Source organism: Rhabdothermincola sp. (genome assembly GCF_036846205.1).
In the GTDB taxonomy this organism is placed as follows: domain Bacteria; phylum Actinomycetota; class Acidimicrobiia; order Acidimicrobiales; family Acidimicrobilacustridaceae; genus Rhabdothermincola.
On the sequence record NZ_DAIUCK010000011.1, the window covers coordinates 1 to 41,734 of the forward strand.

Below are 41,734 nucleotides of genomic sequence, written 5' to 3' on the forward strand. Positions count from 1 at the left end.
GCCCCGTCGGCGCCGTCTGCGGTTACCCCTGCGGCGGCCACCGACGGCCAGACGAAAGGGCGGCTCATGTCGCCGGTGGTGCGCCAGCTCGTGCACGACTACGGGCTCGACGCCAGCCGGATCACCCCCACCGGGCCGGGCGGGCGGATCACCCGGGCGGACGTCGAGCGCGAGATCCGCGCCCGGGGCGCCACCCGCGCGGTGGACCGGCCCGCGCCGCCGGCTGCCGTCGGGCCGTCGCCTGCCGTCGGGCCGTCGCCTGCCGCGCCCTCGCCCGCCGGGCCCTCCGCTGCTCCGCCCGTCGAGCCGGCACCACGGCGGCGAGCCGCACCCGCCCCGCGGTCGGGCACCGGTGACACGGTGGAGCCGCTCAACAACATCCGCCGCCGAACGGCCGAGCACATGGTGGCCTCCAAGGCCACCTCACCCCACGCCTACACCGTGGTGGAGGTCGACTACGAGAACGTCGAGCGGGTGCGGCGGGCGCACCGCGACGAGTGGAAGGCCACCGAGGGCTTCAGCCTCACCTACCTGCCCTTCATCGCCCGAGCGGTGATCGACGCGCTGGCCGACTTCCCGCACCTCAACGCCACCGTCGGTGACGGCGAGCTGGTGGTCCACAACTACGTCAACCTGGCCATCGCCGTCGACCTCGACTTCGAGGGTCTGCTGGCCCCCGTCATCCACGAGGCCGACGACCTGCGGCTGCGGGCGATCGCCCGGGCCATCAACGACCTCGCCACCCGGGCTCGCACCAAGAAGCTCTCCGTCGACGACATCACCGGAGGTACCTTCACGATCTCGAACTCCGGGTCGTTCGGCAGCTATCTGGTGCTGCCGATCATCAACCAGCCGCAGGTGGCGATCCTCAGCACCGACGGGGTGTCCCGCAGACCGGTGGTGGTCACCGCGGAGGATGGCACGGAGGCCGTGGCCATCCACTCGGTCGGGCTGCTGGGCATGAGCTGGGACCATCGCGCCTTCGACGGCGCCTACGCAGCCGCGTTCCTGGCCGCGGTGAAGGCGAGCATCGAGACACGCGACTGGGAGGCGGAGCTCTGACCGGCCGGGCGCTGCACGTCCGCTGGCTCGGGCAGGTCCCGTACCGGGAAGCGCACACCCTCCAGCAGGGCCTGTTCGAGCACGGGCGCGACGACTGGCTGCTGCTGCTGGAGCACCCGCACGTGTACACGCTGGGAGCCCGCGGCGACCTCGCCCACGTGCTCGTCCCCCCGGCGGAGGTGGGCGCCGAGCTGGTGCGCGCCGATCGGGGCGGGGACGTCACCTATCACGGTCCCGGCCAGCTCGTCGGCTACCCGATCCTCACCGTGCCGGGCAAGCGCGGCGGGGGCATGGCGGACACGGTGGCCTACGTGCGCGCCGTCGAGCAGCTCCTCATCGACGTGCTGGGCGCCCTCGGCCTGCGCGACGTGGGTCGGCTGCCCGACTACCCGGGGGTCTGGGTGGAGCCCGCGGGGCCGCGTCCACGCAAGATCGCGGCCATCGGGGTGCGGCTGGCGAGGGGCCGCTCGATGCACGGGTTCGCGCTCAACGTCGATCCCGATCTGGCCATGTTCGGCCACATCGTGCCCTGCGGCATCGCCGACAAGGCCGTCACCTCGCTGCGAGCCGAGGGCATCGATGCCGATCTGCACCGGGTGGTCGACGCGGTCGTCGACCGAGCGGTCACCCGCTGGGCAGGCCCGGCCGGCTGGGACCGGGCGGACGTCGTGTGGCGCCGCTCGCCGGCCGACCTGGCGCCGTTCAGCCGGGGAGAAGGGCCAGGTGAACGCCCCGGGCCGAGCGGTGAGGGCTCCCTGCGCCTCCGGGGACGCCTGGCCGAGGCAGGGGTGGCCGGGGGCCACGACCTCCACGAACGCAAGCCGCGCTGGATGCGCGCCGAGGTGCGCATCGGCGACGGCTACCTGCGGCTGAAGCGCACGATGCGCGAGCTTGGGCTGGTCACGGTGTGCGAGGAGGCGGGCTGCCCCAACATCTTCGAATGCTGGGCCGACGGCACGGCCACGTTCATGATCAACGGTGAGCGTTGCACCCGGGCCTGTGGCTTCTGCCTGGTGGACACCCGGCGACCCGGCCCACTCGACCCCGACGAGCCGGCCCGGGTGGCCGAGGCGGTGCATCGGATGGGTCTGCAGTACGCCGTGGTGACCGCGGTGGCTCGCGACGACCTGCCCGACGGCGGGGCCAGTGCCTTCGCCGCCACCATCGACGCCATCCGGGCCCGCACGCCACAGGTGGCGATCGAAGTGCTCATCCCCGACTGCAAGGGTGACGCGGGCGCGCTGGCGACCATCTTCGACGCCCGCCCCGACGTGCTGAACCACAACCTGGAGACCGTCGCCCGCCTCCAGCGAGCCGTGCGACCCTCGGCGGAGTACGCCCGCAGCCTCGCGGTGCTCGCGGCCGCCAAGCGAGCCGGCCTGACCACCAAGTCCGGACTGGTCCTCGGGTTCGGCGAGACCTTCGACGAGGTGGTGGCCGCGCTGGCGGATCTCGCCGGTGTGGGCACCGACATCGTCACCCTCGGCCAGTACCTGCGGCCCAGCTCGTACCACCTGCCGGTGGCCCGGTGGTGGGAGCCCGATGAGTTCGCCGAGCTGGCCCGCATCGGCGAGCGGATGGGCATCGCCCACGTGGAGGCCGGCCCCCTCACCCGCTCCAGTTACCACGCTCGCCAGGCGGCTGGGGCCGCGGACGATGCGGCGACACGAGCGGCCCCGGTCACCGGCGCCGGGCGTCACTGAGCAGGTGGCTGGACGGGGCGCGAGCGTCAGCTCGTGGCCCGCTCGCCGAGCTGGCGGCGCAGCGCAGCCTAGAACTCGAACAGCTCCGGCGGCAGCGCCTCGGCCTTGAGCCATTCCAGGGTGGGGTGGCCGCCATCGCGCTCCGCGTCCCACTCGTCGGCGAAGCGGCCATCCGCGATGGCTTCGACGATGTCGCGCATGGTGGCGGCCACGTCGATGTGGTCGTAGCGGTCGGCCCGTGAGAGCTGCCCGTACTGGCTCGTGGGGGAGTGGTGCGCCATCTGGGCGGCGTACCCCTCCCGGCGGAGCAGTCGGTAGGAGCGCTCCACCTCGCCGGACAGGAACAGCTCGCACAGCACGGCCTCGAGCGGGGTGCCGCGCTCGAGCATGACCTCGACGAACGACGTGCTCACCCGGCGCAGCGCGGGGCGAGTGCCTGCTCGACCGCCAGGTCCAGCACCGCCTCCTGCATGGCGGTCAGCTCGATGACACCCTGGCGGAGGCCGCCGATGGCGCCGGCGAGCGCCAGCAGCCGGGCTTTGGCCCATCCGGTGACCTCGGCGTGCACCCCGAGCGCGGTGATGAACCCGACCCCTTCCTCGTAGCAGCGGCGGACCTCCGGGCCGAGCATCCGGGGAGCGATCATCCCGACGTCGCACGGGTACCGCACCCGGTCGAAGGCCAGGCAGTACCCGCTGGCGAGCACCACCAGCGCGTCGTCGCGGGGCACGACCTCGACGGTGGGGATGACGTCGTCGGGCACGAGCAGGCACACGACGTCCGCGCCGTGCATGCCGTCGAGGTCGGCCACGGCGAACCCGTCGGCGACCGCCGCGTCGCGGGAGGTGTCGGCGCGCACGTGCACCCGTACATCGAGGCCCGAGTCGCGCAGGTTGAGCGCCCAGCACCGGCCCTGGTTGCCGTAGCCGACCACCGCGACCGTGGCGCCGGCGAGCGGGGTGGGGTCGGCGTCCGCCTCGTGGTAGATGACGGTCACGATCGGCTCGTTCGGGTCACGCCGCACGGCCCGTCGCGCACGGCGTGGCGCGGCCTGGCCTCGGCTGGGTCGACATCGTAGGGAGCGGGTCGGCGGCGTGCCTGGGCGCGCCGCGCTCCCGTAGCCTTGGCCGCGATGTCTTCCCCGTCCCCCCACGCGGCGCGCGTGGCTCGCGTGCGGCGAGCCATGGAGGAGGCCGGCGTCGACGTGCTGTTGCTGTCGGTGGGCGCGGACCTGCCGTGGCTGATCGGCTACGAGGCCATGCCGCTCGAGCGCCTCACCATGCTGGTCGTGCCCCGCGACGCGCAGCCCACGCTGGTGGTCCCCGCGCTCGAAGCGCCGCGAGTCCGCGAGGAGCCGGAGGTCTTCGGGATGCGGACCTGGGACGAGACCGACGACCCTGTGGAGCTGGTCGCGGGCCTGGCCGGGTCGGCTTCGGTAGCCGCGATCGGGAACCGCACCTGGGCGCAGTTCCTCATCGAGCTGCAGCAGCGCATGCCGGGCACGACCTTCCGCAATGCCAGCGACATCACCGGGCCCCTGCGAGCGGTGAAGGAGCCGGGCGAGATCGCCGCCCTCCGGCGGGCGGCCGCGGCGGTCGATCGGGTGGCGGGCCAGCTCCAGCAGGGTGAGATCCCGCTCGTCGGTCGCACGGAGGCCGAGGTCGCCGCCGAGCTGGGCCGGCGAATCCTGGCAGAGGGTCACCAGCGGGTGAACTTCGCCATCGTCGCCTCGGGCGAGAACGCGGCCAGCCCGCATCATGAGCCCGGCAACCGGGTCATCCAGCCGAACGAGATCGTCCTGTGCGATTTCGGGGGCACCATGGCCGCGGCCGACGGTGCCGGGTACTGCTCGGACATCACCCGCTGCGTGTACACCGGCGAGCCGCCGCCGGAGGTTCGCGACCTGTACCGGGTGCTGCGCGACGCACAGGAGGCAGCGGTCGCCGGGGCGAAGGCCGGCGTGACGGGCGAGGAGGTCGACGCCATCGCCCGAGGCCGCATCACCGAAGCGGGCTTCGGCGAGTGCTTCATCCACCGTACGGGTCACGGCATCGGCGTGGAGGAGCACGAGGACCCCTACATCGTGGCCGGCAACCACACACCTCTGGTGGCGGGCAACGCGTTCTCGATCGAGCCTGGCATCTACCTGGCCGGCCGCTTCGGTGCCCGGCTCGAGGACATCGTGGTGGTCGGCGAGGGGGGACCCGAGCCGCTCAACGCCGCCGACCACGACCTCGTCCCGGTCGACGCGTGATGGGTGGGCACGAACGGCGATGATCGGCTTCGACGGTGCGTCCTTCCTCCTGCAATGGGCGGCGGGCGGGCTGCTGTTCCTGTGGGTCACCACCCGCCGCCGAGAGGTGGGCCTGGGATACGGCTGGTTGATGCGCGGGATCTTCGGGTTGATGGCGCTCGGCGCGGCGTACGTCGGTTTCGTCGTGATCGACACCGAGCCGGTCAGGGACCTGGCCTCGCTCGGCACCGCCATCGCGACCGGGGTCGCGCTCGCGGTCTCGGTGGCCCGTCGCAAGGCCGGGGTGTCGGGTCAGCTGGCGCTCGCCGAGCAGCGATCGGCCCGGGTGGCAGCCATGACCGGGATCGACCGCGCCCCGGCGACTCGGGATCCATCCGTCCCCGAGTTCCCGCCCTGGCTCGACCTGGTCGCGCCCTGCATCGGGTTCGCCGGTGTGGTCGCCGCCGCGGTGGGAGCAGGAGGGCCGCACTGGCTGGCCGTGGCCCGCTTCGTGGTCGGCGCGGCGTTCCTCGGCGCGGTCACCGATGCGATGCTGCTCGGCCACTGGTACCTCGTGCAGCCGGGGCTGGCCCGCGCCCCGCTGCTCGAGCTGGTGCGCTGGGTCGGCTGGCTCTGGGTGCCCGAGGTGCTGCTCCTGCTCGTCCCGACGGGGATGCTCTCCGCCCTCGACGGCACCATCGACGATGGGTACAACGGCCTGCTGTCGTGGTTCTGGGTGGCCTGCGCGCTGACGACCGGCGCCTTGATCGTGGTCACCCGGCTGGCGCTCAAGGAGCGCTACTACTCGGCGGTCATGGCGGCCACGGGGTTGCTCTACCTGGCCATCCTGACCGCGTTCGGTACCGATCTGGTGGCTCGGGCGCTACTCTCGAGCTGAGCGGGCGGCCCCCAGGGAAGGGAAGAGCCCATGCCGCGAGCCATCTGGAGCGGGTCGATCAGCTTCGGCCTGGTCAACATTCCCGTGAAGCTGTACAGCGCGGTGACTCGCAAGACCGTGCAGTTCAACCAGCTCGACGCCCGCACGCACGCCCGGGTCAAGCAGAAGCGCGTCTCGGCCGAGACAGGTGAAGAGGTCCCCTGGGAACAGGTCGTCAAGGGCTACGAGCTGGGCTCGGGCAACTACGTGGTGATCACCGACGAGGAGCTGGCTGCACTCGACCCCAAAGCGGTGCGCACGATCGACATCGAGGAGTTCGTCGACCTCGCGGACATCGATCCGATCTTCTACGACTCCGCGTACTACCTGGCGCCCGACGCCGCGGCCAAGCCCTATGCGTTGCTCGCCAAGGCGATGGAGGCAGAGGGCAAGGTCGGCATCGCCCACTTCGTGATGCGCACCAAGCAGTACCTGGCGGCGATCCGGCCCAGGGACGGTGTGCTGCTCCTGTCGACGATGGTCTACGCCGACGAGATCAACGACCCGGCGCAGATCCCCGAGCTGGCCGATCTGGGCGAGATGGAGCTTCCCGACAAGGAGCTGGTGATGGCCCGCCAGCTCATCGCCACCCTCTCGGCGGACTTCGAGCCGGAGAAGTTCCACGACACCTACCGTGAAGCGGTGATCGATCTCATCGAGCAGAAAGCCCGGGGAGCCGGGGTGGTGGCCGCGCCGGCGACCGCGGAGCCCGCCAAGGTGGTCGACCTGATGGCGGCGCTGGAGGCTTCGGTCGCGGCGGCGAGAGAGGCTCGCAAGCGGCACCCGACGGCGCACGAGCCGCAGCCCGACGCCGAGGGCGCTGCCACCGGGGAGGGTTCCGCCGCCGAAGCCCGCACCGCGACGGGTTGATCGCCCAGCGCTCCATGTCGTCTCCCACCCTCGTGGAGATCGAGGGGCACCAGCTCAAGCTCACCAACCTCGACAAGGTGCTCTACCCCGAGGCGGGGTTCACGAAGGCCGAGGTGGTCGACTACTACGCGCGCATCGCGCCGGTGATGCTGCCCCATCTCCGCGATCGCATCGTGACGTTCCGCCGGTTCCCCGACGGGGTCGACGGGGAGTCGTTCTTCGAGAAGCGATGCCCGGGCCATCGCCCCGAGTGGGTGCCCGTGGCCGAAGGCCCCGGCGACCGGGGTGGGCCGATCCGCTACTGCGTGCTGGATTCCGTCGCCGCGCTGGTGTGGGCCGCGAACCTGGCGGCGCTGGAGCTGCACACCCCGATGTCGCGCGCCGGGGACATGCACGCCCCGACCATGGTGGTCTTCGACCTCGATCCGGGACCGCCCGCGGGCATGGCGGCCTGCGCCGAGGTGGCCTTGCTCATCCGCGACACGTTGGCCGGCCTCGGGCTGCGTTCGGTCGCGAAGACCTCAGGTTCGAAAGGCCTGCAGCTGTACGTGCCGCTCAACTGCTACCACCACACCGACCACGCCAAGTCCTTCTCCCTCGCGGTCGCGCAGCTCATCGAGAAGCACCACCCCTCCCTGGTGGTGACGGACCAGAAGAAGGAGCTCCGGCGAGGCAAGGTGCTCATCGACTGGAGCCAGAACGCCTACTTCAAGACCACGATCTGCGCCTACTCGCTACGGGCCCGGCCCCGCCCGACCGTGTCCACCCCGGTGACCTGGGAGGAGGTCGAAGCAGCCGCTGGCGGCCAGCCGCTCTCGTTCGAGGCCGCCGAGGTGCTCGATCGGGTCGCACAGCTCGGGGACCTGTTCGCGGACGCGGCCAGCCTCGAACAGCGCATCCCGGCACCCATGCGGTAGGGGTGGCGGGCTCGCTCAGCGGGCCACGAAGTACTTGGCTTGGGGATGGTGGCAGATGATCGCCGAGGTGGTCTGTTCGGGCTGGTACTGAAAGCCGGTCTCCTCGCTGACCTCGATGCCGATCCGCCCCGCGTCGAGCAGCTCGGCCACCTTCATGTTGTCCTCGAGGTCGGGGCAGGCGGGGTACCCCCACGAGTAGCGACCGCCCCGGTACTGCTGGCGGAACAGACCCGCCAGTGTGGGGCCGTCCTCGTCGGCGAAGCCCCATTCCTCCCGGATCCGACGGTGCCAGTACTCGGCCAGTGCCTCGGCCATCTCCACCCCGAGACCGTGCAAGAGGAGGTATTCCTGGTAGCGGTCGGTGGCGAACAGCTCGGCGGTCAGCTCGCTGACCCGGGGACCCATCGTCACGATGTGGAACGCGGCGAAGTCGGCCTCCCCCGAGTCCAGGGGCCGGAAGAAGTCGGCGATGCACAGCCACGGCTCGGTGCTCTGGCGGGGGAACCGGAACCGCATCCATTCTGCGGACCGGCTCTCGTCCTTCCAGATGACCAGGTCCTGCCCGTCGGCATTGGCGGGGAAGTAGCCGTAGACCACCTGTGGGACCAGCACGTCGCCGGCTTTGGCCTTCGCCAGTTGCTCGCGCAGCGTCGGCCGGATGCGGGCCTTGAAGTCCTCGTCGCTCTCGCCCTTCTGCGGCCGGAACTGCCACTGATTGCGGAACAGCGCGGTCTCGTTGAGGTACGCGGCGATGTCGTCCAGCGGGATGCCCTTCACGACCTTCGAACCGATGAACGGCGGCACGAACACCGGGTTGTCGGTGGTCACCTCCGGTGAGCGGGCCGGCAGGGTCGCGGGATCGACCTCGAGCCTCGTGGTGGCGGATCGAGCCGGCACCCTCGAGGCGGAGGGCACCCGACCCCAGTCGGGGTCGTCGTCGACGCCGGTGCGCTTGATCTCACCCAGCCGATCCATCACCCAGAGCCCCTCGAACGCGTCCTTGCCGTAGAAGACCCGGCCCTCGTAGACCTCGCGCAGGTCACGCTCGACGTAGCTACGGGTCAGCGCTGCGCCGCCCAGCAGGACCGGGATGTCAGCCAGGCCGCGGGCGTTCAGCTCCTCGAGGTTGTCGCGCATGATGAGCGTGCTCTTCACCAGCAGCCCGCTCATCCCGATGGCGTCCGCGCCCACCTCCAAGGCCTTCTCGATCATCTCGGCGATGCCGACCTTGATGCCGAGGTTGTGCACCTCGTATCCGTTGTTGGTGAGGATGATGTCGACGAGGTTCTTGCCGATGTCGTGCACGTCACCCTTGACGGTGGCGAGGACGATGCGGCCCTTGCCGCTGCCGCCGGCGGCGCGCTCCATGTGCGGTTCGAGGTGGGCGACGGCGGCTTTCATGGTCTCCGCGGACTGCAGGACGAACGGCAGCTGCATCTCGCCGGAGGCGAACAGGTCCCCGACGACCTTCATGCCGGCCAGGAGGATGTCGTTGATGATGTCGAGCGCGGGGATCCCCTTGGCGAGCGCCTCATCGAGGTCGTCGGTGAGCCCGTCGCGGTCGCCGTCGATGATGCGCTGCAAGAGCCGTTGCTCGACCGGCCAGCCCGAACGGTCCTCGCGCTCGGTCGTCACCTCCTCGACGCCTTCGAAGATCGCGAGCAGCTGCTGGAGCGGGTCGTAGTCCGGTCGGCGGCGGTCGTAGATCAGGTCGAGGCTGACCTCCCGCTGGTCATCGGGGATGCGGTTCAGCGGCATGATCTTCGCCGCGTGGACGATCGCCGAGTCCAGACCCACCTGCACGCATTCGTGGAGGAACACCGAGTTGAGCACATGGCGGGCCGCGGGCTTGAGGCCGAACGACACGTTCGACACCCCGAGGGTGGTGTACACGCCGGGGAGCTCCGCCTTGATCCGCCGGATGGCCTCGATGGTGGCCATGGCATCGCCACGAAGGTCCTCATCGCCGGTGGAGAGCGGGAAGGTCAGCGCGTCGAAGATCAGGTCGCTGGGCTCCAGGCCGTAGCGCCCGATGGCCAGATCGTGGATGCGGTGGGCGACGCGCATCTTCCACTCGACGTCGCGCGCCTGGCCTTCCTCGTCGATCAGCAGGCAGATCACCGCCGCGCCGTACTCGCGGGCCAGCGTCATGACCCGGTCGAAGCGCGAGCCAGGCCCGTCGCCCTCTTCGAGGTTGGCGGAGTTCAGGATGGCGCGACCACCGAAGCGCTGGAGCCCGGCCTCCATCACCGGCGGTTCGGTGGAGTCCAGCACGAGGGGCGCACTGGCCTGCGTCGCCAGGCGCGACACCAGCTCGTCCATGTCGGCCCGGCCGTCACGCCCCACATAGTCGACGCACACATCGAGCACGTGCGCACCTTCTCTGATCTGGTCCCTGGCCATCTGGACGCACACGTCCCAGTCGCCGGCCAGCATCGCTTCCCGGAACTTCTTCGAGCCGTTGGCGTTGGTGCGCTCGCCGATGATGAGGAAGGACGTGTCCTGCTCGAAGGGCACCAGCGAGTAGATCGAGGTCGCCCCCGGCTCGTGGATGGGCTCGCGGCGAGCCGGCTCGAGGTCCCGGCAGCGTTCGACGACCGCGCGCAGGTGCTCAGGGGTCGTCCCGCAACAGCCCCCCACCACGGTGACGCCGAGCTCGGTGATGAACCGGGCGTGGTGCTCGGCCAGATCAGCGGGGGAGAGGTCGTAGTGCATCCTGCCGTCGACCACCGACGGCAGCCCCGCGTTGGGGATGCACGCGATGGGCGTGCGAGCGTGCTGCGACAGATGCCGCAGGTGCTCGCTCATCTCCGCCGGACCGGTAGCGCAGTTGATGCCGATGACGTCGGGTCGGAGCGGCTCGAGGGCGCCGAGCGCGGCCGCGATCTCCGTGCCGAGCAGCATTCGCCCGGTGACTTCCATGGTGACCTGGAGCTGGACGGGCACCTGGCGGCCCAGCGCCGCCATCGCCCGCCGAGCACCGAGCAACGATGCCTTGACGCAGAGCAGGTCGAAGTGGGTCTCCATCAACAGCAGGTCGACGCCGCCCTCGATGAGCGCCCGGGCCTGGATCTCGTAGAGGTCGCGCAGCTCCGCGAAGCCGATCTGTCCCAGCGTGGGCGACTTGGTGCCCGGTCCCATCGAGCCGGCCACCCAACGAGGGTGGTCAGGGGTGCTGTAGCCGCTGGCCACCTCCCTGGCGATGCGGGCCGCGGCCAGGTTGAGCTCGTAGGCCCGGTCAGCGATGCCGTATTCGGCCAGCGGCACCCCGAACGCGCCGAACGTGCAGGTCTCGAGGACGTCGACGCCCACGTCCAGGAACCCGGCGTGCAGCTCGGCGATGACGTCGGGCCGGGTGACGGCGAGGATCTCGTTGCAGCCCTCCAGGTCTGGGCCCCCGAAGTCGTCCGCGGTGAGCTCCCTGGACTGCACGCCCGTGCCGAACGCGCCGTCGTAGATGACGACCCGGTTCCGTACGGCTTCCACGTAGCTGCTGGTCACCGGCCCGAGGCTACCGGTGGGTGGACGACGCCCGGAATCTGCTCGGGGACGTGCTCGCCCCAGAGAGGGGCCGCGTAGGCTCGGGTTCGATGAGGATCTACACCCGCAAGGGCGACGACGGGACGACCGGCCTGTACTTCGGCGGCCGGGTGGCGAAGGACTCCGCCCTCCCCACGGCCTACGGGACCGTGGACGAAGCCCAGGCGTTCATCGGCCTGGCGAGGGCCGAGGCGCAGCCGGGATCCGAGCTCGACCAGCTCCTCGTGGCCATCGAGCGTGACCTGTGGGTGCTGATGGCGGATCTCGCCACGGACGAGGCCAATCGGGCGAAGCTTGTCGCCGGGGAGACCCTCGTGACCGACGCCATGGTCGCGAGCTTGGAGCGCCGGATCGACGATCTGAGCGCGCGGTTCACGATGCCGTCCGAGTTCGTGGTGCCGGGCGGGAATCGGGTGGCGGCTGCGCTCGATGTGGCTCGCACCGTCGTACGGCGGGCGGAGCGTGACAGCCTGGCCGCCGCCGCGCCAGGCTCGAGGGTGATCGCCTACCTCAACCGGTTGAGCGACCTGCTGTGGACCATGGCCCGCTGGCAGGAGGGTGACTCCCTCACCGCCCGAGCGGTGGCGCCGCTCGCCGGTGAGGCCGAGAAGGGAGCGTGATGGCCGTCTCGTTCGAGCACCGCAGGACGGTCCCCGCCGGCGTCGACGCCGTCGTGGTCGGCGTGCCGAGCGATCGGCTCGAGTCGGCCGGCGTGCCGGTGGAGGCCCTCACGGGGCAGGGCTTCGAAGGCAAGGTCGACCAGGTGGCGACGATCCTGCGCGACGACGGCACCACGCAGGTGTTCGTCGGCGTGGGCCCCTCCGCCGAGGTCGACGTGCTCCGGGTGCGTCGTGCCGCCGCGATCGGCGCCCGGGCGTGTGCCCGGCGGCGCTCCGCGGCGCTGACCCTGCCCGAGCTGGTGCCCACCGAGGACCGGCTGGCGGCGATCGAGGCGATCGTCGAAGGCAGCCTGCTGGCGGGCTACCGGTTCGGCCGCTACAAGTCCGATCCGTCGCCGGTGGCGCTGGAGCGACTGGTGGTGGTGGACGGCACGTCCTTGGACGGCGACGACCGCGAGGCCGCCGTGCAGCGGGGCAGGCGGGTGGCCGAGGCGGTCGCGCTGGCACGCGACCTGGTGAACACCCCTGGCGGGGAGCTGACCCCGGCGTTGTTCGCGGAGGCCGCGGTCGAGGTGGCCGAGCGGGAGAACCTGCAGGTCACGGTGCTCGGCCCCGGCGAGATCGCCGAGGCGGGGCTCGGGGGGCTGCTCGGGGTGAACCGAGGTTCGACGAACCCGCCCCGCTTCGTGGAGCTGACCTACGAGCCGGACGACCCGCAGGGCTCGCTGGCGCTGGTCGGCAAGGGCATCACCTTCGACTCCGGCGGGCTGTCGATCAAGACCGCCGAGGGCATGATGACCATGAAGGACGACATGGGCGGCGCCGCCGCGGTGCTCGGCGCGTTCTCGGCCCTGGCGTCGGTGGCGCCGCGATGTCGGGTCAGCGGCTACCTGCCGTTGACCGACAACATGAGCGGGGGCGACGCGACTCGGCCGGGTGACGTGTTGAAGATCCGCAACGGCAAGACCGTGGAGGTGCTCAACACCGACGCCGAAGGCCGGCTCATCCTCGCGGACGCCCTGTCGCTCGCCTCCGAGGCCCGGCCGGATGCCATCGTCGACCTCGCCACCCTCACGGGTGCGGTGGAGGTCGCGCTCGGCAACCGCATCGCCGGCCTGATGGGGAACGACCAGCACTGGATCGACGAGGTGCGCGCTGCCGCGGAGCGGGTGGGGGAGCGGGTGTGGCCCTTGCCGATGCCCGACGAGTACCGGCCCCGGCTCGACTCGGAGGTGGCCGACCTGCGGAACATCTCCAAGACCAAAGACGCCGGCACGATCATCGCCGCGCTGTTCCTCCGGGAGTTCGTGGGAGCGGGGATCCCCTGGGCGCATCTCGACATCGCGGGCGTGGCCTGGTGGGGTGATGCCGCCGAGGCCGACGTCAGCCCCGGCGGCACCGGTTGGGGGGTTCGGACGCTGCTGGAGCTGGCGAAGACCTTCCGCAGCCGGTCCTAGCTGCTCACTGCCGAGGGTTCGGTGCGAGCCGGGGTGAGCGGTGGGGCAGTCGGCTGGCTGCGGTGGGCCACCGCCCACCGCACGGCGTCGTGGGCCAGGGCCGGGTGGAAGTGCCAACGGTGCAGCTGCCGCTCGGCGGCCTCGACGTCCTCACCGAGGTCCAGCATCGACAGGGCCAGCCCCCGTGCCCGCTCGCGCATCTCGGTGACGGTGACCCCGGGCGTGTTGGGGGTGGCGCCGCGCTCAAGCCAGCTCTGGTGCTCGCGCTGGAGGGACTCGGGGAGCCGGAGCGCCTGCTGGCGGGTCAGTGGGGGGAGCTTGCGCCGGACGGCGAGGGTGTCGGGGCCGAGGTAGCGAGCGGCCCCGAAGCGGCAGCTGCGATCGATCGATCGCATGAAGGGTGAGTTGCGGCCACCCCGCATGCCGACCCCGATGGCCCGGGCGGTCTCGGCCAGGTCGAGGGTGAAGCCGTCGGGGTGGGCGTCGAGCTGGTCCGCGACCCGCCGGAGCAGCCACACGGTCGACGGGCCGAGCACGCCCAACCAGAACTTCTCGACGTAGGTGGAGCGGGGGTCGTGCCCGAGCTGGTCGATCACCGGATCGGGCCACGGTTCCACGGCCAGGCGCTGCTGCGGGAAGGAGGGTTCGGTGAGGGGCATCGCGATCTCCGCCTTTCACATGATGTTTCGTGTTATTTGAGTTGACATCGTGCAACCTGGCAGCTCGTCGGCCGGCTGTCAAGGTCGGGCGGTGGCAGGCTGGTTCCATGGCCGACTGGATGCCCGAGCCCGACCCGGCCGCCATCGCCGCCGCCCGAGCCCTGCTGGAGGGGGCCCGATCGGTCACCGTGCTGACCGGCGCGGGGATCTCCACCGACAGCGGGATCCCCGACTTCCGCGGCCCGAACGGGCTGTGGACCAAGAACCCGAAGGCGGAACGCACCGCGCACATCGACCACTACGTCCGGGATCCGGAGGTGCGTGTCCTGGCCTGGCAGGGGCGCCTGCGCTGGATCGAGCTCGCCCCGGAGCCCAATGCCGGCCATCGGGCCCTGGTGGAGCTCGAGCGCCGCGGAGTGTTGCACTCGCTCGTCACCCAGAACATCGACGGGCTCCACCAGGCCGCAGGGCACGACCCCGCCCGGGTGGTGGAGGTCCACGGCACCATCCACGAGGTGGTGTGTCTGGCCTGCGAGCGCCGGGAGCCGGCGGGGCCGACCCTGGACCGGGTGCGGGCCGGCGAGGCGGACCCCCGTTGCCTGGACTGCGGTGGCCTGCTCAAGTCGGCCACCATCTCGTTCGGTCAGGGCCTCCGCCCCGAGGACCTGACCCGGGCCTTCGACGCCGCCGAGGCGTGCGATCTCCTGCTCGCCGCCGGTTCGACGCTGTCGGTCTACCCCGTGGCGGGGATGGTGCCCCACGCCAAGCGGGCGGGGGCCACGATCCTCATCGTCAACGCCGAGCCGACGGAGATGGACCCGCTGGCGGATCTCGTCGTGCACGGCTCGCTCAGCCGCATCCTGCCCGAGCTGGTGGGCCTGGATTCGCGTCAGACCTGAGGGCACAACTGAGGGTCGGACCCACCGGGGAATGGCCGCCGTGGCCGAATAGTTGACCAGGTTGGTAGGATTTCACCTCCGAGCCGGGCCTGTTGCCGGCCAGATCGCAGACGGGACCACCACCGATGCCCACCTATCGAGACCTGCTCTCCAAGACCAAGGCAGAGATCCGCGAGGTGACCACCGCCGAGGCCGACGAGCTGCGCACCCGCCCGGGAGTCGTGCTGCTCGACGTGCGTGAGCCCGACGAGCACGAGCAGGGGACGATCCCCGGTTCGGTCTTCGTCCCTCGTGGGCACCTGGAGTCCAGGATCGAGAATCTGGTTCCCGGGCGCGACACCCCGCTGGTGATCTTCTGCGCCGGCGGGAACCGCTCCGCGTTCGCGGCCAAGACCCTCACTGAGCTGGGCTACACCGACGTGGTCTCGATGGCAGGGGGTTTCAACCGCTGGAAGGACGAGGGTCGTGAGTGGGCGACCCCCCGGGTGCTGGAACCAGCCCAGCGCAACCGCTACCACCGCCACCTCCTGCTCCCCGAGGTCGGCGAGGAGGGGCAGCTCGCCCTGCTCGACGCCAAGGTTCTGCTGCTCGGCGCGGGCGGTCTCGGCTCACCCGCCGCCCTCTATCTCGCGGCGGCCGGGGTGGGCACCCTCGGCATCATCGACATGGACGTCGTGGACGAGTCCAACCTGCAGCGCCAGATCCTCCACAACGTCGACCGGGTCGGCGAGCGCAAGGTCGACTCGGCCAAGAAGACGTTGAGCGCGCTCAACCCGGACGTGAACGTCGTGGGCCACGACACGCGGCTGGGCGCCGACAACGTGGTCGAGCTGCTCTCGCAGTACGACATCGTGGTCGACGGGGCCGACAACTTCCCGAGCCGGTACCTGCTCAACGACGCCTCACTGAAGACCGGGACCCCGGTGGTGCACGGCTCGATCTTCCGCTTCGAGGGTCAAGCCACCGTGTTCAAACCCCACGACGGGCCGTGCTACCGGTGCTTCATCCCCGAGCCGCCACCCGCCGAGCTGGCGCCCTCCTGCGCCGAGGCCGGGGTGCTCGGGGTGCTGCCCGGCATCATCGGGTCGATCCAGGCCATGGAGGCCATCAAGCTCATCCTGGGGCTCGGGGACTCGCTGTCGGGACGCCTGCTCGTCTACGACGCGCTGGAGGAGTCGTTCCGCACCTACAAGATCAACCGTGACCCGAAGTGCCCGGCGTGCTCGATCCCGGCTGAGGAGATCGTGATCGCCGAGTACGACGAGCACTGCATGCCGCATCCCCGGTAGGCGGGAGAGCGGGGCGTCCGGGCGCCTCGCCTAGATTGCGTCGATCAGGCTGATCGAACGCATCCGGCGGGAGAACCCGCTGCCCGAGGGGGCCATCCCGGTCGCGGTGGGCCTGGCCGTGAACGGCGCGGCACTGATCGTCTTCCTCGCCATCGCCTCGCGCCGGCTGACCCCCGAGGACTACAGCGCGCTCGGGGTGTTGTGGGCGCTGGTGTTCGGTGTGGGCAACGGCATCATGCAGCCGCTCGAGCAGGAGGTCGCCCGGGCGGTCTCCGCCCGCCGCGCCCGGGGGATCGGTGCCGGCCCGGTGATCCGCCGCGCGGTGGCACTGGGAGCCGTCTTCGCGGCCGGGGTCTGCACGCTGGTGCTGGTCGGGCAGGCGTTCGTCCGGCGCGACACCGTCAACGGCTGGTTGCTGGTGGCCTTCGTGGTGGGCTTGCTGGCCTTCTGCGCCGGGCACCTCACCCGCGGCGTGCTCTCGTCCCACCATCGCTTCGGTGCCTACGCGAGCTTCTTCGCCACCGACGGCGTGAGCCGGGTCGCCCTCGCCGCCGCGCTCGCCGCCGCGGGCATCAGCGCGGTCGGCGCCTACGGCATGCTGTTCGCGGTCACGCCGTTCCTCGGGATTGCCGTGGCCCTCGCCCGGCCCCGGGGGCTGCTCCAGGAGGGTCCCGAAGCCTCGTGGAAGGAGTTGACGACGGCGCTGGGATGGCTCCTGCTCGGCACCGTGTCGCTCTCGCTGCTCATCCAGGGCGGGACCATCGCCGTCGACTGGCTGGCCACCGCCGACCAGCGCCAGGCGGCGGGCGTGTTCCTCAACGGCCTGCAGACGGCGCGCATCCCGCTGTTCCTGTTCCAGGCGATCCTGGCGTCGCTGCTGCCCAAGCTCTCCCGGCTGGCGAGCACCGGTGCCTACGCCGACTTCGAACGGGCCCTGGTGCGGTTGGTGGTCGCCATTCTCTCGGTGGGCTTGGTCACCACCGTCGTCGCCGCCGTGGTCGGACCGGGCTTCATCGATCTGGCCTTCGGCGCGCAGGCCGCGCTCACCAGCCGCGACCTGGCCCTGCTGGCCATCGCCTTCGTGGTGGTCATGGCCGCGATCTGCCTCGACCAGGCGCTGGTCGCTCTCTCGTCGCACAGCCGCATGGCCCTCGGGTGGTTCGTCGCGCTGGGGGTGTTCGTCACCGTGACGGCACTCGGCGACGATCTCTACCTCCGGGTCGAGCTGGGGCTGCTGGCGGGGAGCCTGGCGGCGATGCTGTGGATGGGGGTCCACGTGGCTGTCCTGCTCCGCCATCACGCCAGGGGACGGGCGCTCGATCTCAGCGAGGCGATGGCCGAGCTGCCGGTGCAGCAGTAGGGCGGCGAGCGCTGGCTGGCGACAGCATCGACCAGCCGGGCACGGTCTGCTTGCTACGCTCTTGCCGGGCGGAGGGCCGCGCGCCTGGCGCGGCCGATGTGTGACAACCGGTCATGACTTCCAGCCCAGCTCGTCCGTCCGACCGCCGTCCCCGGCGCCACCACCATCTGCTCATGATGGCCTGCCTGGCGATGCTGTTCGGCTGCTCCCGGTCGAGTGGCGAATCGGCGGTCTCGCCCAACGCTGCACCACCCGCGACCAGACTCCCGAGCTCCGGGAGCGCACCGACCACGGCTACGGCGGTCGCGCCGACGACCTCGACAGCTCCCGGGACGGCCCCCGATCCGCAGCCGCAGCCCGCCAAGCTCGAGCTCTCCGTCTACTGGGTGAGGCCCTTCGGTCGCCCCGATCGCCTCGACATCCCCGCGTACCGGGATACCGAGGGAGGATCCTTCCCCTACGTCCTCTACGGCTCGGCCGCGAACACCTCCGACGAGGCGATCGAGGCGCCCGCGGTGAACGCGACCTGGCGGGACTCGGCCGGCGAGGTCATCGCCAGCGTTCGGGGAGCCGTGGTGGACCCCGACGGACGCCCCCTCGCCGAGCTCGCTCCCGGCGGGGCGGCCGACTTCGTCATCGTCGTGGACGATCCCCTCATCGCGGCCCGCCTCGAGGATCGCGAGCCTGAGCTGCAGGGGGTGGGCCGGTGAAGGCGGTGCGGCGCCTCGTGATCCTGGTACTGGTCGTCGCGTCGATGTGCGGCGCGGTGCCGGTGCCCATCCCCCTCGCCGGCTCGGCCAGTCCCGCGTCCGCCCGGGGCATGGGGCAGACCCCGCTCGACGACATCCTCTACTGGGCCGACCAGAAGAAGGCCTGCGGACTCAGCCGCGACCAGTTGGCGGCGATGATGATGGCGCCGACGTACCCCGAGACCGGGGCCAGCGGGACGCAGGCGCCATCGCCCATGACCCTCAGCCGGTGGGACACTCAGGCGGCCCTGTGGGCCTTTGGTGACAAGGCGACGCCGTACCAGCGGGCGTTCTGGCATCCCGGGGTGGGCATGTGGCAGTTCGACTCCGCGGGGGCGTGGAACCTGACGGCCGCGACCGCGATCTCGACCGCGACCTCAGCCGAGCAGGCCGCCACGGTGATGGCGCAGCGATGGTGCACCAGCCCGTCACGGGCCTATGCCTGGGGACCCTGGTACGGCTGTGCCACCACCTCTATCTGCGAGGACATCTACAACTTCATCTTCGACGGCACGCGGCTGCGGAACCTGACCATCTATTCGACCGTCACCCGCGACGGCGGGATGGAGACCCGGTCCTGCCGCCTGTTCGCCACGTCGTTGCCGTGCCATTACGTCGACCCGGCCAAGGCGCAGGGGTTCGCCGGCTGGGCCGTCCCGGGTGCGGGGCCGACGCCGGTGACCGCACCGTTCTACGTGATCAGCTACAACGGCCGGGAGTACCGGTTCTGGCTCAAGCAGGATACGGGCTACCCGGTGACGATCTCCGCCGACAAACCGATCCGGGCCAACGCCCGGACCAGTCTCGTGTGGTCCACGGCCGGGGGGCTGTGTGACCTGAGCCTGGGGCGCGGCGACTGCGGTGCCCCGCCCCGGGTGGCGAGCACGCCGTGGGGTGACCGGGTGGCCCTGCCGCTCGGGAGCCTGGACAGCGCCAGCCCTGGGGCAGCGTGGATCTCCCTGACCGGTTGGGTCATCGACCCCGACACCAGTGACCCGGTCGACGTGCACGTCTACCTGGACGGGACCTGGATCCGTGCGGTGCGTGCCGACCAGCCACGACCCGACGTCGCGGCCGCGATCCCCGGCTACGGGGACCGGCACGGCTTCCAGACCGTGGTGCCGGGTGTGAGCGGCGGGCCGCACGAGGTGTGCGTGTACGCCATCAACGTCGGCCCCTACGGTGATCACAACCCGCTCCTCGCCTGCCGCCGGGTGGTCATCAGTGGCGAGCCGTTCGGCAACGTGGACTCGGCCGCGATGGCGCCCGGTGGGATGTGGGTCGAGGGTTGGGCCCTCGACCCGGACACCACAGGCCCGATCGGGGTGCACGTGTACGTCGACGGGCGCTGGGGTGGCATGGGGGTGACCGACCGATCACGCCCCGACGTCGAGAAGGTGTACCCGTGGTGGGGGCCGAACCGGGGGTACCGGGTGCTCGCCGCCGCCGCACCGGGGAGGCGGACGTTCTGCGCCTACGGCATCAACGTCTCCTGGGGGTCCTCGAACCCACTGCTCAATTGCCGGGTCGTCGACGTGCCCGACGGGACGCCGCTGGGCAGTCTCGACGGGGTGGCACGGGTGCCGGGAGGGGTCCGGCTCACGGGGTGGGCGCTCGACCCCAGCACCGCCGGAGCGATCGCGGTCCACGTCTACGTCGACAACGCCTGGGGAGGCGCCTACACGGCCGGTACGGCTCGTCCGGACGTCGGCGCCGCGTTCCCGGGCTTCGGCGATCTCCACGGCTACGACATCACCGTTCCCGTCGGCGCAGCACCGGCGACCCTGTGCGTGTACGCCATCAACGTGGGGCCGGGCACGACCAACCCGCTGCTGGGTTGCCGGACCATCTGAGCGTGGTAGACACCACGCCGTGAAGGGGCTCATCCTCTCGGGCGGGGCCGGTACCCGGCTGCGGCCCATCACCCATACTTCGGCCAAGCAGCTCGTGCCGGTCGCCAACAAACCCATCCTCTTCTACGGGATCGAGGACATGGCCGAGGCGGGGATCGACGAGATCGGCATCATCGTCGGTGACACGGCGGAGGAGATCCGCGAAGCGGTCGGTGACGGCTCCGCGTTCGGGGTGAAGGTGACCTACATCCCCCAGGAGGCCCCGCTGGGCCTGGCGCACTGCGTATTGATCGCCCGCGACTTCCTCGGCGACGACGACTTCGTGATGTACCTCGGCGACAACATGCTCCAGCAGGGGCTGGTGGAGTTCATCGAGCGTTTCGAGGCCGATCGGCGGCGGGCCGCAGAGCCCACGCTCGATGGCGATCACCGCCCGCCATCGGCGCAGATCCTGCTCTGCCACGTCCCCGATCCTCATCGGTTCGGGGTGGCGGAGATCGACGACGCCGGCCACGTCGTGCGCCTGATCGAGAAGCCGCCCGACCCGCCGTCGGATCTGGCCCTCGTCGGCGTCTACCTGTTCACCTCCGCGATCCACGAAGCCGTGGCCGCGATCGAACCCTCGGGGCGCGGTGAGCTCGAGATCACCGATGCCATCCAGTGGCTGATCGACCACGGCCATCGGGTCCGCCACGAGGTGCTCGAGGGATGGTGGCTGGACACCGGCAAGAAGGACCCGCTGCTCGAGAGCAACCGGCGGGTGCTCGAGACGATCGACCCGAAGATCGAGGGCTTCATCGACGAGGCGTCGGAGGTGGACGGCCGGGTGGTCCTCGAGGCCGGCGCCGAGCTGATCGGGTCCCGGGTGCGCGGACCGGCGGTCATCGGGGCTCGTACGAAGATCGTCAACTCCTACATCGGTCCGTTCACCGCCGTGGCCCGGGAATGCGAGATCGTGGACTCCGAGGTCGAGCACTCCGTGGTGCTCGACAAGAGCCGGATCATCGGGGTGCCGCGCCTGTTCGACTCGCTCATCGGCCGGGAGGTCGAGGTTCGTCGTTCGGGCCTGCTGCCGCGGGCCACCCGGCTGATGCTCGGTGACCATTCCGTGGTCGAGTTGGACTGAGCGACCCGGAGCGAGCCGCTCGCGCTCAGGGTGGGAGCGGCGCCCGATCGCTAACGGTCGGGTCGGGCCGTTCCGATAAGGAGGGGCGACGGTCGCGCGGCGACGGCGCGCTCCGACCCACCCGGAGGTGCTCTCCCCATGCCTCATGTCCCAGCCGTGCGCTTGGCCAGGCGAGCAGCCCTCGCGGTGGCCGTCGCCATGGCGGTGCTGGTCCCGGTGCTGCCCGCGGCCGCCATCACCGGGGTGGACGTGGCCTCCTACCAGCATCCCAACGGAGCCCCCATCGACTGGGCCCAGGTCAAGGCGGCCGGGCACTCGTTCGCGTACGTCAAGGCGACCGAAGCCACCACCTACACCAACCCGTACTTCGCCGGTGACTGGTCGGGCATCGCCAGCGCCGGGCTCTACCGGGGGGCCTACCACTACGCCCGGCCTGCGCTCCCGCTGTCGACCGCGCAGGCCCAGGCGCGCTACTTCGTGTCCCGGACGGGCTCGATGGGCGGTCCCCTCGACCTCCCACCGATGTTCGATCTCGAGGAGACCGGCGGGTTGTCACCCAACGATCTGGTCGCGTGGAGCCTGACCTGGTTGCAGGAGGTGGAGGCGCTCACGGGTCGCCGTCCCGTGGTCTACACCGGGTACTTCTTCTGGAAGGACCAACTCGCCTCGACCACCGCGCTGTCCGGGTACCGGCTCTGGTTGCCCTCGTACACCTCGAAGCCGGTGCCGACCTACGTGCCCAGCGCCTGGGGCACCTGGACGTTCTGGCAGTACTCCAGTACCGGCCAGGTCCCGGGAATCATCGGCAACGTGGACATGAACCGCTTCTGCTGCGCGGCGTCGAACCTGGCCGCGATGGCGGGACCGACGAGCGGTGTGGCCGTGGGCAACCCCTTCGGCTCGCTCGACGGCGCGTCGCTCGGGCCGGGGGCCCTCACGGTCACCGGGTGGGCGATCGACCCCGACACCGTCGGGTCGGTCAACGTCCACCTCTACGTCGACGACCGCTGGGGTGGATCCGTGACCGCGAACGGCTCCCGCCCCGACGTCGGCGCCGCGTACCCCGGCTTCGGTTCGAACCACGGCTTCCAGGCCACCATCCCGGTCGGTCCCGGGGCCCACAAGGTCTGTGCCTTCGCGATCAACACCGGCCCGGGCACCACGAATCCGCTGCTCGGGTGCCGGACTGTCCTGCCGAACCCGGTGGGCTCGGTCGACGGCGCGTCGTCGCCTGCCAGCGGGACGCTGCGGATCGCCGGCTGGGCCGCAGATCCGGACACCACCGCGCCGATCGATGTCCACCTCTACCTCGACGGCCGCTGGATCAGTTCCACCACGGCCGATCTCGAGCGGCCCGACGTCCAGAGCACGTTCCCGGGAGCGGGGCCGAGGCACGGCTGGCTGTTCGAGGTCGGCGCCGTCAGCGGCGGCCCGCACCGGGCCTGTGTGTACGCGATCAACGTGGGCACCGGCGACACGAACCCTTTGCTCGGGTGCCGATCGGTGCTCGTGCTGGACGGCGTCCCGGTGGGCAGCGTGGATGCGGTCCAGGCCGGGGTCGGCTCGGTGACGGTGTCCGGGTGGGCGCTCGACCCCGACACCGCGGACCCGATCGTCGTCCAGGTTCTCGTGGACGCACAGCTCCGGGCCACCGTGACCGCCGACCAGAGCCGCCCCGATGTCGGTCTCGTGTTCCCCTCGTCCGGGGCGAACCACGGGTATCGGATCGCGGTGGACGGCGTGGGTGGCGGTCCGCACGAGGTGTGCGTGCGGGCCGTGAACGTTCTCGGTGGCGCCGGTGACCAGACGATCGGCTGTCGGAAGGTCATCGTCTCCGGCGATCCGCTGGGCAGCGTCGACGGCGTGGAGGCCGCTGAGGTCCTCCGGGTCAGCGGGTGGGCGCTCGACCCTGACACGACCGCGCCGATCGCGGTGCACGTCTACGTCGACGGTCGCTGGGCGGGGCAAGGGCTGGCCAACGGGGACCGTCCCGATGTCGGAGCCGCCTTCCCCTTCTTCGGTCCGTCGCACGGCTTCACCGTCACGGTGCCACCCACCTCCGACGGCACCCATCAGCTGTGCGTCTACGGCATCAACGTGGCCGCCGGTTCGAACGCGTTGATCGGCTGCCGGGCGTTCACCGCCAACCGGAGCCCGTTCGGGACCGTCGACTCCGCCAGCCGGTCGTCGAACCAGGTGAGGTTCCAAGGTTGGGTGATCGATCCCGATACGGCCGCACCCGTGGCCGTCCACGCGTACGTGAACGGGGGCTGGGGTGGGTCCTTCACCGCGGGTGTGGCTCGGCCGGACGTGGCACTCGTCTATCCCGATTTCGGGCCGAACCACGGGTTCGACGTCACGCTCGCGGTCGCACCTGGTCCCCAGCAGGTGTGCCTGTACGCGATCAACGTGGGACCGGGTAGCACCAACCCCTTGCTCGGTTGCCGGATCCTGTGATCTCGCCCCGATCGGGATGGAGCGGACACCCCCAGGGCTGCCCAGGCGGTAGCGTGGCCGTTCCATGGCCACCGTCACGGAATCAGACACGATCGCCGGCGTGTACCTCGTCGATCCCGTCGTCCATGGCGACGATCGCGGGTTCTTCGTCGAGACCTACCGCAGAGCATGGTTCCCGCAGGGGCGGGAGATGGTGCAGGGCAACCGCGGTGACCGGCAGGCGGGAGCCGTTGTCGGTCTCCACTACCACCTCCACCAGGCCGACTACTGGTACGTCCCCTACGGCACGGCACGGGTGGTGCTCCACGACCTCCGGGTCGGCTCACCGACCGATGGCGCGACCCTGACCCTCGACCTGGGGCGCCAGCCCGACGGCACCCATTCCCACCGCGGGGTGTTCATCCCGCCGGGCGTGGCCCACGGGTTCGCCGCGCTCACCGACATGACCATCACCTACCTGGTCGACGGCTACTACAACCCTGCCGACGAGCTCGGTGTGGCCTGGGACGACCCCGAGATCGGCGCGGACTGGGGCGTGGCCGACCCCATCCTGTCCGACCGGGATCGGAAGAACCCACGGCGCTCGGAGATCGAGCCCCGCTGGCGACCGCACAACGGTCTGCGAACCTGATGATGCCCGTGGGCCGAGACACCAGGACGTCCGGCGCGTTGCCTGGCCGGTCACCGGTGCCGACCAGTCTGGGAGGATGATCGATCAATGAAGCTGTTCGTCACCGGTGCCGCGGGCTTCATCGGCTCGAACTACGTGCGGTACGTGCTGTCCCACACCGACGACGAGGTGACGGTCTTCGACGCGTTGACCTATGCCGGCAACCTCGAGACGCTCCGTGACCTGACCGATGACCCCCGCTACCGGTTCGTGAAGGGCGACATCTGTGACCGGGAGGCGGTGACCGAGGCGATGCGGGGGCACGATGCGGTGGTCCACTTCGCCGCCGAGAGCCATGTCGACCGATCGATCGTCAGCCCCGACGAGTTCGTCCGCACCAACTGCGACGGCACCAACGTGATGTGCGACGTCGCTCGGCGTCTCGAGGTGGGGAGGTTCATCCACATCTCCACCGACGAGGTCTACGGCTCCATCGAGCACGGCTCGTTCAAGGAGAGTGACCCGCTCGGTCCCCGCTCGCCGTACAGCGCGTCGAAAGCGGGCAGCGATCTCATCGCGCTGTCCTACGTCAGCACCTATGGCCTGCCGGTGATCGTGACCCGCTCGTCGAACAACTTCGGGCCGTACCAGTATCCGGAGAAGGTCATCCCGCTGTTCGTCACGAACCTGCTCGAGGGCAGGAAGGTCCCGTTGTACGGCGACGGGCTGAACGTGCGGGACTGGCTCTACGTCGAGGACAACTGCGCCGGCGTCGACCTGGTGCTGCGATCCGGCGAGGTGGGGGAGATCTACAACATCGGCGGCGGTAACGAGATCACGAATCGGGATCTGACCGAGCGGGTCCTGCGGCTGTGCGGAGCAGGTGACGAGATGATCGAGTACGTGACCGACCGGCCCGGGCATGACCGGCGCTACTCGATCGACTGCTCGAAGATCCGGGCGCTCGGTTGGAAACCGCAGCGCGATCTCGATGAAGCGCTCGCCACCACGGTGGACTGGTACCGGGCCAACCGTTGGTGGTGGGAACCGCTCAAGGGCTCCTGACATGCGGGTGCTGATCACCGGGGCCGGGGGGCAGGTCGGCCGGGAGTTGGTCGAGGTCTTCACCGCCGATGGTCACGAGGTCGTGGGGTTCGACCGCGCCAGCCTCGACCTCGCCGATCGCGACGCTGCGATGTCGGCGATCTGCGCCTTCGAGCCGGATGCCGTCGTCAACGCGGCAGCCTGGACCGCGGTGGACGCCTGCGAGCTCGACCCCGACCGAGCGTTCCTCGTCAACGCGCTGGGGCCCCGCTACCTGGCGGAGGCCGCTCGGGTGGTGGGCGCCCATCTGGTCCACCTCTCGACCGACTACGTGTTCGACGGTTCGAAGACCGGGCCCTACCTGGAGTGGGATCAGCCCAATCCGGTCTCGGTCTACGGACGCTCCAAGCTCGGCGGTGAGCAGGAGGTCGGTCCCACTGCGACCATCATCCGCACGTCGTGGGTGTGCGGCTTCCACGGCAACAACATGGTCAAGACCATCCTGCGGCTCGCGGCCGAGCACGACGTGCTGTCCTTCGTCGACGACCAGCGTGGCCACCCGACCTTCGCCGACGATCTGGCGGCGATGATCAAGCGGCTGGTGGTCGAGCGCCGCACCGGCTTGTTCCATGTCACGAACCAGGGCGCGGTCTCCTGGTACGAGTTCGCCCGGGCTGTGCTCGAGTGTGCAGGCCAGGACCCGGATCGGGTGCGGCCGATCGCCACCTCCGAGCTCGACCCACCGCGCCCGGCACCCAGGCCGGCCAACTCGGTGCTCGACAACGCCGCGCTCCGGCTGTCGGGCGTGCCGCTGCTCCCGCACTACCGCCACAGCCTCGATCGCCTCGTTGCCCGGCTGCTCGACCGCTGATCCGATGGCCGAGCGGGGACGGGTCCGGCTCGTCGTGCTCAACTACAACGGTGGCCATGAGGTGGTGCGCTGTTTCGACCACTTGACGGCACTGCGGTGGCCACCCGACGAGCTGGAGTTGGTGCTGATCGACAACGGCTCCAGCGACGGCAGCGCGCACGCCGTCGCCGCCCGCCACCCGAGGGTCGAGGTGGTGCAGCTCGATCGCAATCGAGGGTTTCCCGCCAACAACGTCGCCCTGCGAGACCTGGCCGGCGTGCGCTACGTGGGCCTCGTGAACAACGACGCGTTCGTCGAGCCGGACTTCCTGGCACCGCTGGTGGAGGCGCTCGAGGCCGATCGGTCACTCGGCGCCGCGTGCCCGTTGATCCTGTTCGAGCATCAGTACGTCGAGCTGGCGGTCGAGGCACCGGCTGAGCGCCCGGGCCCTGGTGATCCCCGCGAGCTGGGGGTGAAGCTGACCGGGGCCAGGGTGGCCGGTGAAGACGTGTGGCGCCGGGTGCACGTTCCCCACGGTGGTCATGGTCTGGAGGTCTCGGGGCGCAGCAGCTGGCAGTGGACCGGGCGACGGGCCGTCGTGCGGGTGCCGGTGCGGCGGGGGGAGCCGCGACCGGACCGGATCGAGCTGCAGGCGGCCGCGCTCTCGCCCCGGGCAGCGACGTTCACCTCGGGCCGGGTGCGGACGGACGTCGAGGTCCACGAGCGACCTTCGTGGATCGAGGTGGCGGTGGACGGCGAACCCGTCGACGTGGTCAACAACGCCGGTTCGGTGGTCTTCGACGACGGCTACGGGGCCGACCGGGGGTTCGGGGAGGTGGACAGCGGTCAGTTCGACGAGCCGGCCGAGGTCTTCGCGTGGTGCGGGGGCGCGGTGTTGCTGCGCCCCGACTACCTGGCTGACGTGGGGCTGTTCGACGAGCACCTGTTCCTCTACTACGAGGACACCGACCTCTCGTGGCGAGGTCAGGCCCGGGGATGGCGGTACCGGTTCGTGCCGCACGCCCGGGTCCGCCACCTGCACGCGGCCACCAGCATCGACGGATCAGCCCGGTTCCAGTACTTCACCGAGCGGAACCGGCTGCTCGTCCTGGCGAAGAACGCGCCCGTGCCGCTTCTCAGGCGGGCGCTCGGAGGGTTCCTCGGCCAGACCTACGACGCGGCACGCCGCGACATCGCCGCAGCGCTGGCGCAGGGTCGCCGCCCCAACCCGGTGCCGACGTACCGGAGGCTGCGTGCCGGGCTCGGCTTCCTCCGCTCGGCACCGCACGCGCTCCGGGTCCGCCGGCGCCTCCGTCGCCGTCAGACGGTGAGCGACGCCGAGCTGCTCACGGCGCTGGTGCCGGCCGCTGGGATGCCTTCCTCGCCCGGGCCCGCGCCGGCTGGTGGGTGCTGACGGGCCAGCGCCAGCGTCCCCAGCCACAGACCGAGGGCCGTGGTGGCCAGCGTGGCGAGCGCGAGCAGCAGGTGCTTGGGCAGCTTCGGCTCCCAGTCGCCTTCGAGCAGGTAGTCGAGGTACGGCGACGGCGCACCGATCACGTACCGGCGCATGACCACGACGTAGGAGAAGAGCATGATCACGGTAAGGGATCCGATCGCCAGGGCACCCATGCCGCGTGCCTGACGCCACCCGATCCGCCCTGACGTCCCGATCACCCAGGCCGCCAGGATGGGCACCGCGATCGCGACGGGCAGCGAGTACCGGCCCTGCCACACGAAGCCGATGCGCTCGGCCTGGGTGATCTCGGAGAGCGTCAGCGCGATGACACCGATCACCGATGCGACGACGGTCAGCCTCTGGCGGGCCGAGCCGACCACCAACGCTGCGACCACGAGCACCCCCACAACCGCGAGCCACCACACGATCATCCACACCGGCAGGGCGTCGTGGGCGTCGATCCACCCGAACACGCCGATCATCTGGCGCACCCGCCACGGAAACATGCTCACGGATTCACGCAAGGCCTCGGGCAGCGTGATCCCCGGGCGGGGCCCTCCCCAGAGCGCGCGCTGCGGGGTCGCGTACGCGAGCCAGAACGCCGCGAAGCCGGCGGCCACGGACAGCCCGACCGCGCCGATCTGCACGCGTCGGTCACCGGCCAGCGTCCTGAGGTTGGCGCGGCTCGAGGCTGCGAGGGCGAGTAGGGCGACGATCGCGAGGAGCATCACCATCGACAGCGGTCGGGCGAGGATCAGCATCGACGACGCAACGAAGAACCGGGCGATTGACCGGGTGGACGGTCTTCCCTCGGTCCGTAGGAGCTCGAGGCCGGCTGCGAGGGTGCACATGGCTGCCACGATCTCCACGGCGTTGGGGTTGATGACCGCGGCGAGAAACACGACCATGGGCGTTACCGCAGCCGCCACCCCGATGATCGTCGTACCACTCGCATCGGCCCGGCGGGCCGCCACCAGCGCTGAGGCCAGCAGGGCCGAGCACAGTGCCACGTTCACGAGCCGCATCAAATACATCGCCTTTGATGGCGGGAGCAGGAGGGAGGGCCAGCCGACGAGCGCGTAGAACACGGGCGGGTACGCGCCGGCAGAGTTGATGGCCTCGACCTCATCGGTGAGGCGCGGGACGGGGCTCATGCAGCTCGCCGGCCTCAGGGGAGGCAGTGCGATACATGCATAGTCGGGCTCCGCGTAGGCGCGAGGCATGCGAAGCCAGATCTCCGACCGGGTCACCTCACGATCGCTGGTGCCGAGGATGTCCTCACGCGCCACCCAGGTGAGCTCACCCCGCACCACGGCTGCCGCCTTGCCGGCGTGTGCGGGTTCGTCCGGACCGACCAGCGGGGGCATCGAGAGGGCCCAGATCGCCCCCAGCGCACCGAGGAGGAGAAAGGAGACCCACCAGACCCGGCGATCGTCGAGGCGGGAGCCGAAGCCGGCACGTGCCGGGTGCGGGGTACTGGTCGGGGCGGAGGGCGGCATCGTCGTGGGGACCTCTCGCCACGCTAGCCCGTCCTGTCCGGGGGTTGAGTTGAGCGTCCCTGTGCCGGTGAGGGTCGGCAGGGCCCACTGGTAAGGTCGCTGGCCCATGGCCGGCCGCCCGACGCGTGTGCTCGTTCTCACCGCTGACAAGGTCGGGGGTGCGATGGCGGGGCCGGCCATCCGAGCCGTCGAGCTGGCCCGGGTGCTGGATCGCTCGTTCGAGGTCATGTTGGGATCAACCCATGAGGTCTCCCTCGCCGCCCTCCCGTTCCGGTCCATGACCTTCCGGGAACGGCTCGACCTGGAGCCCCACGTCGACTGGGCTGACGTCGTGGTGGCCATGCCGTCGCTGCTCCATCGTTTCGACTGGATCGCCGACCACGACCTGGTCGTGGTGGCCGACGCCTACGATCCGGTCCTCTTCGAGGTACTGGAGTGGTTCGCGCCGGCGGCCCCACAGGAGCAGGACGCCCGGTTCCTCGATGCGCTGGCCCAGATGGTCGAACCGCTCCGGTACGCCGATGCCGTGCTCTGCGCGTCGGAACGCCAGCGCCACCTGCTCATCGGGCTGCTCACCGCGATCGGTCGGGTCAACCCGAGGACCTACGGCGAGGACCCGACACTCGACCGGCTCATCCCGATCGTGCCGTTCGGCCTGCCCACCGATCCGCCCCTTGCCCAGTACCGGCCGTTGCGGGGACCCGACGGCCCGTTCGCTGCCGACGACGTGGTGCTCTACTGGGGTGGCGGCATCTACCAGTGGCTTGATCCGTTGACCTTGATCGACGCGGTGGCGCTGGTCGACGACCCGAACGTGAAGCTCTTCTTCGCTGGCATCGCGCACCCCACGCCTGAGGTGCCGGTGATGCCCATGGCGCAGGCGGCCCGGGATGCGGCCACTGACCGGGGGCTGATCGGCACCAGAGTGGTCTTCTCGGACCGTTGGATCTCCTATGACGAGCGGGCCGCCTACCTCACCGACGCCGACATCGGGGTCTCGGTGCACCGGCGGCACGTCGAGACCACCTTCTCATTCCGGACCCGGCTGCTCGACTACCTGTGGGCCGGTCTGCCCATCCTCACCTCCGAGGGCGACAGCTTCGCCGAGCTGGTCCGTGAGCGCGCGCTGGGAGCGGTCGTGCCCGCCGAGGACGCCGCGGCGATGGCCGAGGCGATCGGCCGGCTGCGCGACCGCGAGGTGCGGGCCGCCTGCTCGCGTCGAGTGTCGGACCTCGCTCCGGCCTACGAGTGGTCGGTCGTGAGCAGGCCGCTCGTCGAACTGTGCGCCGAGCCTCGCCGGGCAGCGGACCGCCTCGCCGGCGGGCGGGCTCAGCCGGTCGTACCGGGCGCGCTGGCGGTGCCGGGGCTCATGGGCCTGCTCCAGCGGGTCGCGGCCAGGGCGCGCTCAGCCCTGCGCAGCGGCGAATAGGATCCGCCGATGCGCATCGCCGGCATCATGTTGCTGCGCAACGAGGCCGACTTCGTCGAGGTCAACCTCCGCTACCACCGATCGATCGGCATCGACCAGTTCCTGGTGGTGGACAACGGCTCGACCGACGGCACGGCGGAGATCCTGGTCGAGCTGGCCCGTTCCGACCCGTCCATCCACGTGGAGATCGATCCGGGCCCGTACCAGCAGGACGTGGTCCGGACGCGGCTCGCCCGGGCGGCGGGGGCCATGGGTGCCGACTGGGTCGTCAACATCGACGGCGATGAGTTCTGGTGGACCCCCGGTGGTGACCTCCGAGCGGTGCTGGCCCGGACCGACGCCAGCGTCCTGCGCTGCGAGGTGGTGAACCTCGTCCAGCGGCGTGACGTGCGAGCCCGATCACCCCAGGCTCTCCTGACGATCACCCGCCGCGTGCCGGGAACCCGGGGAACGCTGGAGGACGCCCGGCGTCTGGTCGAGGCCGGCGAGATCGCCTACGTGGAGATGAACCATCCGGTCAACTGCCTCGCCCGACCCGGGCCGGGCATCATCGTCCACGGGGGGGCACACCACATCGATGGCGTCGACGGCCCGGTGATCGACACCCCGGAGATCGTGTGCCTGCACGCAGGCCTGCGAGCTCGCGAGGTGCTCGAGAAGAAGGCCGAGCACGGTCGGCGGGTGGACGAGTTGGGTCTCCCCCCCGACATCAGCTGGCACGTGCGGCGATGGGCGCGGCTCGCCGAGGCGGGGGAGCTCGAGGCTGAGTGGGCGGCGAACTCCTGGCGAGACGAGGGACCCGGCGTGCTCGACCTCCCGAGCGGCCCCCGCCCGCTGGTGGTCGACACCCGCTTGGCCGACGCGGTCCGCCCGTTCATCACCACCCCACCCCGCAGGAGTTGGAGGTCACGGGCGACCCGCTGGTTCGCCGGCCGGTCTTCGGGGGGATCCTGACCGGCTGGTATGCTCGGATCCCTTCACGCTCGCCGGAACGCGGCGTTGGAGCCGCCCCGGATCTGGGAGCGGGAACGCCCGGATGCCTCGTCGCACGAGCCATCGGCCGAGTTCGGTCTGATCCGAGGACGACTGCACACGTGACCGCCGCAACCGAGATCTGGACCTACCGGAACCTCATCTACAACCTCGCTCAGCGGGAGCTGCGAGCTCGCTACAAGAAGAGCCTGCTCGGATGGCTGTGGTCCCTGATCAACCCGGCGGCCACCCTCGGCATCTACACCCTCGTGTTCGGTGTCTTCCTGGCCCAGCAGCCGCCGCCGATGGGCAACGGGCGGATCGGGCTGTTCGGCATGTACCTGTTCTGCGCGCTCGTCGTGTGGAACTTCTTCAACGGCGCCGTAACCGGGTCGATCTCCGCCCTGCAGGGCTCCGGGGGCCTGCTCAACAAGGTGTACTTCCCGCCTGCCGCCCCGGCGATCGCGAACATGCTGACCGTACTGCTCCAAGCGGCGATCGAAGGAGGCATCCTCGCGGCGATCATGGTGCTGCTGGGGAACGCGTCGGTCACCTTCCTGCTGTTCCCGGTGATCCTGGTCTTCCTCGGTCTGTTCGCCCTCGGCCTGGGCCTCTTCCTGAGCGTGTACAACGTCCTCTACCGCGACGTCAGCTACCTGGTCGGCATCTTCATGCAGCTCCTCTTCTACGCCACGCCGATCATCTACAGCATCGACATCATCCCGGCGAAGGTCGGGGGCATCCCGGTCCGGCGGCTCATCGAGCTCAACCCGTTGACGCAGTTCGTCGAGTGGTCGCGTGACGCGTTCTACAGCCTCCGCTGGCCCTCCACGGCAGGCATGCTCTACGCCATGGTCGCCTCCGTCGTGGTGTTCCTCGCCGGGACCGCGGCGTTCAACGTGAAGGCCCGCAACGTGGCGGAGGAGCTGTGACGGGAAGCGCCGCCATCGTCGTCGAGGGGGTCTCGAAGCGATTCAAGGTCTACAAGAGCCGGCCCACCAGTCTGAAGGAGCGGGTGACCCGCTTCGCTCGCGATCGTTACGAGGAGTTCTGGGCCCTCGACGACGTCAGCCTCGAGGTGCCCGAGGCCTCGGTGTACGGGCTCGTGGGCCACAACGGCTCAGGCAAGTCGAGTCTCCTGCGGCTGATGGCCAACATCCACCGCCCGACCAAGGGTCGGATCGTCGCCAACGGTCGGATCTCGGCGCTGCTCGAGCTGGGCGCAGGCTTCCACCCGGATCTGACGGGACGCGAGAACATCTACCTGAACGCCGCCATCCTCGGTTTCCGCCGGCGGGACACCGACAAGATCCTCGATGAGATCGTCGCGTTCTCGGGCATCGAGCCCTTCATCGACACGCCGGTGAAGCACTACTCGAGCGGGATGTACGTCCGGCTCGGGTTCTCGGTCGCGGTCCACGTCGACCCACAGATCCTCCTGATCGACGAGGTCATCGCGGTCGGCGACGAGGAGTTCCAGCGCCGTTGCTTCGAGCACCTCTACCGGCTTCGTAACCGAGGGGTCACGATCGTGATGGTGACCCACAGCCTCGGGTTGGTGCAGAGCATGTGCAGCAGGGCCGCGTGGCTCGACCATGGCAAGTTGCTGGCCGAGGGTCCCGCTGGCGACGTCGTGCACCACTACGTCAGCAAGGTCAACGAGCGCGAAGCGGAGCGCTTCGAGCACGAAGCCGAGGTGGCCAGCGAGCTCGGTGTCCCCGAAGGTGGTCTCGACGTCGAGGCGTCGTTGCGCCCGCTGTCCATCGAAGCGGTGGAGTTCCTGGGATCGGACGGCCAACCCACCCAGGTGGCGCTGAGCCTGGAGCCGCTCACGGTCCGGATCCGTTACCGGGCATCGGAGCCGGTGGAATCGCCGCTGTTCTCCTTCGCGGTCGAGAGCGCGAACGGCGTGCACGTGGCCACCCCCGGGATGCGTCCGGACGATCGACGGTCCGAGGTCCTCGTCGGCGAGGGGTACGTCGACTATCGCATCGATCAGTTGGCTCTGGCACCGGGCGAGTACCTTCTCAGCACGGCGGTGCACGATCGCCACGGCATGATCCGGTTCGATCACCAGCAGCGTTGCGCCAAGCTCCACGTCCAGCGGTCCTCGAGGTCGGTGCCAGGTCTCGTGGACCTGCTCGGGCGATGGGAGGCACCCGTCGGTCCTCGGGCCGAGGCGCTGCGATGAAGGCCCGGGAGGCACTCGAGCGTCTCGTCCCACCCGGCTCGACGCGGCGCGCCGTGGCCCGCATGGGCCGGCAGCTCGCGCTCGACGGGCTCCGTTATGGGGAGCGGGCCCGCGCGCTGTGGTGGGTGGCCACCCAGCCACCGGCGCGCGAGCAGAGCTATGCGGCGTTCCTCGAGCGCAACCGGCTCAGTGCGGAGGAGATCCTCTACCAGACCGGCCGAGCCGCCGAGCAGCGGTTGCGGTGCGCGATCGAGTGCGTGGTGATCGCCCCGCCCGGACCTGGCGCCCGCGCCGCGCTCGAGCGCACCGTGCGCTCGCTGCGCCTGCAGACCTTCGGCGGCTGGTCGGCACTGGTCGTCGGTGGCGGTCTCGACGGCGGTCTCGACCATCCGGGCGATCCGCGGGTGCGGGTGGGGGATCGCGATGGTGACCGCTCCCTCGCGGTCTCGAGGTTCATGGCCGATGGCGACCCCCGGGCGTTCGTGCTCGTGCTCGAGGCCGGTGATCGGCTCGAGCCCGACCTGTTCTTCCGCATCGCCGCCACGGCGGTCGACGACCCTGCCGTTGATCTCGTCCATTGGGACGACGACGTGCTGACCGCCGACGGCACCGTGGCCGATCCGTTGTTCCGGCCTTCGTGGTCACCCGACATGTTGCTGGGGGCCAACTACCTCGGTCGCTCGTTCGCCGTGCGCCGGGAGCGGGTGGTGGCCGCAGGGGGTTTCCGCTCGGACCTCGGTGACGCGGCCTGGTGGGACCTGCTCCTGCGCCTCGGCCTGGACGAGACCAGCGTGGTTCGGCTGCCGAAGGTGCTGGCTCACCTCGGTCGGCGGCCGCAGGCTCACGGTGAGCTCGCCGTCGCGGTGGTCCAGGAGCACATCGACCGTCTCGGGCAGCGGGCGTCGGTGTCCCCGACGCCGACCGGCGTGCGGGTGCGATGGGCTCTGGACGATCCCCCCCACGTCACCATCGTCATCCCGACGAGGCACAGCCGCACGATGCTCTCGGTGTGCCTGCCGGCACTCGCCAGGACGGCCTACCCCTCCTTCGACGTCCGCATCGTCGACAACGGTCCCCGGACCCCCGAGAACGAAGCGTGGTATGGGCAGTTCGCCGGTTCCCTCGACCTGCGTGTGAGCTGGTGGGAGGAGCCGTTCAACTACTCGGCGGTGAACAACGCGGCGGCTGTCGACGCCCCCGGCGAGGTGCTGGTGTTCCTCAACGACGACACCGAGCCGCTCGATCCCGGGTGGCTGTCGGAGATGGTGGGTTGGGTGGTGCAACCGGGCATCGGGTTGGTGGGCGCGCAGCTCATCGGCCCGGACGGCCTGATCCAGCACGGCGGGGTGATCCTCGGCCTCAACGGGTTCGCGGACCACCTCTTCGAAGGGCTGGCACCGGGCTCGGAGACGCCGTTCGGTCCGACGGGTTGGTACCGCGACCTCCTCTCGGTCACCGCGGCGTGCGTGGCGGTGCGCCGAGAGGTGTTCGAGCAGATCGGCGGCTTCGACGAACGGTTCGTGCTGTGCGGCAGCGACGTGGTGCTGGGCCTGGACGCTCGGTTCCACGGGTGGCGCAACGTGTGCACACCCCATGCGGTGGTACGTCACCTCGAGTCCGCCACCCGTGGCACCGACGTGCCGACGGAGGACTTCTTCGCCAGCTACTGGCGGTACCAGAAGTGGTTGCGGGCGGGTGACCCGTACTTCACCCCCAACCTCTCCCTGCACAGCCGCGTGCCACGCCTGGCCGAGACCGGCGAGCAGGCACCCCTCGACAAGGTCGGCCAGGTGCTCAACCGGTCGTTCACCGTCTTCCGCCAGACCTCGGAGGGCTCCGAGGCCGCGTGGTTGGCCGACGTGTGCCGAGCCGACGATCAGGTCGCGGCCAGGGTGCACGCGCTGCACGCCGCCAACGCGGCGGGCTTCGCACCCGAGACGATCAACTGGTTCGTGCCCGACATCGACAGCCCCTTCTACGGGGGCATCAACACCGCGTTGCGCTTGGCCGATCACCTGGCCCGGGTACACGGGGTGCGGAACCAGTTCGTGGTGATGGCCGCGCCCAACGAGCCGTTCTTCCGTTCTGCGCTGGCGGCGGCGTTCCCGGCCCTGGCCGAGAGCGCGATCGCCTTCATCGACGGCCCGACCGACCCGGCCCTCGAGTCGGCCCCGGCGGCGGACGTGTCGATCGCCACGCTCTGGGTCACCGCCTACTCGGTGGCCCGGTTCCGGCGCACCCGTCGCAAGTTCTACCTCATCCAGGACTTCGAGCCGATGTTCTACCCGGCAGGCACCCAGTACGCCCTCGCCGAGGAGAGCTACCGGCTCGGCCTCTACGGGTTGTGCAACACCGACAACCTGCTCCGGATCTACCGCGACCAGTACCAGGGCCGGGGGTTCGCGTTCACCCCCGCGGTGGATCGCTCCGTGTTCCACGCTGAGGGCAGGAGACCGCTCGACCACGATGGGCCGGCTCGGGTCTTCGTCTATGCCCGCCCGGGTCACTGGCGTAACTGCTGGGAACTGGCCTCCCCGGCGCTCGTCCAGGTCAAGGAGCGCTTCGGTGATGCCGTCCACATCGTCACCGCTGGCTCGTGGGCCACCCCTGACGATCTCGGGCGCGGTATCCAGCATCTGGGGCTGCTCGACTACCGGGAGACGGGTCAGCTCTACCGGACCTGTGACGTGGGCGTGGCCCTGACGGTCTCCGCGCACCCGTCGTACCTGCCGCTCGAGCTGATGGCGTGCGGGGTGCCGGTCGTGGCGTTCGACAACCCCGCCGGTGACTGGATCCTCCACCATGGCGAGAACTCGTTGCGCTGCCGCCGGACCGTCGATGGTCTGGCCGAGGCGATCGGCCGGCTCGTGGCCGACCCGTCGCTGCGGGTCCGGCTGGGTGCGAGGGGGCTCGAGGACATCGCTGCCCGTCACGGCGACTGGGAGGCCGCCTTCAAGGGCATCTACGAGTACCTCGGCGATCCCGAGCAGCACCCATGACGGCGGAGGGCGGGGCTCGTTACCGGCACGGGTTCGACCCGGACACCTCCTACGGGAGCGCGGTCCGGCTGATCGAGTCGGCCGGGTTGGAGCCTGGTCTGGTGCTCGATCTGGGGTGTGGGTACGGCGCGGTCGCGGATCCGCTCGTCGAGCTCGGCCACCGCTACGTCGGGGTGGACCTCGATGAGCAGGCGGTGGCAGAGCTGCGGGACCGTGGCCACGAGGCTCATCGGTGCGATCTGCTGGCTCCGGGCGACGAGCTGGCGGAGCGACTGTCCCGGATCATCGATGGCCGCCGCCTGGCCGCCATCCTGGCCCTCGACGTGCTCGAGCACCTGCTCGACATCCCCGCGACCCTCCGAGCCCTGGCGTCGGTGGCGGAACCGAGCGGCGCCCCGCTCGTCGTCAGCTTCCCCAACATCACCCACTTCGACGTGGGGGCGAAGTTGCTCATGGGGCGGTGGGACACGACCGACGAAGGCCTGCTGGACCGGACCCACACCCAGTTCCTCTCGGGCCCGGACCTGCCGGATGTCTTCCTCGAGGCCGGATGGCTCGAGGCCGGAGCCGACGACGTCATCCGCCCCGTGAGCGACCAGTGCTTCCCGTCATACACGCCGGTCCTCCGACCGGGTACCCCTGCCCACGGGCTCCTCCGAGCCTGGCGGGACGCCGCGGACCCGTACGGGTCGACCTTCCAGTTCGTCCGGCTCTTCCGGCTCCACCCTCCGCAGCGGCGCGAACCGGTGGACCGCGTCGACGAGGTCAGGCCCTTCGCCACGGTGATCGTGCTCACCGACCGCGAACACGACCCACGCGACCTCGCCGACCTGCGCCGCGATCTCGACGGGCAACGCGGAGTCGAGCACGAGGTCAGGGTTGTGGATGCCGAAGACGGACAGGCGATCGAGGCTCTCAACGAGGCGCTGCGTCAGGCCAGGGGCCGCTACGTCGCCGTGCTCCGCTCCGGCGAGCGGGTGGGGCCGGGTTGGCTGGCAGCGCTCATGGCCGCCGAGCAACGGGCGGTGGGCGCTGTCCTGCGGGCAACGGTCCGAACCTACGACGACGAGGTCGGCGCGAGCAGGGAGCGAAGCTTCGCCACGCTCGCGGTCGATGCTGGCGAGGTCGCGGTGGCCTCGCTCGATCCCGTGCACGTCGACGTCCCGGCCCCGGTCATCCCGGCTGCGTTCGCCATTCCTGCCCAGGTGGCCCAGACCGCTGGCGTCGTGCCCGAGGAGCGCCACGGTGACTCCGCGTTGGCGGTGTTCCTCGCGCGAGCCGCCGCCCTGTGTGGCGTCGAGCCTGCGGGCGGAGCAGACGTCCTGGTTCCGAGGAGTCACCTCCCCGATCCGGTCGTCGATGGCGAGCGCATCGACGACGCGTTGTCGGAGCAGCCGATGCTGCTCCGCGCCGGCGACGCCAACCGGCTGGCCGACCTTCGACGGCGGATCCTGGCGGACGAGGCCCGCCTCTCGGCGCTCGAAGCCCAGCTGGCCTCGCGTGATGAGCAGTTGGAGCTGCTCGCGGAGCACGTTCGCGATCTCGGTACGCGGACGCGGACCGCGGAAGCGGAGCGGGACCTCTGGCGGCGGGAAGCCGAACGCAGCCTCGGGGTCCGGCTCCGAGCCGTGGTCCGACGCGTGCTCGAGCGCCTCGAGTCGAGGTGAGGGGCTCCGGTGATGGTGACCCTCAGGTCGAGCTGTCGCGCTCGAACGCCTGCAGCAGCTCGACGGCCGCCGCGGAGGGGGTGATCTCCCCCCGCGCCACCCGATCCTCGAGCGACGGGAGCATCGATCGGACGCTCGCCGCGCTCTCGAAGCGTTCGAGCAACGAGTCGCGCACCTCCGCCCACATCCAGGCCTTGGCCTGTGCGGCGCGCAGCTCCGCCAGCTCACCCGAGGCCGTGAGCGCATCGCGGAAGGCCAGGATCGCCTCCCACACCTCCGCCAGGCCCGCACCGGTGAGCGCCGAACAGGTGAGGACCCTTGTCTGCCACGCCCGCCACTTCGGCCGGAGCAGGTGCACGGCGTTGGTGTAGTCGGCGGCCGTCCGGCCGGCGGCCGCGGCCAGGTCGCCATCGGCCTTGTTCACCACCACCAGGTCGGCCAGCTCCATGATCCCCCGCTTGATCCCCTGCAGCTCGTCACCGCCCCCCGGTGCGACCAGCAGGAGGAACAGGTCCACCATCTCACCGACGGCCACCTCGGACTGGCCGACGCCGATGGTCTCCACGATGACGACGTCGAATCCGGACGCCTCGCAGAGCAGGATCGCCTCCCGGGTGCGCCGGGCCACTCCACCGAGCTGGCCACCCCCCGGTGTGGGGCGGATGAACGCCCGAGGCTGGCGGGCGAGCTCGCCCATGCGGGTCTTGTCACCGAGGATCGACCCACCCGAGCGCCTGCTCGACGGGTCGATGGCCAGCACGGCGAGGGCGTGGTCCTCGACGATCCGGAGCCCGAGGGCCTCGATGAATGTCGACTTGCCCACACCCGGAGGCCCGCTGATGCCCAGCCGCACGGAGCGTCCGGTCTCGGGGAGCAGCTGCTCGAGCACCCCGGCGGCGACGGCGCGATGGTCGGCTCGGGAGGACTCGGCGAGGGTGATGGCGCGCGCCAGTGCTCGGCGGTCCCGTGCCCGGATGCCCCGGACCAGTTCGTCGACTGACTCGGTCACGCGGCCGATCGTCGCTCCCCGAGCAGCCTCAGCACCGTGCGGGCCGCAGCCGGGATGTTGGTGCCGGGACCGAACACGGCGGCCACGCCCGCGTCTCGCAGGGTGTCGTAGTCCTGCGGCGGGATGACCCCGCCACACACCACCACGACGTCGTCGGCCCCGGCCTTGCGCAGCTCCTCGATGAGCTTGGGCACCAGGGTCTTGTGGCCTGCTGCCTGGCTGGACACGCCCACGACGTGCACGTCGTGCTCCACCGCGTCGCGGGCAGCTTCCTCGGGGGTCTGGAACAGCGGCCCGACGTCGACGTCGAAGCCGAGGTCCGCGAACGCGGTGGCGATGACTTTGGCGCCGCGATCGTGACCGTCCTGGCCCATCTTGACCACCAGCAACCGGGGCCGGCGACCTTCCCGCTCGGCGAAGGCCTCGACCTCCCTGGTGAGCGCGGCGAACTCCTCGTCGCCCTGGTAGGCGGAGCCGTACACCCCGGAGATGCTACGGATCTCGGCCCGGTGGCGGCCGAACACCGCTTCCATGGCGTCGGAGATCTCCCCGACGGTGGCCCGGGCCCGGGCGGCCTCGATCGCCAGCTCGAGCAGGTTCGCGCTGCCGGCCGCGCCCTCGGTCAGGCGCCGGAGTGCCTCCTGGCAGGCGGCCTGGTCCCGCTCGGCTCGGACCCGCTGCAGCTTCGCAATCTGCTGCTCGCGGACCTTCGTGTTGTCGATGTCGAGGACATCGACCAGCTCCACGTCGTCGGGTACGTACTTGTTGACCCCGACGATGACGTCCTCGCCCCGGTCGACCCGGGCCTGGCGGCGGGCCGCGCTCTCCTCGATGCGCAGCTTCGGCATGCCCGACGCCACCGCCTTGGTCATGCCTCCGAGCTCCTCGACCTCCTCGATGAGCGACCAGGCCCGCTCCGCCAGTGCGCTGGTGAGCGCCTCCACGTAGTAGCTGCCGCCGAGCGGGTCGACCACGTGGGTGATGCCGGTCTCCTCCGCCAGGATCAACTGGGTGTTGCGGGCGATGCGAGCGCTGAAGTCCGTCGGCAGGCCGAGCGCCTCGTCGAAGCTGTTGGTGTGCAGGCTCTGCGTGCCCCCGATGACCGCGGCGAGGGCCTCGAAAGCTGTGCGGACCACGTTGTTGTACGGGTCCTGCTCGGTGAGCGAGACCCCCGAGGTCTGGCAGTGGGTGCGCAGCATCAGCGACTGGGGGTTCTTCGGATCGAAGCGTGACATCACCCGGTGCCACAGCAGGCGAGCGGCACGCAGCTTCGCGATCTCCATGAAGAAGTTCATGCCGATGGCGAAGAAGAAGCTCAGGCGAGGGGCGAACTCGTCGACGTCGAGCCCTTTCCCCAGTGCGGCGCGGACGTACTCCAGGCCGTCGGCGATGGTGAACGCCAGCTCCTGGTCAGCGGTGGCTCCGGCTTCCTGCATGTGGTAGCCGGAGATGGAGATGGAGTTGAACCGCGGCATGTTGCGCGCCGTGTACTCGATGATGTCGGCCACGATGCGCATGCTCGGCTCGGGGGGATAGATGTAGGTGTTGCGCACCATGAACTCTTTGAGGATGTCGTTCTGGATGGTGCCGCTGAGCTGCGCCTGATCGACGCCCTGCTCCTCCCCGGCCACGATGAACATCGCCAGCACCGGGATCACCGCGCCGTTCATGGTCATCGAGACCGACATGCGGTCGAGCGGGATGCCGTCGAAGAGGATCTTCATGTCCTCGACGGAGTCGATCGCCACCCCCGCCTTGCCGACGTCACCCACCACGCGTGGATGGTCGCTGTCGTAGCCCCGGTGGGTGGCGAGGTCGAACGCCACGGACAGGCCCATCTGACCGGCGGCGAGGTTCCGGCGGTAGAAGGCGTTGGACTCCTCCGCGGTGGAGAAGCCGGCGTACTGGCGGATGGTCCAGGGGCGGTTGGCGTACATGGTGGCCCGCACGCCCCGGACGAAGGGAGCGAAGCCGGGTAGGGAATCCACGAAGTCGATCCCCTCGAGGTCCGCGGCGGTGTAGAGCGGCTTGACCTCCAGGCCTTCGGGGGTGTGCCAGCGCAGCGACCGGGTGTCGGCGGCCTTCAACTCCTTGGCCGCCAGCGCCTCCCAGTCGTCGAGTGATGGGCGGGTCTGATCGGGGGTTGCCTCAGTGCGCTCGCTCACAGCTGTTCAGGCTATGGGCTGGGCCAACCGCGTCGGAAAACGCCTCGAGCGCACGTCGGGTTCGTTCGGGCTGAGATCACGGCGGCTCGCTGACCAGCGAGGGGCGTGGGGG

32 protein-coding genes and 1 pseudogene are annotated in these 41,734 nt (G+C 70.5%); 26 read left to right on the forward strand and 7 right to left on the reverse strand.

Translation table 11 applies throughout. The features are described from left to right. The 3 genes and pseudogenes from V7004_RS02910 to lipA form a co-directional block, all read left to right on the forward strand. Positions 1 to 1,062 (forward strand): dihydrolipoamide acetyltransferase family protein (locus V7004_RS02910; protein ID WP_334141996.1); only part of this gene is annotated, 1,062 nt, incomplete at its 5' end. Between the two features lie 11 nt (positions 1,063 to 1,073). Further along, a pseudogene (gene lipB, locus V7004_RS15805) lies at positions 1,074 to 1,673 on the forward strand (lipoyl(octanoyl) transferase LipB); the annotation flags it as partial. 81 nt (positions 1,674 to 1,754) lie between these two features. Beyond that, positions 1,755 to 2,765, forward strand: coding sequence for a lipoyl synthase (gene lipA, locus V7004_RS15810; RefSeq protein WP_442967997.1), 1,011 nt, complete (start codon positions 1,755 to 1,757; stop codon positions 2,763 to 2,765). A gap of 68 nt (positions 2,766 to 2,833) precedes the next feature. Here the strand turns inward: lipA and V7004_RS02920 are convergent, their stop codons facing one another. Both V7004_RS02920 and V7004_RS02925 read right to left on the reverse strand, forming a co-directional pair. Next, a complete protein-coding gene (locus V7004_RS02920) occupies positions 2,834 to 3,178 on the reverse strand; it encodes a hypothetical protein (RefSeq protein ID WP_334141998.1) in 345 nt (114 codons plus the stop codon). Beyond that, positions 3,175 to 3,762 (reverse strand): NAD(P)-binding domain-containing protein, encoded by a 588-nt coding sequence (locus V7004_RS02925; RefSeq protein ID WP_334142000.1) that lies wholly within the window; start codon positions 3,760 to 3,762, stop codon positions 3,175 to 3,177. Before V7004_RS02925 ends, V7004_RS02920 begins: the two co-directional genes overlap by 4 nt. A 135-nt stretch (positions 3,763 to 3,897) precedes the next feature. Here V7004_RS02925 and V7004_RS02930 point away from each other — a divergent pair, with 135 nt between their 5' ends. The 4 genes from V7004_RS02930 to ligD are packed head-to-tail and all read left to right on the forward strand — an operon-like array spanning position 3,898 to position 7,722. Next, complete coding sequence (locus tag V7004_RS02930) at positions 3,898 to 5,019, forward strand: M24 family metallopeptidase (protein WP_334142002.1); 1,122 nt, start codon at positions 3,898 to 3,900, stop codon at positions 5,017 to 5,019. Positions 5,020 to 5,038: 19 nt separating this feature from the next. After that, complete coding sequence (locus V7004_RS02935; RefSeq protein WP_334142004.1) at positions 5,039 to 5,896, forward strand: hypothetical protein; 858 nt, start codon at positions 5,039 to 5,041, stop codon at positions 5,894 to 5,896. Positions 5,897 to 5,926: 30 nt separating this feature from the next. Continuing rightward, positions 5,927 to 6,805 (forward strand): non-homologous end joining protein Ku, encoded by an 879-nt coding sequence (gene ku, locus V7004_RS02940; RefSeq protein WP_334142006.1) that lies wholly within the window; start codon positions 5,927 to 5,929, stop codon positions 6,803 to 6,805. Positions 6,806 to 6,819: 14 nt separating this feature from the next. After that, positions 6,820 to 7,722: a non-homologous end-joining DNA ligase gene (ligD, locus tag V7004_RS02945; RefSeq protein ID WP_334142007.1), complete on the forward strand. Its 903-nt coding sequence runs from the start codon at positions 6,820 to 6,822 to the stop codon at positions 7,720 to 7,722. Between the two features lie 15 nt (positions 7,723 to 7,737). Here the strand turns inward: ligD and metH are convergent, their stop codons facing one another. Further along, positions 7,738 to 11,223, reverse strand: coding sequence for a methionine synthase (metH, locus tag V7004_RS02950; protein ID WP_334142009.1), 3,486 nt, complete (start codon positions 11,221 to 11,223; stop codon positions 7,738 to 7,740). An 89-nt stretch (positions 11,224 to 11,312) separates the two neighbouring features. On the opposite strand from metH, the gene V7004_RS02955 reads away from it, so the two are divergent. Then, the gene (locus tag V7004_RS02955) at positions 11,313 to 11,882 is read left to right on the forward strand and encodes a cob(I)yrinic acid a,c-diamide adenosyltransferase (protein ID WP_334142011.1); all 570 of its coding nucleotides are present in this window, start codon (positions 11,313 to 11,315) and stop codon (positions 11,880 to 11,882) included. Continuing rightward, positions 11,882 to 13,339 (forward strand): leucyl aminopeptidase, encoded by a 1,458-nt coding sequence (locus tag V7004_RS02960; RefSeq protein WP_334142013.1) that lies wholly within the window; start codon positions 11,882 to 11,884, stop codon positions 13,337 to 13,339. The genes V7004_RS02955 and V7004_RS02960 overlap by 1 nt, the downstream gene beginning before the upstream one ends. On the opposite strand, the gene V7004_RS02965 is transcribed toward V7004_RS02960, so the two are convergent. Continuing rightward, entirely contained in the window at positions 13,336 to 13,998 is a 663-nt protein-coding gene (locus V7004_RS02965; RefSeq protein ID WP_334142015.1) for a hypothetical protein, read from the reverse strand. The genes V7004_RS02960 and V7004_RS02965 overlap by 4 nt on opposite strands. 107 nt (positions 13,999 to 14,105) lie before the next feature. Here V7004_RS02965 and V7004_RS02970 point away from each other — a divergent pair, with 107 nt between their 5' ends. The 11 genes from V7004_RS02970 (at position 14,106) to V7004_RS03020 (ending at position 27,649) form a co-directional block, all read left to right on the forward strand. Next, complete coding sequence (locus tag V7004_RS02970; protein ID WP_334142017.1) at positions 14,106 to 14,897, forward strand: SIR2 family NAD-dependent protein deacylase; 792 nt, start codon at positions 14,106 to 14,108, stop codon at positions 14,895 to 14,897. Between the two features lie 125 nt (positions 14,898 to 15,022). Continuing rightward, positions 15,023 to 16,186 (forward strand): molybdopterin-synthase adenylyltransferase MoeB, encoded by a 1,164-nt coding sequence (gene moeB, locus V7004_RS02975; RefSeq protein WP_334142019.1) that lies wholly within the window; start codon positions 15,023 to 15,025, stop codon positions 16,184 to 16,186. 106 nt (positions 16,187 to 16,292) lie between these two features. Beyond that, entirely contained in the window at positions 16,293 to 17,546 is a 1,254-nt protein-coding gene (locus V7004_RS02980) for a hypothetical protein (RefSeq protein ID WP_334142021.1), read from the forward strand. A 386-nt stretch (positions 17,547 to 17,932) separates the two neighbouring features. Beyond that, positions 17,933 to 18,256 carry a hypothetical protein gene (locus V7004_RS02985; protein ID WP_334142023.1) on the forward strand — a complete coding sequence of 108 codons (324 nt, stop codon included), beginning with the start codon at positions 17,933 to 17,935 and terminating at the stop codon, positions 18,254 to 18,256. Continuing rightward, entirely contained in the window at positions 18,253 to 20,148 is a 1,896-nt protein-coding gene (locus V7004_RS02990; protein ID WP_334142025.1) for a hypothetical protein, read from the forward strand. The genes V7004_RS02985 and V7004_RS02990 overlap by 4 nt, the downstream gene beginning before the upstream one ends. 19 nt (positions 20,149 to 20,167) lie before the next feature. Then, positions 20,168 to 21,274: a glucose-1-phosphate thymidylyltransferase gene (locus V7004_RS02995; protein ID WP_334142027.1), complete on the forward strand. Its 1,107-nt coding sequence runs from the start codon at positions 20,168 to 20,170 to the stop codon at positions 21,272 to 21,274. Between the two features lie 138 nt (positions 21,275 to 21,412). Next, positions 21,413 to 23,731 (forward strand): glycoside hydrolase family 25 protein, encoded by a 2,319-nt coding sequence (locus V7004_RS03000; RefSeq protein ID WP_334142030.1) that lies wholly within the window; start codon positions 21,413 to 21,415, stop codon positions 23,729 to 23,731. 64 nt (positions 23,732 to 23,795) lie between these two features. Continuing rightward, positions 23,796 to 24,362: a dTDP-4-dehydrorhamnose 3,5-epimerase family protein gene (locus tag V7004_RS03005; RefSeq protein ID WP_334142032.1), complete on the forward strand. Its 567-nt coding sequence runs from the start codon at positions 23,796 to 23,798 to the stop codon at positions 24,360 to 24,362. Positions 24,363 to 24,449: 87 nt separating this feature from the next. Beyond that, positions 24,450 to 25,406 carry a dTDP-glucose 4,6-dehydratase gene (rfbB, locus tag V7004_RS03010; protein WP_334142034.1) on the forward strand — a complete coding sequence of 319 codons (957 nt, stop codon included), beginning with the start codon at positions 24,450 to 24,452 and terminating at the stop codon, positions 25,404 to 25,406. 1 nt (position 25,407) lies between these two features. Then, on the forward strand, positions 25,408 to 26,256 hold the full coding sequence (gene rfbD / locus V7004_RS03015; RefSeq protein ID WP_334142036.1) for a dTDP-4-dehydrorhamnose reductase: 849 nt from the start codon (positions 25,408 to 25,410) through the stop codon (positions 26,254 to 26,256). 4 nt (positions 26,257 to 26,260) lie between these two features. Then, on the forward strand, positions 26,261 to 27,649 hold the full coding sequence (locus tag V7004_RS03020; RefSeq protein WP_334142038.1) for a glycosyltransferase family 2 protein: 1,389 nt from the start codon (positions 26,261 to 26,263) through the stop codon (positions 27,647 to 27,649). Here V7004_RS03020 and V7004_RS03025 read toward each other — a convergent pair. Beyond that, the gene (locus tag V7004_RS03025; RefSeq protein WP_334142040.1) at positions 27,556 to 29,190 is read right to left on the reverse strand and encodes a DUF2142 domain-containing protein; all 1,635 of its coding nucleotides are present in this window, start codon (positions 29,188 to 29,190) and stop codon (positions 27,556 to 27,558) included. The two genes, V7004_RS03020 and V7004_RS03025, sit on opposite strands and share 94 nt — an antisense overlap. A 106-nt stretch (positions 29,191 to 29,296) precedes the next feature. On the opposite strand from V7004_RS03025, the gene V7004_RS03030 reads away from it, so the two are divergent. From V7004_RS03030 to V7004_RS03055, 6 genes are all read left to right on the forward strand, one after another. Next, positions 29,297 to 30,619 (forward strand): glycosyltransferase, encoded by a 1,323-nt coding sequence (locus V7004_RS03030; protein WP_334142042.1) that lies wholly within the window; start codon positions 29,297 to 29,299, stop codon positions 30,617 to 30,619. A 9-nt stretch (positions 30,620 to 30,628) separates the two neighbouring features. Continuing rightward, positions 30,629 to 31,573, forward strand: a complete 945-nt coding sequence (locus V7004_RS03035; RefSeq protein ID WP_334142046.1) for a glycosyltransferase family 2 protein — start codon at positions 30,629 to 30,631, stop codon at positions 31,571 to 31,573. 140 nt (positions 31,574 to 31,713) lie between these two features. Further along, on the forward strand, positions 31,714 to 32,523 hold the full coding sequence (locus tag V7004_RS03040; protein WP_334142048.1) for an ABC transporter permease: 810 nt from the start codon (positions 31,714 to 31,716) through the stop codon (positions 32,521 to 32,523). Beyond that, on the forward strand, positions 32,520 to 33,782 hold the full coding sequence (locus tag V7004_RS03045) for an ABC transporter ATP-binding protein (protein WP_334142049.1): 1,263 nt from the start codon (positions 32,520 to 32,522) through the stop codon (positions 33,780 to 33,782). Before V7004_RS03040 ends, V7004_RS03045 begins: the two co-directional genes overlap by 4 nt. Beyond that, entirely contained in the window at positions 33,779 to 36,781 is a 3,003-nt protein-coding gene (locus V7004_RS03050) for a rhamnosyltransferase WsaF family glycosyltransferase (RefSeq protein WP_334142050.1), read from the forward strand. The genes V7004_RS03045 and V7004_RS03050 overlap by 4 nt, the downstream gene beginning before the upstream one ends. Then, positions 36,778 to 38,448: a methyltransferase domain-containing protein gene (locus V7004_RS03055; protein WP_334142051.1), complete on the forward strand. Its 1,671-nt coding sequence runs from the start codon at positions 36,778 to 36,780 to the stop codon at positions 38,446 to 38,448. The genes V7004_RS03050 and V7004_RS03055 overlap by 4 nt, the downstream gene beginning before the upstream one ends. A gap of 22 nt (positions 38,449 to 38,470) precedes the next feature. Here V7004_RS03055 and meaB read toward each other — a convergent pair whose 3' ends face one another. Both meaB and scpA read right to left on the reverse strand, forming a co-directional pair. After that, positions 38,471 to 39,457, reverse strand: a complete 987-nt coding sequence (gene meaB, locus V7004_RS03060) for a methylmalonyl Co-A mutase-associated GTPase MeaB (protein WP_334142053.1) — start codon at positions 39,455 to 39,457, stop codon at positions 38,471 to 38,473. Continuing rightward, complete coding sequence (scpA, locus tag V7004_RS03065) at positions 39,454 to 41,622, reverse strand: methylmalonyl-CoA mutase (protein ID WP_334142055.1); 2,169 nt, start codon at positions 41,620 to 41,622, stop codon at positions 39,454 to 39,456. Before scpA ends, meaB begins: the two co-directional genes overlap by 4 nt. Between the last annotated feature and the right edge of the window lie 112 nt (positions 41,623 to 41,734).

Bases quoted from the DNA above. Each gene is read 5' to 3' on its own strand.
- V7004_RS03050 (WP_334142050.1), top strand. From the start codon at position 33,779: ATGAAGGCCCGGGAGGCACTCGAGCGTCTCGTCCCACCCGGCTCGACG.
- V7004_RS03055 (WP_334142051.1), top strand. From the start codon at position 36,778: ATGACGGCGGAGGGCGGGGCTCGTTACCGGCACGGGTTCGACCCGGAC.
- V7004_RS02965 (WP_334142015.1), bottom strand. From the start codon at position 13,998: ATGCCCCTCACCGAACCCTCCTTCCCGCAGCAGCGCCTGGCCGTGGAA.
- V7004_RS02970 (WP_334142017.1), top strand. From the start codon at position 14,106: ATGGCCGACTGGATGCCCGAGCCCGACCCGGCCGCCATCGCCGCCGCC.
- V7004_RS03005 (WP_334142032.1), top strand. From the start codon at position 23,796: ATGGCCACCGTCACGGAATCAGACACGATCGCCGGCGTGTACCTCGTC.
- rfbB (WP_334142034.1), top strand. From the start codon at position 24,450: ATGAAGCTGTTCGTCACCGGTGCCGCGGGCTTCATCGGCTCGAACTAC.
- V7004_RS03020 (WP_334142038.1), top strand. From the start codon at position 26,261: ATGGCCGAGCGGGGACGGGTCCGGCTCGTCGTGCTCAACTACAACGGT.
- V7004_RS02960 (WP_334142013.1), top strand. From the start codon at position 11,882: ATGGCCGTCTCGTTCGAGCACCGCAGGACGGTCCCCGCCGGCGTCGAC.
- V7004_RS02930 (WP_334142002.1), top strand. From the start codon at position 3,898: ATGTCTTCCCCGTCCCCCCACGCGGCGCGCGTGGCTCGCGTGCGGCGA.
- V7004_RS02935 (WP_334142004.1), top strand. From the start codon at position 5,039: ATGATCGGCTTCGACGGTGCGTCCTTCCTCCTGCAATGGGCGGCGGGC.
- rfbD (WP_334142036.1), top strand. From the start codon at position 25,408: ATGCGGGTGCTGATCACCGGGGCCGGGGGGCAGGTCGGCCGGGAGTTG.
- V7004_RS03030 (WP_334142042.1), top strand. From the start codon at position 29,297: ATGGCCGGCCGCCCGACGCGTGTGCTCGTTCTCACCGCTGACAAGGTC.
- V7004_RS02955 (WP_334142011.1), top strand. From the start codon at position 11,313: ATGAGGATCTACACCCGCAAGGGCGACGACGGGACGACCGGCCTGTAC.
- ku (WP_334142006.1), top strand. From the start codon at position 5,927: ATGCCGCGAGCCATCTGGAGCGGGTCGATCAGCTTCGGCCTGGTCAAC.
- V7004_RS03035 (WP_334142046.1), top strand. From the start codon at position 30,629: ATGCGCATCGCCGGCATCATGTTGCTGCGCAACGAGGCCGACTTCGTC.
- V7004_RS03025 (WP_334142040.1), bottom strand. From the start codon at position 29,190: ATGCCGCCCTCCGCCCCGACCAGTACCCCGCACCCGGCACGTGCCGGC.
- moeB (WP_334142019.1), top strand. From the start codon at position 15,023: ATGCCCACCTATCGAGACCTGCTCTCCAAGACCAAGGCAGAGATCCGC.
- ligD (WP_334142007.1), top strand. From the start codon at position 6,820: ATGTCGTCTCCCACCCTCGTGGAGATCGAGGGGCACCAGCTCAAGCTC.
- V7004_RS03000 (WP_334142030.1), top strand. From the start codon at position 21,413: ATGCCTCATGTCCCAGCCGTGCGCTTGGCCAGGCGAGCAGCCCTCGCG.